This is a genomic window from Synechococcus sp. MW101C3, from assembly GCF_002252635.1.
GTDB lineage: Bacteria > Cyanobacteriota > Cyanobacteriia > PCC-6307 > Cyanobiaceae > MW101C3.
Window position 1 is genome coordinate 220797 of the sequence record NZ_NQKX01000002.1, and the last position, 55732, is coordinate 276528.

Consider the following 55732-nt stretch of genomic DNA (forward strand, 5'->3'; position numbering starts at 1 on the left):
GCTATGCTGATCCCACTAAGTCCGAGCAAAGGCTGGCTTCCTCTTCGTCTATCCCTTTGCAGCAGCAGCTACAATGTCAACAGCTTACCCCTGCACAATGACAGCCAAGCGAGACTGGCTATGCGAGATACAACTTCTTCAACAGCAGGTAAGTGCAACACTGCCGGAACTAAAAGGACCACCTCAACTATTTCTTCGTATTTTCGCTGACAACATTGATAACCCAGCTTACAGAGACCGCTTTCTATTGTTTCTCAAGCAACTAGCGCTCTGCAATTGGGCCACACGTTTTACGGCGGGAGAAATAGGTGAAGAGCCGACCAGATATGCCGGTGGAGCGGTTGTGGACTTTTCTAGCGATATCAACGCACCCTTGTTTTTTGAAAGTGTTGTTGAGCCTCGTCTTCGAAAGAACTTATCTGAACTCAAGTGGCTCATTGATCTGCCAAAGAGGTATCCGCATGTTAAGGAACATATTGCATTTGGGATTCTCTTTCGCTGTTATCTAGACTTGCTCCTCAGCCTTGAAGTAATGGCTGGCAAGTTGACATACCATAACTATGGCTCGCTGCCCAATTTCGAAGATCCAAAGTACTGGAAAGTGCAACAAGAGTCATTTCACGCAGTTGGCCTGCACCTTTGCGGAGCTGAAATGTTCTCGCACGCTTTCAAGGGCAACACCTTTGGTTTCTTCGATGAAATGATACGCCTAAAGCATAAGTCTAGGGGCTAGGCCTTCGGCTACTTGCTGGAAATGCCTAGTATGCTCTAGCAATGCTATGAATGTACCCGCTTCTCCTTTTCCAGTCGGGCATTAGGGCATTCAAGCTGTCTGCATAACATTCTTGTTCATTGCTAAGTAAGTTCTTGTCTTTAAGGATTTCGAACAGCCTCTGAGATGGGTGACACCAATCGACAACGTCATCTGCCCACGGCAGCAGAGCAGTCAATTCATTTCGCCATGTGCTACCTCCAACAAAGCCTGCATACAACAACCATCCATAACGTTCAGCCACGAGTGCCTCTGCGCCCCTCATCGGCAAATCGACTTCTTGAGATCTTGTGGATCTTAAAGGTATCCAGAACTTGTGCAACACCTTTAGGGCCATGTTGGCCTTGGCGATCAGTGGCACTAGAGTATTCTTGGCACCGAAGTCTTTACTAATATGATAATCTAGCTCATCGCATCGTTTTGCGACGTAACGAATTCTGGCTAGAATTTCGTCGTTTGGCACATCAGCAAGACTTTCAGTCCACATCCACAGGCTACCAAGTAGAACCCTGGTAGCACGATAATGGCCACACTCTTCACGCTCGGCACCTAAAAAGTTTCCAGTTTCCCTGAGCCTTGATATCCTCCTATGGTGATTGGCTTCTGTCCTGGTTAGTTCTGAGTGAGCCCGAAGGATAATGTCAAGCATTATAACTCAAAGGCTGATGTTTTTGAGTCGCTCCTCTAGTAGTGGGCTTCCCGCGATAGCCTCGCCAAAGCTTTCTAGTAAGCTAGGCGCTAGTCCAAGTTCTTGACTGGCCAAGGATTCACTGGCTTCGGAAAGTGCCTCATCCATCGCGTCCTCAAGAAGCAATTCAGTCAACGGATCAATGAAATCAAGTGGATTAATCACTTATGCTTGTTTAAACTTGCAATCGTGAAAATACACGACAAGGGTTCGCATGTCAAGCTAGTAAATAGAACTTCATGGCAAGGGCAGCTACTGAGTTCCAGGCCTCCCGCAGACCCACCAGGGTGTGGAGAGTGCCGGGCGGCATCAGCCACCCTGGGACTTACGGCGTGGTAGAGCCGCGGGGCGGTTAGCCTGCAGTGCAGATTCAATTCCCCGAGTCCGTAGAGATCGCTGCAGTGAGATCGACTCCTTATGCACGCGCACAGGAGTTGCTGCGTCAAGGACACACCTACCTCGACGCTGATGGGGATGGACAGTCTTGCGAATGACCCGCCTAAAGAGCGATACCTCCGGCAAGCCACTGGCTGCACTCGGGCCGGCTGGTTAAGTTCCTTTTAACCGACTTTGCTTGACCATGGCCCTTATCGGATCGGATCTGCTGGCCACCATCAAAGCGTTGCCTGAGGCCTCGAAGTCGGACCTGGTGCGAGCCGCCGGCTATGTGAGCACCAAGAAGGACGGTAGTGAAAGGCTGAACTTCACCGCTTTCTATGAGGCGCTGCTGGAGGCCAAAGGGGTCAGTCTCGGAGTCGGGATCGGCACCGGCAAAGGGAAGGCCGGCCGCACCTTGAGCTACGTGGCCACGGTGCAGGGCAACGGCAACCTGCTGGTGGGCAAGGCCTACACCAGCCTGCTTGACCTATAGCCGGGCGATGAATTCGAGATTAAGCTGGGTCGTAAGCAGATCCGCCTGGTACCCGTGGGTGGATCCGACGAGGAGGCCTGACGATCAGTCAGTTAGGTGGGCTGAACCTTTCTTGGTGCTGGCTGTCTGGTGAGAGGGGTGTCTTTGCTGACACCCCAAACAAGCGACGTGCCGGATCCATGACCGCAGGCTTAGCCCCTACGCTCCATGATCAGGAAGCCGTAGAGCTCTTGACGGGGTTCAGTATCGCCAGTGCTTGAGCCATCGATTCCACCGTGCGGGCCGTTGATTCGAGCGCAACGGCAGTGGAATCCACCGTCTCTTCGATCGAATCAAGCTTCTCTTCGAATTCAGCAGCGGTGGAGAAAGGCTCTCCACGCGTGACTTCTGCGGAGACACCGCTCAAGAGCCCATAGATGTCTTTGGACCACTCTTCGATTTCTTTGATTGTCTTTCCCTGCGCTCTGACCGCTGCAGCTAGCTCCGTGACCGAGGCAAATAGCTCTTCCATTGAATCAACCAAGACTTGAAGTAGTCTATCACGGCTATTGCAGTCCGATGCATTCAGGCCTGGCAATACTTGACCGGAGAGACGAAGTCAGGTTATCCATGAATTCATCTGCATACTGGCAATGCTTGCGTTGCGCATGACACCCCGGGCAAGGGTAATGGCGGCCAGGTATCTAGAGAATCCACTTGCTATTAATATCCGCAATCAGCCTGCGCGTGACATGGGCCGCTCGCCTTTGCTGGCCCCAGCGTGGCGAAGACTGATGCGGACTGGGGTTCAATAGATCGTCAGCTCAGCACGGGTGCTGCTGTACGAAGCAGGTCCAAGGCCTATCTGATTCATAACCCCCTTCCGCTGTGTGACCCTCCTACCTGGAACCGCTGACAAAACAAAGAACAGCGATAGGAATCAACACTCCGATTCTACTGTTGTTCACGAATAGCTCAAGGTGCTGTCTAGTCCCCTCGACCCGATTTCTGCTGAGAATGCAGATCCAACGCCTCAACGCTCCTTTGATCCCTTTGTTCAGATTACGGTGGATCAAGTCTCGCTCAGGATCCGTAGAAGCCGCGCCGGCTCCTGCAAGTATCTGCTCCACTTGGTCCTGCTCAAGCCTGAAGTCACAGAACGTCCTGTGGGTCATCAGGGCTGGATCCCCATGGGGCACCGCACCGTTGGAATCATTGCCCTGCGGCTCGACTACACCGGTGAGGGGATCCTCGGTCAGTCGATTAGCACGTACGGCCACAGGGAGTGGATCGCATTCTGCTCCCGTCTCGCTGTCTTCTCCAACGGTCTCGACCAGCTGGCTCTAAGCCCGGAGCTGAGGGGGCTGGCCGAATGGGACTCCGAACCCCAGGCCTACTTCTTTCGCAACATCTGGCTGAAGGGCCACTGGCAGTGGTTGCGGATCCAAGAGGAAAGCCCTGGCCTGACGACGCTCACGCTCAGCCTGGCGGAGATCGTCGCTGCAGCTGAGACCCAAGCCCTCGCAGCGGTACCGACGGCGCCGAGTGGGGGTTCAGCTGTCTCTGCAGCTCAGCAGCGTCGACCGGATTGAACGCCTGGCAGGTGCTGGGCCATCGGCCGATTCCCTTCGGGGTGGTGCTGCCGAGGACTTTGGGGGCGGCCTCCCTGTTATGAACTCCGTTGAGGCCTATGAGGAAGCGTGACAGCCCTTGCTACCACCGCATTTTGCGCTGTGACGGCCATGACGCTGTCTCCGCACCGACCCATGCGAACCCCTGGCGGATGGTCCGGATGACGCCTGCACCACCCACCTGGGCCTCCAGCCGGGTGATGTGTTCGCGATCAAACTCTGGCGCTAGCAGATCCGCCGGCTTCCAGCTGTTGGGGCTGCCGACGAGGAGCGAGGGTGTGGTTGTGTATGCCGGCTGGCCGTCGGTCAACGAAATCGCTCGCAGGACACCAGGAAGCCGCTGACGTGGTCGGGCCACTGGGCCAGCGCCAGCAGCTCTCGGGGCTGCCGGGCAAAGCCTTTCTGGGAGAGGGCCATGAGCTCGGCCAGGTTGTCGTGGGTGACCAAAGGTTTGCTCCTCATCGCGGTTTCGCAGGCGTCGACGAACTCCTGCCCCTGCTCCGCCAGGCACTGGGCGTAGGCCGCCTCGAAGCTCACTCCCTGCTCCTGCAGCCGCACGAAGGCATCCAGCTCAGAAGGTAGGTGGTCCAGCCAGAGGGGAAGGCTCCGCACTGGCCCGATGGTGACCTCGCCGGTCTCCGTGTGCATCAGCACCACGGTGGCCTCCAGGGTCCAGCTGGGTTGGGCCAGCAGCTGGTCGGCTGCATTCTCGAAGGCCCCGCGGTTGTCCTCAACCAGGGCCTGGTGGATGTCCCCGAGTTCGGACATGGCAAAGGGGGTGACACGACAAAGCCCGGTGACGAAGCGACCGGACTCGGAAGGAGTTTGATTGACCGGGCGGAGGTGCTGACGCTGGCACCTGGGGCCAGGTGACTAGGAGACTGCTGAAAACCCAGCCGGCTAAGAGAGGCTGGACCAACGGCACCGAGCAGATACGCGGCCAGCAGGACCGGACGGAGTGGCCCCTGTTCTCCTCCACCACCTTCAAGGAGCGGATTCCCAGGCCCATCTGCTGGAGCCCGTAAAGCGGCTGGTGGATCAACGGAACCCGGTCTCGCCTGCGGCGGTTTCCTCTTCTTCAGGCAAGCTGCGGGCGCCGATCCCGTCGTGGCCACGTTGATGTCTCAGCAGGCTGCGCGAGGGCAGCGCCAAGGTGCCGTTCTGGGCGAACCGATGCGCGTCCTGTGTGGATTACAGCAGCGATGCAGTGCCGAAGAACGGGTCCGGGTTCGAGAGGGCCACAAACAGGGACACATAGGTGGCCAGCAGCAGCCACAACACTCTGAGAGCAATGAAGCTGGTCGATAGCCGGTCAATCCTCCACGCGCACACCAGGCTGACCAGACCGGTCAGGAGTCCGGCGACGGTATCTGCGGCTCCAAGCACAGGGCTATGGAGCAGGAAGTAGACGGTGGTGAAGGCTGAAAACAGCACCCAGCCCACACCCTCCGACCACAGGAACACCGTCCGCTTAGTGGAGCGATCCGTCGCATTGGCGATACGTGACAAGGCCACCAGGGATGTCACATTGAGAACCAACCAGGCCGGGGCGAAGGCCCAGTCGGGAGGTGCCACAACCGGCTGTCGAAACGCGTTGTAAAACGCGAAGTCCCCTCCAAGGCCTGCGGGTAGAGCACTGGTTGCGTTTGCAACCGCAAGGATGGTGACTGCGTGCCACCACTTGAATCCACCGCGATCAGCCATTCTCCCCAGGGCGCAAGGCCTCTGAATTATCAGCGTGCATCTGCTCGCTACCTGCCAGTGTTAGATGCAGAGCACGCTCCTGTCGGCATGCTTGGTTCTGGGCCAAGGCGCTGGTGGACGTAGTCGGCAGTTGATTCTTGGCAACGAGTCCAGCAACTGCTCCAGGAAGACCACACGCACCTCGACCGTGATGGGGTTGGCGAGGCTTGCCAGACTCCGTTGATCGAGCCATCCGTGCGTACATGGGATGACCGCAATCTGATTGTCTGATAAGGTCCGGTTTACTGAGCTTCTTGTCAATGCCCCTTACCGGATCGGATTTGCTAGCCATCGTGAAAGCCCTGCCTGATGCTTCGAAGTCTGATCTGGTGCGAGCCGCTGGCTATGTCAGCACCAGAACGGATGGCAGCGAGCGGCTGAACTACACCGCCTTCTATGAGGCACTGCTGGAAGCGAAGGGCGTCAGCTTGGAAAGTGGGGGCGGGAAAAGCAAAGGGCCCGGTGGCCGCAGCTTGAGCTACGTGACCAAGGTGCAGTTCAATGGCAACCTGCTGGTGGGTAAGGCCTACACCGCCATACTTGATCTCAAGCCAGGCGACGAATTCGAGATCAAGCTGGGTCGTAAGCAGATCCGGCTGATTCCGATGGGCGGAGTGGAAGAGGAAGACTGACGCGCTTACCTGTCGAAACGCGAAAGAGATGATCGACAAGATGTTTCTTACGCCACTTCTTTGCTTTGTCGGCATGAGGTGTTCCTACTGGAAGAGCATTGGCCAATACGACACCAGGGACGATCTAAATGCTGAGGTTCGGGCTTTCCTCCGCTGCAATGGAGTGTTGAGGTTGCTCGGCCGCATCACCCGCCCCTGGAACCTTCGCCTTGCCGCACGTTGTATCTGATCCAGTCCGATGTTGGAACCAGCCTCCCGGGTGTTGGGTGGACCGGCGGTCGCTTTCCTACCCTGATGGAGCTTGAACGCCGTCTTGATGCGCACCCCTATTCCCTTCGCTCTCGCTCTGCTGCTGCTGGGGAGCGGGTGCAGCACCTCATCGGCCACCAAGCCGGCGACAAGCACGGCAGCACCCTCTCCGCCCCCGCTGAGCCAGGCCACCCCCCCTGCTGCTGGGGTCACCCTGTTCGAGAACGTGCGGGTGTTCGACGGCCAGGCGGCCCAGCTCTCACCGCCCAGCAACGTGCTGGTGGTGGGCCGGACGATCCAAAGCATCACCACCACCCCGATCACACCACATGCGGGGCAGCCGGTGACCCGGATCGAGGGAGCGGGTCGGGTGCTGATGCCAGGCCTGATCGACAACCACGTCCATGTGCTGATGAGCGCCAGCAGCCAGGCTGATCTGCTCGATCCCAAGGTGGAGCCGAAGCTGCTGCAGGAGCGGGCCACCGCCGAGGCGGGCCGGATGCTGATGCGGGGCTTCACCAGCGTGCGTGACCTGGGCGGCCCGATGCTGGTGGACAGGCCCGCCATCGACCGGGGCAGCCTGCCCGGTCCTCGCATCTATCCGAGCGGGGCGATGATCTCCCAGACCTCCGGGCACGGCGATTCACGGCTTCCGCATGAGCGTTCACGCCGGTTCTTCGGGGAGGTGTCGCGGGGCGAGAAGCTGGGGGCTAACTTCATCGCCGACGGCCGCGACGAGGTGCTCACCGCCACCCGCGAGGACCTGCGGGCCGGGGCCAGCCAGATCAAGGTGATGGCTGGTGGGGGAGCAGCCTCGGCCTATGACCCGCTCGATGTCACGCAGTACACCCTCGATGAGATGAAAGCCGCCGTGGAGGCGGCCTCCGACTGGGGCACCTACGTGACGGTGCATGCCTACACCCCGAAGGCGGTGCGGCGAGCTGTCGAGTCCGGGGTGAAGTGTGTCGAGCACGGCCAGCTGCTCGATCAGGCCACGATGCAGCTGCTGGCACAGAAGGGAGTCTGGCTGAGTCTGCAGGCCCTCGATGAGGCCCCCCCGACGGCGCCGGAGAACGTGCGGCAGAAGAAGCACACCGTGGTGTCGGGAACCGACAACGCCTTTCGCTGGGCGAAGCAGTACGGGGTCAAGCTCGCCTGGGGCACCGACTTTCTGTTCATGCCGGCCCAGAACGTGAAGCAGAACTCCGACATCCTCAAGCTGAAGCAGTGGATGACGCCGCCCGAGATCCTCAAGCTGGTGACCCACGACAACGCCAAGCTGCTGGCGCTCTCCGGCCCCCGCAATCCCTACCCCGGTGCTCTGGGGGTGGTGAAGAGCGGTGCACTGGCCGATCTGCTGCTGGTGGATGGCAATCCGCTGGAGAATCTCGATCTGATCGGCGATCCCCAGAAGCGCTTTCTGGTGATCATGAAAGACGGCCGGATCTACAAGAACAGCCTGGCCGCTGCCGCGGCGGGTTGATCGTGATCCCGCAGGAGTGGATCTGCGTTAGCAGCAGCGTGGTCTCCATCGACTCGCGGTAGTCCTCGACCAGGGCCTGGTGGATGCCTGTGAGGTCAGGCATGGGATGGTTGAACACAACAGAGCCCGGCGACGAGGCCACCGGGCTCTGAAGAAGTTTGGTTGATGGGGCGGAGTGGCTGACGCTGGCACATGGGCCAGGTTTCCAGTGGGACTTCCCGCTCGGTCCGCTGCCTCTGGGTAGGCGAACACTCCGTCGATCCGCAACAGCTGTATCACCGTCTGCACGGAATCGAGCCAGCCACATGCGGGCCTTGCAATCACTGACCCGTGCTCAATGGCCAGTTGAGGAAGGCTTCTGCCCTCGTCGAGAGGCTGCAGGATCAGGTGCTCCCGATCAACGGAAGTCCGGCACACATGGGGGTATGTAGGCATGGGTGGGGGCCTGGGGCTGTTGGGTCGCACAACAACCCTGTTGGCCAATACCCCGCTGCCAGCCAGAACAACCTGATCGAACGAAACCCATAGGCATCAGGTCGGTAGGGGCGGCACCGTGCTTTTGTTGCCGTTGCGAATGGCCTGATAGCCGGGCGAGAGGATTTCCACACCTGCGGCAGCGAACTGGTCCTGCAGTGCAGCCAGGAGGTCAGAGAGCGCCGCGCGGTAATCGGACACATTCTTCAAAAAGGCTGTGATCTCGTAGCTGATGTGGAAATCGTTCAGTGAGGTCTGCAGCACGAAGGGGTCTCGCTCGCCCGTGATCGTGGGAACACTGCGGGCAGCTGCGAGCATGAGTTCGTGCACCTGGCGCCAGGGCACGTCGTACCCGATCGTGATGGTGCTGGAGAGGGCTACCGGTTCGCGAATCTCCCTCCGGGCGAAGCTGTAGTTGGTCACCGAGGCGGAGATCACGGTGGCGTTGGGGATGCTGACGAGTTCATTGCGCGGAGTGCGCACGCGCGTCACCAGCAGGGCTCGCTCCTGCACCAGTCCCACCACGCCGTTGATTGTCACCCGATCCCCCTCTTTGAAGGCACGGGTGTAGATCAGCATCAGGCCGCTGATCACGTTGGTGGTCACCGAACTTGAACCCAGTGCGGCCAGTACCCCGAGGAAGATGCCTGCTCCCTGGAAAGCCTTGCTGTCGGAGCCAGGAATGTAGGGGAAGCTGATCGCCAGACCCGCGATCAGGATCAGCACAGAGGCGATCCGGGAAGTGGGCTCAGCCCACTCTGGGTAGAACCAGGCGAAGCGGATCCTGCCTCGGGCCAGGGCCACGAAGCACCTCCGACTGAACCGCATCACCAACCCCGTGATCACGAGGATCACCAGGATTGTGAACAGATTGGGGATGGCGTTCACCACGCTGGCGAACAGCCCGCCCACCATGCTGAGGATGTGGGATCTCAGACCTGCAGCGAGCATGGTGGTGGGTGGGAAGAAGCTCAGCAGCAGGGGGACCAGCAAGTAGCTGATCACCACCAACACACTCCAGTGGATGACATCCAGGGTGGTCTGCTGAATTCGGGTGATCTGGGCTGCGTTGAGCAGGGTGTTCCCTCCCAGCCGCACGCCGCTCAGCTGGTTGGGGTCACGCTCCTGGATGTACGCCAGCAGTTTCCGCTCAAGGTGTGTCTGTCCCCTCAGCCAGAGCACGTAGATGCCGAGCACCAGAAGGGCCTGGGCTGTGCCCCTAAGCCAGCTGGTGACGCTGTGTCTGTTGCGGTAGTCCACGACAGCACTGCGTAGCTTGTCGCGGTAGAGGTCGGCCAGCTGAGGGCGGGTCTTGCCGAAGCACGCGGCCATGCGGTCATCCACCGCCAAAAGGCTTTCCATCCCTGCCCCATGAGCGCTCTCCAGACCCACGAGCGAGTAGGGGGGATCCTCCACCACCACGAACTGCTGTGGCTGGATGGTCGAATCCTCCGCCACCAGGCGGAGCACGGAGCTGCTTTTTCGTGCCAGCACCCGCGCATCCTGGGATCTGATGGCCCGCCGCAACTCCAGCACCTTTCGCCCCTCGAGCGTTACCCAGCTGGGGTTGGTGGCGCAGCCCTCCGGGAGCTTGTCCTGGGCCGAAACGGCTGCGGCAGGAGCCGCCGCTGGGGATGGGGCGGCAAGGAGAAGACCCAACCCGCCCCATGCAATGAGCCCCATCAGCAGGCAGCCGATCAAGGCGAAACGTGCTGGCCAAGGAGCACGTCGCCGACTTCGGTTCGAGAGGAGAAGCCTTCTGCTGGTTGTGAAAGCAGGTTGGGTTGTCATGAAATGTTGGCAAACCGATGGGAAGGTTCGCTCTCGTACATCGAGGAACGGAGCGGTGATTCGGGATACGCATTCGCTCGCCCGACATGTCATGTAAGGACACGGCGGCCGCCCCCACCAGCAGCGAGCGATGCCTGCAAATCAATACCCCCTCCTTTAGTGGGGGTTCAAGTAAAGCAATCACTGACCTTGATTGCGTTCGGGAGAAGATCTTGAATCAGCGGATTGCGGGAGTAACCAATGCCATTGGGTGGCGGTGAAGCACGATCGAGCCTGCACAAGATCGGGGCTGCTGATGGCCACTCACCTCTGCTCCTGCAGCCGCACGAAGGGATCGAACGCAGGCTGGGCGGTATCCAGGTAGGACAAGAGCGCCCGCACCGGACCGATAATGATGCCTTGTCCTGGATATGGATCAACGCCACCGTGGCCTCCAGGGTCCAGCTGGGCTGGGCCAGGTGCTTGTCGGCTGCGATCTGCAAGGCCTATCGGTAGTCCTCGGCAAGGGCCTGGTGCCTGCGGGCAAGGTCCACACGATCTAGCCAAAGGAACCCATGAAGAAGCCCGGCGACGAGGGCACCGGGCTCTACAAGCAACTGGATTGCGGGGGCGGAGTGGCTGACGCTGGCACCTGGGGCCAGGGTTCCAGTGGGACTTCCCGTTGGGTCCGGGGCACCTGAGGCGAGGCCGTTAACGGTGCAGTGGACGGCGGGCGGAGCACACACACAGCGGTGTCACACGCCAGGGAAGCCAGAGATCCGATGAGAGTGTTGGAGCAGGGGCCGGATCGTCAGCGCGCTCCTGATGCCTGACCCGGGGGAGTGTCATCCATGGCTGGGCCTCCGAATCCGATGCGAGAACGATCGGACGGCCAGCGGGCAGGGGCAATAGGGGTTTATGCCTGAGGGGGCGGATGGAGTGGGAGATCTGCAGACTTCAGCCACCCCAGGGCGTTCACCAGCCTGGCCGCTTCCTGGAAGGAACTTGGTTGCGAGAATGTCCACGCGATGGGGTCGGTGTGGATGCCCTGCCAGGAGCATCCACAGCCGTAACCCAGCGCCTTCAGCGCGCCAGCAGCCCGATCGGTCCGAGCACCAGGAAGCCGCCGAACAGAGCCAGCACCAGGGCCAGCTTGGCGGTCCAGTGGGCCGGCAGGCGCCTGAGACCGTCAGCAAGGCGGAAGGGGGTGATCGCCGCGATCACGCTCGCTTCGATCTGGAAATCCACCACCGGCCGCGGCTGGACCTGGCGGGGACGCTCGCTGGCCTGAGGGAACCCTCAGGCCTTTTCGAGCCGGCGGATGATCATCGACATCAGCGCCAGCGAACCGACGAGAGCGACGAGCAGTGCGATGGTCATGACGAATGGGGTGCCGAAGGTGAGTGCAGGTTACGGAGCCGCTGGGGGTCAGCCCTGCTCAGACACCGGCGGGACCGGGGCGAGACAACGATCACGCAGCAGGCGGGCCACCGTGAGGTTGCTCACCGTCATGCTGCTGTCGCGCTCAAGCAGCCATTCGGCCATCTCCATGCGCAGGGCATAGGCCTCTTCGAAGAACTCCAGCCGCTCCAGATCGCGCAGACGACCTTCGATCCACTGGAGGGTTTCTCCAGGGAGCTGGCGCTGGGAACGACGTTGGCTCACGGGGAGTGCCGCCTAGTGAGGGAATCTTGATGGATGGCGAGGGAAACTGGGTATCGGATGGAACACATCTGCAGCACAGCTGCGCACAAATACCTTTGACGGAACACCTTCCCTTCCTCTGGCGCGGTCACAGGCTCAAGCTGCTGGGGGCGCGGGCGGTGTGGGATCCGACGCAACGTCTGCTGTTGGTGGCGGATCTGCACTTGGGCAAGGCCGAGTCGTTTCAGGCCCATGGCGTGCCGCTGCCCAGCGATGGCGATGCCTCCACCCTCAACGCCCTGATCGCGCTGGCGCACCGCTGGCAGCCGGCTGAGGTGGTGGTGCTGGGTGATCTGATCCACGGCCGGCTCGGCCTCACCGGCGAACTGCGTCAGAAGATCCAGGCCTTGCCGGAGCTGCTCGGTTGCCCGCTCACGCTGATCGCTGGCAACCACGAGCGGGGCAGCTGGCTGGAAGGGCTGGTGCAGCAGCCCAGCAGCCGTCGCGGCCCCCTCTGGCTGAGCCACGGACCGGAACCGCTGCCAGTGGGCGGGGGTGAACTGCTGCAGCTCTGCGGCCACCTGCATCCGGTGGCCACAGTCGGTGACCGCAGCGATCGGCTGCGCCTGCCCTGCTTCGTTCACGACGCGGAGGCTCAGCGCCTGGTGCTGCCCGCCTTCGGCAAGCTCACCGGCGGCCACCCCTGCGAAGACCACCATCAGCGCTGGCTGGTGGCCGACGGCGCGATCGTGGCCTGGCTCAGGCCGCTGCCGCCAGAGCGCGCACCACATCGCCGCGGGTGAGCACACCCACCAGCTTGTCGCCCTCAAGCACGAACAGCCGCTGGGTGCTGCGGTCCTGCAGCAGCCGGGCCGCGTCCGGCAAGGACAGATCGGCACTGCAGGTGTGGGGGTGCGCACCCATCAGTTCACCCACCGTGCTGCCCAGCACCTGGTGCACCTGCCGATCCCAGTCGAGCGGATTGCGCAGGTAGATCACCGCGTCCAGCAGCATCACGTAGGGGCCGGCGTCAAAGCCGCTCTCCTTCACCATCAGGTTCTGTTCGGTGAGCTCCCCCACCAGCGCTCCCGCCGCATCCAGCACCGGCAGTCCGCTGATGTGGTGGTCGCTCAGCAGTTGCACCGCCTGCTGCAGAGGGGTTTCGGGCGTCACGCTCAACACCGGGGTGGTCATGGCCGCCGCCACCCGCAGGGCCGGCTGGGAGTCGAGGGTCATCGGAGCGTTGCGATTGCAATGGTTCTAGGCCAGCGAGGGGTCGGGATCCGCGGCAGCAGACTGGCCCTTCCGGCCTGCCCAGCTTGACGCCGACACCCCAGCACCGCCCCACAGGCCGACCTGCCGCTTCTGCAGCCCGGCGCCTCGCCGATGGGCTCACGCTGGCGCGGGCCGTGGTCGGCTTGCCGCTGCTGCTGCTGCTGGCCGCCGATCAGCAGGGGGCGGCCTGGTTCCTGCTGCTGCTGGGCGGCTTCAGCGACTGGGCCGACGGCGTCCTAGCCCGCCGTGCCGGCGGCGGTTCCGCCTGGGGTGCTCGCCTCGATCCCCTCACCGACAAGATCCTGATCAGTGCACCGCTGCTGTGGCTGGGCGCCGCCGGACGGCTGCCGCTCTGGGCGGTGTGGCTGCTGCTGGCGCGCGAGCTGCTGATCTCCGGCTGGCGTGCCGGCCAGGGGGATGGCGGACCCGCCTCCCGCGCCGGCAAGGCCAAGACGGTGCTGCAGTTCAGCGCGCTGCTGCTGCTGCTCTGGCCCGAAAGCTGGGGGCTGGGCCTGGGCCAGGCCGGGTTTGTTGCCGGGCTGCGCAGCGCTGGTTGGTGGCTGTTCTGGCCCTCGCTGGCGCTGGCCCTGAGCTCGGCGCTGGGGTATCTCAGCCCAGCAGCGCCGCGTCGCCACTGAAATCAGGCCGGGCGGCGGGGCGCAGGGCGTAATCGTTGGAGTAGCTGTCCGCCAGGCCGGCATCGAGATCGAAGGCCGGCGTCCAGGCCAGCTCCCGCTCCAACCGGTGCACATCGGTGAGGAAATGGGCCAGGCGCAGGGGAAAGGCCTTGCGGGCCTTGGGGTCGAGGCCCGAGGGATCGAAACTGCGGATCGTCACCGCTGCCGGATCCTTGCCGCAGGCCCGTGCCGCCGCCGCCACCAGTCCGCGGAAGGTCACGCCCTTGCGGCCCGAGCAGTTGTAGATCCGGTTGGTGGCGGCCTCCACCTCCAGGCAGCGGGCCATGGCCGTGGCCAGGTCACTCACGTGGCCCAGCTGGGTGATGGTGTTGCCGTCGCCGGGCAGGGGCACCGGCTGGTCGTGCATGAGGCGGTCGAAGAACCAGCTCTCCACCGGGTTGTAGTTCCCGGGCCCGTAGATGTAGGTGGGCCGGAAGCTGGTGAAGGGGATGCGCTCGGCCCGCAGCCAGTCTTCGGTGTGGAGCTTGCCGGCATGGCGGCAGGCGGGGTCGGTGGGGGCGGTTTCATCCAGCGGCCACAGCTCACTGTCGGCATAGACGCCGGCCGAGCTCACGTATACGAAGCGATGGGCGGGGGGGCCGGTGCGCTCCACCACCGCCCGGCTGTCGTCGAGGTTGCGGCCGCTGCTGTCGATGATCACGTCGAAGGCACGGCCCCGCAGCGGTTCGAGCGCGGCGGCATCGCTGCGGTCGCCCACCAGATGCTCCACCCCGGCCGGCACCGGATTGCGGCCGCGGGTGAACAGGGTGAGCGCATGGCCATAGCCCTGCAGCTGGGCCACCAGGGGCTTACCGATGAAGCGGGTGCCACCCATCACCAGGATCTTCACGGAAGCAGCGGCAACGGCGCCGCCATTCAAGCGCTGAGCGGGGCGGGAGCCGCCACCGCATGCACCCCCAGTGGGCAGGTGCTGCCCCACCCCTGCCGGCGAGGATGGGCCACGACCACGGCTCACCCGCTCCGCCATGCAGATCATTCCCGCCATCGACCTGCTCGACGGCCACTGCGTGCGGCTGCACCAGGGTGATTACGACCAGGTCACCCGCTTCAACGACGATCCGGTGGCGCAGGCCCTCGACTGGCAGAGCCAGGGGGCCGAGCGGCTGCATCTGGTGGATCTCGATGGCGCCCGCAGCGGTGAACCGGTCAACGATGCGGTGGTGCGCGCGATCACGGCGGCGCTCCGTATTCCGGTGCAGCTTGGCGGCGGTGTACGCACGGCAGAGCGGGCAGAGGCGCTGCTTGCCGCCGGCCTTGAGCGGGTGATCCTCGGCACGGTGGCGATCGAACAGCCGGAGCTGGTGCAGGCGCTGGCGGCCCGCTTCCCCGGCCGGATCGTGGTGGGCATCGATGCCCGAGGCGGCAAGGTGGCCACCCGGGGCTGGCTGGAGGACAGCGCCGTGGAGGCCACGGCGCTCGCGGCCAGCTTCAAAGGCAGCGGTGTGGCGGCGATCGTGAGCACCGACATCGCCACCGATGGCACCCTGGCCGGCCCGAACCTGGAGGCGCTCCGCGCGATGGCCGCCGCCAGCCCGGTGCCGGTGATCGCCTCCGGCGGCGTGGGTTCCGTCACCGATCTGCTGGCCTTGCTGGCCCTGGAGCCGCTGGGCGTGGAGGCGGTGATCGTGGGCCGGGCGCTCTACGACGGAGCGATCGACTTTCGTGAAGCCCTGCAGGCCGTGGGACCGGAGCGGTTACAGGATCCGATTCCGCCGAGCGTCTGCTAGGGGCCGATCCCTTACCCCAGGGGCAAACCGATTAAGGTTGAGGTAAAGCATTCGTATCCACGTGTGAAGGCTGCGACTGCCCCACCGCTGACCAACGGGCAGAGCACAGGCCCCACCGCCCTCGCGGGGGTGATCGAGGTGTTCGGACGCTGCCGCGACCTGGGCATGCGCCTCAGCCGCCAACGCAAGCTTGTGCTGGAACTGCTCTGGCGAGAGCGGCGCCACCTGAGTGCCCGCGACATCTTCGAGCGCCTCAATCAGCAAGGCCGCCGCATCGGCCATACCTCCGTCTATCAGAACCTTGAAGCCCTGCAGAGCGCTGGAGTGATCGAGTGCCTCGACCGCGCCAATGGCCGCCTCTACGGCTACCGCAGCGACCCCCACAGCCATCTCACCTGCCTGGTGAGCGGTGAAATCCAGGACCTTGACGTGGTGCTCCCCGACGACCTGGTCCGCCGCATCGAAGAGCTCACTGGCTACACGATCGAGTCGTACACCCTGCAGCTGGCCGGCCGGCCCCGCCAGTGAGCGCGGTGGAGGGGCGCAGGGGAAAACAGTTGGCGAGAATCAGTGGCATCCAATGCTTTCAAGTGACGTGAAATCAATCCAAGTGACATCCAATGTCAGCTTGTGACATCACGAGAATGTTCCTCTTTGCTGCAACCTGCGGGGACGACATTAGCCAAAGGGGGCCAGAACAACGGAGACAGCTCGACGAATCTGAACGTGCATCCAGACGTTTCGACTCGACGCAGGTGGAATCCATAGCTGTGCGATTCTTCACCGCTGGTGGGAGCCTCTGGAACCATCGCTTTCTCGCCATCTCGTTTTGTCGCTCATGATGGAGAAGGCGTGTGGATCCTTCAGGGGAAATAGTTGCTCCTACGCGGAAGGTTGAATCGCGAGAGAGCGAATGCGTCAAACGACTTAAGCCAGGGCGGACACACTTCAGGACGAACCAACTCCAGAAACAACGGATTCCGCAGGCAAACAGAAACGCGAGATATTGGAGTCGCAGCTCACAGGATTCGTAAGCTGGCGGATCCGGATGTCATCCCCATCGAGGAAAGAGAAAAGACCCCTCAGGTTTCTCTGCGAGACACAACCCATCCTCCAGCTCTGCAACCAAATCCTGATTCAGGGCGCTGATGGTCTGGTAGATGAAGACATGAATTTCAGGCCAGCCGGCTGTCTTTGGATGGCGCGTGGATGGCGCGTTGGAAGGGGTGTTGGATGGCGCCGATCCAGCGGGACAGAACCGCTACGGATTGCGGCAAGACAATACCAATGGAGCGCATTCCTGACGGCATGCCTGAACTCCCAGCCCCCTGCCAGGACCCGTCGCCACCGTTGACCTGGGGATCAGGGAAAAAGCAAGACCTGCACAACGTGATCGGCACAGCCCCCAGCCCGCATCTGTTCACTTCACTGGCCTCCAATCAAGCTGGAGAATTCGCCGTCAAGTCGTTACCTTGGCTCCAATGAGCGCACGCCCCCAGTGACACCAGCCCCTGAGGACTCTCCAGCCAAGGCAACTAACCGTCCCAGGATCCTGCTGTTCGCCGACCCCTTGCTGCGCGATGGCCTCAGCCGCCTGCTGAGTGCCGCGCCTTGTGCCGCCGAGGTGTTCACCGATCCGGCCGCCTGCAGCCGTGCGCCCCAGCTGCTGATCTGGAGCGTGAGCGCGCCGGTGCAGCCCGCCAACATGCTGCGAGAGCTGCAGCGATTGGAGGAGCGCTGGCAGCCTGCCCCGCTGCTGTTGCTGCTGCCCGCGCAGCCGGGTTGCTCCAGCGATTGGTTGCTGCAACTGCCCGTGGCCGGCCTTCTGCAGGACCCCGATCCGGACACCTTGCTGGCGGCCGTGAGCACCCTGCTGGCCGGTGGGCGAGTGGTGGAGCTTCAGGGCGACGGGGCTCCTGCCCCAGAGGCCACGCCGCTGATGGGGCCGATCGGGCTGGGGCAATGGCTGCTGCAGAGCGGCCTGCAGCAGATCGATGCGGAGCTGCGCCTCTGCCGTCGCCTGCTCACCCCGCCGCCGGACGCCTTCCTGCTGCAGTTGATCCTGGAGGGCCGGTTGCGCGAGCTGGGCGCCGCCCGCTCCTTGCTGCTCTGGCTGTGGGGGCCGCTGGTGCTGGCCTGGGGCGATGCCCAGATCAGCGACGACGGTGGACTGCCCAGCCAGGCTGTCATTGGCGACCTGCCGCAACCTCCGGCCAGCGGCAGCACGGCGATCACCCTGCGGCAACGCACCGCCGAAGGGGTGTGGAGCGCCATCCGCCAGCGGCTCCAGGAGTCCAGCCTGTCGGGGCCGCTCGATCCGCATGCCGGCACCCTGTTCGCGCTGCAGGGGCTCAGCGTGGAGCGGCGCCGCGACCTGCTGCTCGCCCTGCTGGGCCAGCTCGATCAGCTGCTGCTGCGGCTACGGCAGGAACGGCCGGCCACCGACACGCTTGAGGCCCGCTGGCAGGCGCTGCAGCCGGAACTGCGCCGCCTTGCCCTGCGGCAGGTGGCCGGGGCCTACGTGCGGCTTCCTCTCGATGGTGTGCTGCTGCCGGTGGCCGACCACCTCAGCAGCACCACCGTGCTCACCAACGACGACCCGGAACTGCCCGCCTCCCTGCCGATGCTGAATGCGCTGATGGGGGGTCAACCGCTGCTGGTGGACGGCCGCCTGCTGTCTCCCGATGAACCCACTGCCCTGCTGCACCTGGAAGCCCTGGTGAGCAACTGGCTGATCCGCACCGCCGAGCTGATCAGCGCCGAGCTGCTGGCCTGCTGCGGCGACTGGCCGGAACTGAGGCGCTACCTGTTAGTCAATGAGCTGCTGGCCACCCGCAGCCTCGAACGTCTGCGCAACCAGCTCAATGCCCAGCAGCGCTGGAGCAGCTGGTTCGAGCGCCCGATCCAGCTCTATGAGAGCCGGAGGCTGCTGTATCGGTTGGAGGCGGGCAGGATCACGCCGTTGCTGCTCACCGAACCCCGCGACCGGGAGCTACGGCAGCTGGGCTGGCTGCAACAGACGGTCACGCTGGCTCTTGAAGCCCGCGATGCCCTGGCACCACAGCTGCAGGCCTTCCTGCGCCAGCTGGGCGATCTGCTGGTGGTGGTGCTCACCCAGGTGATCGGCCGGGCCATCGGCCTGATCGGCCGGGGCATCCTGCAGGGAATGGGCAAAGGCATCAACCGTCCCTGAGCAGTGGCTGGGCCCTGGTCTTTCGGCTGGGCGTCACAATGACCCCAACCCGCCTCCCGCTTCGGTTGCTGCGCTCTAACGCCTTTCCCTTCCTGATCCGCCGCAGCCTGGCGCTGCTGGTGGCGCTGTTCCTGCTGCTGGCTCCAAGACCGGCTCTGGCCTCGCTCACCACCAACAGCTACGACGGCAACATCTTTGCTCTCTACGCGGGCAATGGCTCGCTGGTGCCACCCCGCAGCACGCTGGCCCAGGCCCGCGCCGACCATCGGCCTGTCGTGCTGGTGTTTTATCTCGATGACAGCGCCGACAGCAAACAGTTCGCGCCGGTGCTCTCGGAGCTGCAGCGCCTGTGGGGCCGCACGGTGGAGCTGATCCCCCTCACCACCGATCCGCTGCAGGGCCTGGCCGATCAGGGTGCTGACGATCCGGTGCACTACTGGAACGGCACCATTCCCCAGGTGGTTGTCTTTGATGGCGATGGCAAGGTGCTGCTTGACGCCAACGGACAGGTGAACACCACCACGATCAGTGCCGTGCTCAGCAAGGCCACCGGTCTGGAACCTGCCGGCGGCGAGCGGGCCACCAGCACCCGCAGCTTCAACGAGCTCAACAGCGAAGTGGTGTCCGGCAGCTGATGGCCACCCGCACCGAAACCGACAGCCTGGGCCCGGTGGAGGTGCCGGCCCAGCACTACTGGGGCGCCCAGACCCAGCGCTCCCTGCATTTCTTCCCCTTCGGGGAGGCGATGCCGCTGCAGCTGGTGCACGCGTTCGGCCAGCTCAAAGCGGCCTGCGCCGAGGTGAACCGCGACATGGGCCGGCTGCCGGCCGAGCTCGCGGAGTTGATCGTGGCAGCGGCCGAAGAGGTGGCCTCAGGAGCGCTCGATCCGGAATTCCCGCTCAAGGTCTGGCAGACCGGCTCCGGCACCCAGACGAACATGAACGTCAATGAGGTGATCGCCAACCGGGCGATCGACGCTGCCGGTGGCACGCTCGGCAGCAAGCGGCCTGTCCATCCGAACGACCACGTCAATCTGAGCCAGTCGAGCAACGACACCTTTCCCGCCGCGATGCACATCGCCGTGGCGATCGAGCTCGAACGCACCCTGCTGCCGGCGGTGGAAGCCCTCGCCGCCACCCTGGCTGCCAAGGCCGAGGCTTACAGCAGCATCATCAAGATCGGCCGCACCCACCTCCAGGATGCGGTGCCGCTCAGCCTGGGTCAGGAATTCAGCGGCTACGTGGCCCAGCTGCAGCTGGCCGCCGCTGGCTTGCGTCTGCTGCTGCCCCAGGTGCTGCAACTGGCAATCGGCGGCACGGCGGTGGGCACCGGCCTCAATGCCCCCAGGGGCTACGGCGAGGCGGTGGCTGCACGGCTGGCGGAACGGATCGGCTTGCCCTTCACCAGCGCCGCCAACAAATTTCAGGCCCTGGCGGGCCATGAACCGCTGGCCGGTGCCCATGGCGCGCTCACGGTGCTGGCGGGCAGCCTGATGAAGATCGCCAACGACATCCGCTGGCTGGCCAGCGGTCCACGCTGCGGGCTGGGGGAACTGGTGCTGCCGGAGAACGAACCGGGTTCGAGCATCATGCCCGGCAAGGTGAATCCCACCCAGTGCGAGAGCCTCACGATGGTGGCCGTGCAGGTGATGGGCAACAACACGGCCGTGCAGATGGCCGCCAGCCAGGGCAACTTCGAGCTCAACGTGTTCAAGCCGTTGATTGCGCTCAACCTGCTCCAGAGCATCGAATTGCTGGCCGGCGGCTGCCACGCGTTCCGTGAACACTGCATCGAAGGGCTCGAACCCGACCGCGCCCGCATCGAAACCCTGCTGGATCAGAGCCTGATGCTGGTCACCGCGCTGGCTCCGGCGATCGGTTACGACGGTGCCTGCCGCATCGCCCGCCACGCTCATGTGCACCGGCTCAGCCTGCGCGAAGCGGCGCTGGTGCTTGGAGAGATCAGCCCGGAAGCCTTCGACCGCTGCATTGACCCCGCCCAGATGATCTGAGCGGCTCAGAGCAGATTCGCCGCCAGCTCCGCCAGAGCAGAGCGTTCTCCTTTCTGCAGGGTCACGTGGCCGGCCAGCTGCTGTCCCTTGAACTTCTCCACCAGCCAGGTGAGCCCGTTGCTGTCAGCATCCACGTAGGGATTATCGATCTGGTAGGGATCACCGGTGAACACGATCTTGGTGCCTTCGCCCACCCGGGTCACGATCGTTTTCACCTCATGGGGGGTGAGGTTCTGGGCTTCATCCACCACCATGAACTGGTTGGGAATCGAGCGGCCGCGGATGTAGCTGATCGCCTCCACTTCCAGCAGGCCCATGCTCTTGAGATCCAGCCAGTTGTTGCGCGGGCCCCGGGCGCCACGGGCCGGTGCCTGGCCGGGGTCGTCGCTGCCGAGCAGATAGTCGAGGTTGTCCACGATCGGTTGCATCCACGGGCCCATCTTTTCCTGCAGGTCTCCGGGCAGAAAGCCGATGTCCTTGCCGAGGGGGATCACGGGCCTGGTCACCAGCAGGCGCTGGTAGGTGTGGTCATCGGCCACCTGATGCAGACCGGCCGCCAGGGCCAGCAGGGTCTTGCCGGTGCCGGCCTTGCCCACCAGCGTCACCAGCTGGATCGAGGCATCGAGCAACAGATCGAGCGCGAAGGTCTGCTCCCGGTTGCGCGCCGACACCCGGCCCAGCTTGGCGCGGGACACCTTGGGCAGAGGCCGCAGCTGGGCGGCAGCGGAGCAGTAGCGCGCCAGCAGGGTGTGGCCGGGCTGGGCCGCATCCACCAGGGTCACGCCCTCGTTGGCCTGCAGCGGGGGAGCCTCGGGCGGCGGCGGAGGCAGTTCGGCAACGGCCAGGCTGCCCTCGCGCTGCAACTGCTCCATCTGGGCGGCATTCACCCACCACTCGGCGGTGCCGGGGTAGAGATCGGCGATCGCCACCTTGTCACTGGTGTAGTCCTGAGCGATCAGGCCCACCGCATCGGCCTTGATGCGCAGGTTGGTGTCCTTGGTCACCAGGATCACGGGCGGCTGGCTGCCCATCACGCCCTGCAGGCGCTGCTCCAGCGCCACCGCCAGGATGTTGTTGTCTCCGTTGCCCGATTTGAGTTCCGGCGGCAACTGGCTGAGTGTTTCGCTACGGCAGAACACCACCTTCAGCTGGCCGTGGGCGATCGGGTCGATCTCCACGCCCTCCGCCAGGTTGCCCTTTTCACGCAGCCCGTCGAGCAGGCGCGACACCTGACGGGCATTGCGGCCCTTCTCGCTGCTGTCGCGTTTGAAGCGATCGATCTCCTCGACCACCTCAATCGGAATCACGACGTTGTTGTCCTCGAAGCGCACCAGCGCCCGCGGGTCGTGCAGCAGAACGTTCGTATCGAGAACGAAGGTCTTCTTCATGGCGTGCCGGCGTGCTGCCGCCCAGAAAGCTAGGGCGGTGCTGAGGCCACCATCTACGCTCCCGCTGTTTCGCCGCCCGCAGCACTCCGTGGCCCCATTGCCCGCTCCTCTGTGCCTGGCCCTGATCGCCGCTCTTGGCTTCGGCGCCCTGCTGCTGTGGCTGGAGCTGCGCCACCGGCTGCGGCCCGCTTCACCGCTGCGGCTGGATTCCCATGACTGGACGGTGCAGGAGCACCCAGCCGCCACCACCGGAGCGGCCCCTGCGGCGGTCGCGGGGGCCATCACCGTGGAAGGCGTGCTGCGCCTCAGCAACCCCCATGCCCGCATGGAGGTGATGGTGCCGGAAGTGGAGCTGCGGCCCACCCTGCTGGGCAAGGGCGACCTGAGCGGGGTCACCGTCACGGCCCGCCTCACCGCGGCCCATCCCGATGAGGACACCCGTGCCGATGGCTACTGGGCGGCCTACATCGTCAAAGGGAACAAGCAGACGGAGGCCCGCGTCTCGCTCACGATCGCTGCGCCGGCCGGCCGCCCGTCTGATGGCGACGCCGGGCAGCAGCCGATCAATCCCCTTGCCCTGATCGACACCCTCTGGCTCGAGGTGTTGTGGGTCAACTACGGCCCCTTTGGACGGCTGCAACGCCGTGACGGTCTGCTGATACCCCTGCGCAAGCCCGAGCCCCTGCAACCCGCCACCGCCCGCTGGCGAGCAGGGGAAGCCTGTCAGGTGCTGCCGCTGCCCACCCATCTGCTCGGCGTGCTGGATGATCCCGCCGACGTTCTGCGCCGCTACGCCGCTGCCGTGCTGCAACCCGGCGACATCCTCACGATCGGCGAAACACCGCTGGCGGTGATGCAGGGCCGCTACCAGCACCCGGCCATGGTGGAGCCATCGGCCCTGGCCCGCCTGCTCTGCCGGGTGTTCCATCCCACCAGCAGCCTGGCCACCGCCTGCGGCCTGCAGACCCTGATCAACGACGTGGGCCCGGCGCGGGTGCTGTGCGCCTGGCTGGCGGGCACCCTGATGAAACTGGTGGGCAGCCGCGGCGGCTTCTACCGCCTGGCGGGAGAGCAGGCACGCCTGATCGATGACATCACCGGCACCACCCCCCCCTACGACCAGACGATCGTGTTGGGCCCGGCCCACCCCGAGCGCAGCTGCCGTGAACTGGCCAGGCAACTGGGCGTGCCGGTGGCGGTGGTGGATGTGAATGATCTGGGCCGGGTGAAGGTGCTGGCCGCCAGCGAGGGCTGCGATGAGGGCCTACTGCAGCGGGCATTGCGGCCCAATCCGGCCGGCAATGCCAACGAGCGCACGCCTCTGGTGGTGGTCCGCCCCGCCTGACCCTCACGCGCTGGCACCCCTCCGGCCAGCCGGTCCAGAACCGATACAGTCGGGTCACGACTGAAGTCACGTGCGGCACCCCATCCCCCTACGCCCCTCGGGAGGTGACCCGCTCGCCGCGCCGGGGGAGCTGCGGATCGAGCCGTTGCAGGGCTGGTCGTTGCCGCTGCTGAACGATGCCGCCTTCGCTGATCTGCAGCCGCTCTTGCAGCGCTCCCTTCTGCTGCGTCAGCCGGAGCGCCTGCTGAGTGCCCTGGTGCAGCGCCCGCCCCTGGTTCCTGAGGTTCTGGTGGCCTACGAGACAGCCGATTGCATGCTGGGGGTGAGCGTGGTGCGCCGCCTCAACCGGAGTGGCAGCTGCTGGGGTGTGGAGGCGTTGCGGGTGGCACGCACCGCCCTGCAGCGGCCAGGCAGCCTCAGCGGCCAGGAGATCCAGGCGGGCCTGCTGCGCGAGGCGCTGCACCGCTGCAGCGGTGCCGCCAGCTGGATCGCCCGCTGTGACAGCACCGACACCGACCGGCTGGCACTGCTGCGGGAGCAGGGCTTTCAGCCCCTGCGGCACGAGGTCTCCTGGCTGTGGAACGCCCCGGCAGAGCCGGGCCCGGCTCTGCCGCCCCCTGGCGACCTGCAACTGCGGCCCCTGAATCGGCGCACCGCCGGCCTGATGCTGCACCTGGAGCAGGCGGCCTGCCCGGCGCTGCTGCGTCAGCTGCTTGACCGCCGGGTGGAGGATCTGCTCGACCAGAGCAGCGGCCCCAGTGCGCTCTGGCTCGACCCCAGCCGCCAGCAGGCAGTGGCGGGCGTGCGCCGGCTGCATCACCAGGGCCATGGCCCGGTGGATGTGCAGCTCACGGTGCATCCCGGTTGGTCGCGGCTGCACGGCCCGGCGCTGGAGCACCTGCTGATCCAGGCGGTGGCCAGCGATCCGGTGGTGCGCCTCTGCAGTGATGCCGGCGATGCGGAGCGCTGCGCCTGGTTGCGCAGCATCGGCGCCAGCCTGGAAGGCGAGCGGCTGCTGATGGCGCGCAGCGTCTGGCGCCGCCACGAGCAGGCCAGCAGCCGCGCCGCCAACTGGCGCCTCGACACCGTGCTCGAGCCGTTCAAACCGCGCCGTCGCACGGTGCCCACCCCTGCAGGACCGTCGGCGCTCACGCCCGCCGCACGCCCAACGCGGGCACTGGTGAGTGCCTCCTCCAGTGCGCTGTCCAGCGTCCGGTGAGCGCCACCCCCGGCACGCGGCAACAACGCCAACCCCCACAGCCCCGCTCCGTGCTGGCGCTGGATGTGGGGCGGCGCCGCATCGGCCTGGCCGGTTGCGATCCGCTCGGGCTCACGGTCACCCCACTGCCGGCACTGGCGCGCGGGGCCTACGCCCACGACCTGGAAACCCTGCGCGCCCTCGGCGCCAGCCGGCGGGTGCAGGCGCTGGTGGTGGGGCTGCCGCTCGACAGCCACCAGCAGCCCACGCCCCAGGCGGCCCACTGCCGCCGCTACGGCGAACGGCTGGCCCGCCACCTGAGCCTGCCGCTGGCCTGGGTGGATGAGCACGCGAGCAGCTGGGAAGCGGGCGAGCGCCACCGCCTGCACGGTGACCGCAGCGGCGCCCTCGACAGTGCCGCAGCGGCACTGCTGCTGGAGCAATGGTTGCGGGAAGGTGACGAGCCGGTGACCTTGGCGACCCCCCTGCGGACAGCAGGCCGGCGCTGAGACATTCTGAGAGGGTCTGACTCCCCCTCCATGAGTGCCGAAGGCCCCTCGATCACAGGATCCGGTGACGTGCCCACGGTTCTCGTCCGTGACGACCACGACCGCCAGCTGCTCTGCTTCCTCGAACAACTGATCCCGCTTGATGGTCACGATTACGCCCTGCTCACGCCGGTCGATACCCCGGTGTGCCTGTTCCGCCTGCAGGGCGACGACGAACCGGAGCCGATCGAAACCCTCGATGCCACCGAACCGATCCTCTCGGTGGCCGATGTGGTGCTGCAGGAACACGACCTCACCCTGGTGCGTTCCGCCGTCACGCTCACGGTGAGCGGTGAGCTGGAGGAGCCCGATCCGGAGGATCTCGACGACGAGGACGGCGACGAAGACGACGACACCGACACCTACGAGCTGCTCGTCAGCTTCATGGTCGAAGACCAGGAGTACGGCCTGTACATTCCGCTCGACCCCTTCTTCGTGGTGGCCCGCATGCACAACGGCGAAGCAGTGCTGGTGGAAGGCGAGGAATTCGACCGCGTGCAGCCGCGAATCGAGGCTGAACTCGACGACAGGGAGAGCGCTGGGTGACCTCCCGCCACCTGCTGCAACCCGACTGGGAGCTGCAAACCAGCCTGGCCGGCCTGCCGCTGGAGCGGCTGATCGCCCAGAACATCAAGGCGCTGGTGCTGGATGTGGATCGCACCCTCATCCCGCGCCGGCAGTCGCAGCTGCCGCCTGCCGTGGAGCAGTGGCTGATTCAAGCCAAGCCGCACCTGCGCATTCATCTGTTCAGCAACAACCCGTCCCGGCGCCGCATCGGAGCGGTGGCGGATCAGCTTGACCTCCCCTACACCGTGTCAGCGGGCAAGCCGCGCCGCAGCACCCTGCGGCGGGTGCTGGCTGAGCTGAATCTGCCGGCGCGGCAGGTGGCCGTGGTGGGGGATCGCCTGTTCACCGATGTGCTGGTCGGCAACAGGCTCGGCCTGTTCACGGTGTTGGCCAAGCCGGTGGATGTGCACGGGCTGCCCTGCCGCGTCGACCATCTGCAACGGCTGGAGGTGCGGCTGGCGCGGCTGGCGGGAGCGGACCTGAAGGGATGACGCGACGTGTGATCAAGGTGGGCACCAGCCTGCTGCGGGGCTCGGCGGATCGCGACACCGCCTGTGTGATTGCCGATCTGGCGGCCAGCCTCAGCCAGCAACGTCGCCGGGGCGATCAGGTGACCCTGGTGACCAGCGGCGCCGTGGGCCTGGGCTGCCACGCCCTGCAGCTGGAAAAGCGCCCCACCGAAGTGGTGGCGCTGCAGGCGGCGGCGGCGGTGGGGCAGGGCCAGCTGATGGGGCTTTACGCCGAAGCCTTCGCCAGCCACGGCGTGCGTGTGGCGCAGGTGCTGCTCACCCGCGGCGACCTGGCCTCGCGCCGCCGCTACCAGAACGCCTGCCGCACCCTGGAACACCTGCTGGGTTGGGGCGTGATTCCGATCGTCAACGAAAACGACACCCTGGCCACCGACGAACTGCGCTTCGGCGACAACGACACCCTCTCGGCGCTGGTGGCGGTGGCGATCGGCGCCGAGGAACTGGTGCTGCTCACCGATGTCGACCGGCTCTATTCCGGTGATCCCCGCAGCGATGCCACAGTCGAGCCGATCGAGGAGGTGCGTGATCTCCAGGAGCTGGCCCGGCTCAGCAGCGTGGCCAGCGGGGGCGGGCGCTGGGGAACCGGCGGCATGACCACCAAGCTCACTGCCGCCCGCATCGCCACCTCCAGCGGGGTGCGCGTGCGGCTGGCGGACGGCCGCGACCCGCGCGTGCTGGAGGCCCTGGTGGCAGGCGAGAAAGTGGGAACGGTGTTTCAGCCCAGCTCCAGACCACTGGCCGACCGCAAGGGCTGGATGGCCCATGCCCTGCTGCCCAAAGGGGATCTGGTGATCGATGCAGGGGCGCAGAAGGCGCTGGTGGAGCGGGGCGCGTCCCTGCTGGCGGTGGGCATCCGCGCCGTGGAGGGCCGCTTCGGCCGCCAGGACGCGGTGCGGCTGGTGTCGTTGCAGGGAGAGGAGATCGGCCGGGGCCTCTGCGCCCTGAGCAGCGAGGAGGTGCGGCAGGTGCTGGGCCTCAGCAGCAGCGAGGTGCAGCGGGAGCTGCAGCAACCGGCAGGAGCGGCGGTGGTGCACCGCGACCATCTGGTGCTCACGGCCCTGGCAGCCGCCAGCGACTGACCGCAGGGCAGGCCTACGATCCGGCCTCAGTTCGCGGCTCCGGCAGCATGCGCTTCAGCACCCTGCTGCTCCAGCTCGCCCAGCGGGGCCTGCTCAACGACTCCGCACCGCGGCATCTGGCAGGCGACCCCGAACTGAGCGGGGCAGCCGCCGTGGATCAGGCCGCTGCCGGCCAGCTTTCCTTTCTCGAGCCCGGCCACCAGCTCAGTGCCGCCCTGGCCACGTGCCACGCCTCGGCGCTGCTGCTGCCGCTCGACCCGGAACTGCAGCAGTTGGCGCAGGAACGGGGCATGGCCTGGGTGGCCCTGAAGGATCCGCGGCTCGGGTTCGCTGAGGCCCTGGCGGCACTGCACCCGCCCCGGCACTGGCCCGCCGGCATTCACCCGTCGGCGGTGATCGATCCGAGCGCCAGTGTCGGCACCGGCGTGCACATCGCCGCCCATGTGGTGGTGGGGGCCGACTGCCTCGTGGGTGAGGGCTGCGTGCTCCATGCCGGCGTGGTGCTTTACCCCGATGTGCACCTGGCTGAGGGCTGTGAGCTGCATGCCAATGCGGTGCTCCATCCCGGCAGCCGTCTGGCGCGCGGCTGCGTGGTGCACTCCAACGCCGTGATCGGTTCGGAGGGGTTCGGCTTCGTGCCCACCGCCAATGGCTGGCGCAAGATGCCCCAGACCGGCCTGGTGGTGCTGGAGGAGCAGGTGGAGGTTGGCTGCGGCACCACGATCGATCGCCCATCGGTGGGGGAGACACGCATCGGCGCCGGCACCAAGATCGACAACCTCGTGCAGATCGGCCACGGCGTCGTCACCGGCCGGGGTTGTGCGCTGGCCGCCCAGGTGGGCATCGCCGGTGGCGCCCGTCTCGGCAACGGTGTGATCCTGGCGGGCCAGGTGGGTGTGGCCAACCGCACCACGATCGGGGATCGGGCGATCGCCTCGTCCAAGTCGGGCCTGCACGGCGACATCGCCGCCGGCGAGGTGGTGAGCGGCTATCCGGCGATCCCGAACCGCCTGTGGCTGCGCTGCTCGGCCGCCTTCAGCAAGTTGCCGGAGCTGGCCCGCAGCGTGCGCCAGCTCAAGGCCGCCGCCGGCGACCCCTGAGGACTGTGCGGGTGGGTCTGGGTCTATGGCTGTGCGTGTGGATCAGCGCCTGAGCCGGTAATCTCGCCAGTTGCCCCCGCCGCCTCGGCTGAACGCATGACCACGTACCGGATCACCCTCCTGCCCGGCGACGGCATCGGTCCGGAGATCACGGCGGTGGCCAGGCGGCTGCTGGAGGCAGTGAGCGCCAGCCACGGTTTTTCCCTCAGCTTCGACGAACAGCCGGTGGGAGGAGCGGCAATCGATGCCTGCGGCGTGCCGTTGCCGGAGCGCACACTCGAGGCCTGCCGCCAGAGCGATGCGGTGCTGCTGGCAGCGATCGGTGGTCCCCGCTACGACGGCCTGCCGCGCGAACAGCGCCCGGAAAGTGGCCTGCTGGCCCTCAGGGCCGGCCTCGGCCTGTTCGCCAACCTGCGCCCGGTGAAGATCATTCCGGCCCTGGCGGGCGCCAGCAGCCTCAAGCCTGAGGTGATCGAGGGCGTCGACCTGATGGTGGTGCGCGAGCTCACCGGCGGCGTCTACTTCGGCACCCCGAAAGGCCGGGTGGAGGCCGGTGGGCATGTGCGTGCCTTCAACACCATGGCCTACAGCGACTACGAAATCGATCGCATCGCCAAGGTGGCCTTCCAGCTGGCGACGGAACGTCGCGGACGGCTGTGTTCGGTCGACAAGGCCAACGTGCTCGATGTGAGCCAGCTCTGGCGCGACCGGGTCACGGCGATGGCCGCCGACTATCCGGCGGTGGAGCTCAGCCACCTCTACGTCGACAACGCCGCCATGCAGCTGGTGCGCTGGCCCAAGCAGTTCGATGTGCTGCTCACCAGCAACCTCTTCGGCGACATCCTCAGCGACGAAGCCGCCATGCTCACCGGCAGTATCGGCATGCTGCCGTCCGCCTCCCTGGGCAGCGACGGGCCGGGCCTGTTCGAGCCGGTGCACGGCTCAGCACCCGACATCGCCGGCCAGGATGTGGCCAATCCGATGGCGATGGTGCTCTCGGCCGCCATGCTGCTGCGGGTGGGTCTGCAGCGGCCCGAGGCCGCCGACGCCCTGGAGCGGGCCGTCGACCAGGTGCTGGCGGCGGGCTGCCGCACCGCCGACCTGATCGGGGAGGCCGGCCTGGCCGCTGGCTGCACGCGGCTGGGTTGCGCCGCGATCGGTGAGCGGCTGCTGGAAGCCCTCTGACCGGCGACCTGCCAAACTCACAGCCTCGTTTCTCCCCCGCTGCACCGATGTCCAAACGTCACCCGGTCGTGGCTGTCACCGGTTCCTCGGGCGCAGGCACCAGCACGGTCAAGCGCGCCTTTGAGCACATCTTCCAGCGGGAGGGCATCCAGCCAGTGGTGGTGGAGGGCGACAGCTTCCACCGCTTCGAGCGCGGCCCGATGAAGGAGGAGATGGCCAAGGCCCAGGCCAGCGGCCTCAACTTCTCCCACTTCGGTCCGGAAGCCAACCTCTTCGACCAACTCGAGGATCTCTTCCGCGCTTACGGCGAAACCGGCAGCGGCAAGAAGCGCTACTACCTGCACTCGGTTGAAGAGGCCGCCGAGCACAACGCCCGGCTCGGCACCCAGCTCGATCCCGGTCAGTTCACGCCCTGGGAAGAGATCCCCACCGGCACCGATCTGCTCTTCTACGAGGGCCTGCATGGCGGCGTTGAGGGAGACGGCTACGACGTCGCCTCCCTGGTCGACCTGCTGATCGGCGTGGTGCCGATCGCCAACCTGGAATGGATCCAGAAGATCAGCCGTGACAACGCCGAGCGGGGCTACTCCGCCGAAACGATCGTGGACACGATTCTGCGGCGCATGCCCGACTACATCAACCACATCTGCCCCCAGTTCAGCCGCACGGACATCAACTTCCAGCGGGTGCCCACGGTGGACACCTCCAACCCATTCATCTGCCGCAACATCCCCACCCCTGACGAGAGCTTTGTGATCATTCACTTCCGCAAAGGAGCGCGGGAGAAGTGGGGGATCGATTTCTCCTACCTGCTGCGCATGATCAACGGCTCCTTCATGTCGAGCCCCACGAGCATCGTGGTGAACGGCGGTAAGATGGGCTTCGCGATGGAGCTGATCCTCACCCCGATCATCCACCGGCTGATCGAGGATAAGAAGAGCCTCTTCTGACCGATTAAGCTGCGCCCAAAGGTCGCGCCGGGGGAGGACGATTTCCATCGCCACATCTCCTGATTCTTCATCCGGTTCCGTCCCCCCGTCGTTCGTGATTCGGGGGGCCGCCGGCGCGGCCAACCATTCCATGCGCTGGGATCGGATCAACAGCGGCGATGTGCTCAGGCGAGCCCGTCAGGTGTACTACCACTATTGCGAACATGTCCCCGGCGGTAGTGAACCGCTGGGGATCGTGCTGCAGGAAGCCACTGATCAGGGCCGGGTGGTGTTCGAAGCCCCGGTGCTGTTGCCGGAGGAGCGGTTCATTCCACTGGAGATGATTGGCGGGCGGGGCGCACGCTCCCGCAACAACCGACGTCCATGACCCCCATCAGCCTCGAACCGATCACCGTGCTGGCAGCCGTGCTTGGCGCCTGCGTCGGCAGTTTCCTGAACGTGGTGGCCTGGCGCCTGCCGCGCCGCGAATCGATCCTTTCGCCCCCCAGCCACTGCCCCCACTGCGGCACCACGCTGGCCTGGTATGAAAACCTGCCGGTGCTGGGCTGGCTGTGGCTGCGGGGCCGCTGCAACCACTGCCACGCACCGATCTCTCCCCGTTACCCGCTGGTGGAGCTGCTCACCGCCGGACTGTGGGTGGCCGTCGTGCTGGCCAGCCCTTCCGCCATGGGCGCGCCGCCGCTCTGGCTGCTGATGATTGCCGGCTGGGCGCTGATCAGCCTGCTCGTTCCGTTGGTGCTGATCGATGCCGATCAGCTGTGGCTGCCTGAACCGCTCTGCCGCTGGGGCCTGGTGGGGGGTCTGGTGGTCACCGCGCTGCTGGGGATCAGCCAGTCGGAGGCGATCGCCCGCCAGCTGCTGGTCAACCACCTGCTCGCCGCCGCCGTGGGGCTGCTGGTGTTTGAAGGGCTCAGCGCCCTGGGCGAGAAGCTGCTGGGCCGCCCCGCCCTCGGTCTGGGCGATGCCAAGCTCACGGCCCTGCTGGGCGCCTGGCTCGGGCTGCAGGGCATGGGCCTGGCGGTGGCCCTGGCCGTGCTGGGTGGCGCGGCACTGGGCTCGATCGGCCGCCTCACCGGCCGCCTGGGCCCGCATCAGCCCTTTCCATTCGGCCCCTTTCTGGCTTTCGGCGGCATCGCCGTGTGGCTGGCAGGCGAGGGCTGGTGGTTGCGCTGGTTCGGCGGCTGGCTGGGCTACCAGAGCCTCTGAGCGGCTTGCAGCGGCATGGCGCCGGCAGCGGCAGCTTTTAATGGTGATCCGTTCTTGCGCCTGTCGCCTCTCCCGTGTCGCTGTTCGACTGGTTCGCCGATCGCCGCAAGGCTGCACCGGTGGTGCGCGCCCCCCAAGAACTCGACGAGGGCGACGGGCTCTGGAGCAAGTGTCCGGAATGCGGCCTGGTGGTCTACCGGAAAGACCTGATCGCCAATGCCAGCGTCTGCAGCGGCTGCGGCCACCATCTGCGCATCGACAGTGAAGCCCGCCTGCGGTTGATCGCCGATGAGGGCACGTTCCAGCCGCTCGATACCGATCTTTCCCCCACCGATCCGCTCGCCTTTAAAGACCGGCGCAGCTATGCCGATCGCCTGCGCGACACCCAGAGCAGCACCGGTCTGCGCGATGCGGTGATCACCGGCCTATGCCGGATCGAGGGCATGCCCCTGGCGCTGGGCGTGATGGATTTCCGCTTCATGGGCGGCTCCATGGGTTCGGTGGTGGGCGAGAAGCTCACCCGCATGATCGAAACCGCCACCTTCCGCCGCTATCCGGTGTTGATCGTGTGCGCGTCTGGCGGGGCCCGCATGCAGGAAGGCATGCTGAGCCTGATGCAGATGGCCAAGATTTCCGGCGCCCTGCAGCGGCACCGCCAGGAGGAGCTGCTCTACATCCCCCTGCTCACGCACCCCACCACCGGTGGCGTCACCGCCAGCTTCGCGATGCTGGGCGACCTGATCCTGGCCGAACCGAAGGCCCTGATCGGCTTCGCCGGACGCCGGGTCATCGAGCAGACCCTGCGCGAGAAGCTGCCGGAAGGTTTCCAGACGGCCGAATATCTGCAGGATCACGGCTTCGTCGACCTGATCGTGCCCCGCACCCGCTTCCGCTCCACCTTCGCGAGCCTGCTGCGGTTGCATGGCGTCACCCCCGCCGTAGCCGCTTGATGGGCTGGCTCACCAAGCAGCTCTTGCTGCCGCTTTTGCAGCGCTGGTCGCCCCAGCTCGCCGCCCGCCGTTTCTGGTCGTTGGCCCGGGCGATGGTTTCCGGTTGCAGGCTCCAGGGCTTCATCGTGGCCGCCGCGCTGTTGCTCGCGCTGCTCCCGGCTCCTGGCTTGTCGGGCGGTGCGGCCCTGGCCGGCCCGGTCAGCTGGAAGGAGGTGCCTGCCACAGCGGAAGGGCGCCAGTGGTGGGATGAGGGCAGCTTGAGGCTGAGCCGTGAGGGCTGGCTCTCCGTGCTGAGCCGCTTTCAACCGGCGCCGCCCCCGGAAACAGACGACTCCGGTAACGCCACCAGGGTCAAGGCACGCCCCGGTCAGCTGTATGTGATGGTCCTGGACTGCGGCCAGCGGCTTTATCGCGACACCTCCGTCAATGGCTTGCCCCGCTTCGGCGCCGACTGGCAACCCACCGGCGGGGATGCCCTGATCAGCGCGGTGCTGGAAGAAGCCTGCGCCGCCGGCGCCCCCCTGCTGGCCCTCCAATGACACTGCTCGAAGCAGCGCCCCTACGGGTAGCGGTGGCTGGCCTGGGATTCGGAGAAAAGGTGCACCTGCCGGCCCTGCGCGCCAGTGGCAGCACCGAACCTGTGGCGCTCTGGCACCCTCGACACGAGCGGGTTCAGCAGGCCGCCAGCGCCGCCTCCCTGCCTGGCTTCACAAACTTCGAGGCCCTGCTGGCGGACCCCGGCATCGAGGCGTTGGTGATCGCCACGCCGCCCGCCCCACGCTTCGCCCTGGCGAAAGCCGCCCTCGACGCCGGCAAGCACCTGCTGCTCGAGAAACCCGTGGGCGTTTCGGCGGAGCAGGTGGAGGAATTGCAGCGGTTGGCAATCAGCCGGGGGCTGCAGGTGGCGGTCAACTTCGAATACCGGGCGGTGCCGGTGTTTCAGCAACTGGCGGCCCTGCTGGCGGCTGGGGTGATCGGCGATCCCTGGCTGGTGAAACTCGACTGGCTGATGAGCAGCCGCGCCGATGCTTCCCGACCATGGAACTGGTACGCCCAACGCAGCGAAGGTGGCGGTGTGCTGGGCGCCCTGGGCACCCACGCCTTCGACATGCTGCACTGGCTGATCGGCCCCGCCCGGGAGCTGCAGGGCACACTCTCCACCGCCATCGACGCCCGCCCGCTGCCCGATGGCAGCGGCCGCCTGGCTGCCGTGGATGCGGAGGACATCGCCCTGCTGCAGCTGGGACTCGATGCGGGCCTCGCTACAGGCTTCGGCACAGGAAGCGCTGCTGGCAGTGGCGCTGGCAGTGGTGCTGGAAGCCAGCGGCTGGTGCCGGCCCAGGTGAGCCTGGCGGCGGTGGCCCGCCAGGGGCGCGGCTGCTGGCTCGAGTTCTACGGCAGCGAAGGCACGTTGGTGCTGGGCAGCGACAACCAGAGCGACTATGTGCATGGCTTCCACCTCTGGCGGGCAGGGCGAGGCGAAGCGTTGCAACCCGTACCGGTGGACCCTGCTCTGGCCTTTGCCCGCACCTGGGCCGATGGGCGAATCGCCCCGGTGGCGCGCCTGCACCGCTGGTGGGCCGAAAGCGTGCGCACCGGTCAGCCGATGGTGCCGGGTCTCAGCGAGGGCTTCCGCAGTCAGCTCTGCTGCGATCTGGCCATCGCCGCCGCCGGCACCGGCCTGCGCCAGGACCTGCCGGTGGGTTGAGAGCGATCAGCATCGCCTAGAGTCGCGCGCATCCCGCGTCAGGGTTTCGAAGCCGGTGGCCTGGTCTCTTGGTCCGCCTCCCCTCGTTCACCGCGCTGGTGCCCCCGACGTGCCCACCCACACCCTCAGAGGTATTCCCCCATGGCCCTCGTTCCCCTTCGGCTGCTGCTCGACCATGCCGCTGAGAACGGCTATGGCATCCCTGCCTTCAACGTCAACAACCTTGAGCAGGTGCAGTCGATCATGGAGGCTGCCTATGAAACCGACAGCCCGGTGATCCTGCAGGCGTCCCGCGGCGCTCGCCAGTACGCCGGTGAGATTTTCCTGCGTCACCTGATCATCGCCGCCACCGAAACCTATCCCGACATCCCGGTGGTGATGCACCAGGACCACGGCAACAGCCCTGCCACCTGCTTCGGTGCCGCCGCCAACGGCTTCACCTCGGTGATGATGGATGGCTCCCTGGAAGCTGACGCCAAAACCCCCGCCAGCTACGAGTACAACGTGGCCGTCACCAAGGAAGTGGTGGATGTGGCCCATGCCATCGGTGTGAGTGTGGAAGGCGAACTGGGCTGCCTGGGTTCCCTGGAAACCGGCAAGGGTGAAGCCGAAGACGGCCACGGTTTCGAAGGTGCCCTCTCCCGCGAGCAGCTGCTCACCGATCCGGCCGAAGCCGCCGACTTCGTCGCCAAAACCAAGGTGGATGCGCTGGCGATCGCCATCGGCACCAGCCACGGCGCCTACAAGTTCACCCGCAAGCCCACCGGCGAAGTGCTGGCCATTTCCCGCATCGCCGAAATCCACAAGGCGATCCCCAACACCCACCTGGTGATGCACGGCTCCAGCTCCGTGCCCCAGGAATGGCTCGACATGATCAACAAGTACGGCGGTGCCATTCCCGAAACCTATGGCGTGCCGGTCGAAGAGATCCAGAACGGCATCAAGAATGGCGTTCGCAAGGTCAACATCGACACCGACAACCGTCTGGCCTTCACTGCCGCTGTGCGGGAAGCCGCCTTCAAGGATCCTGCCAACTTCGATCCCCGCCACTTCAACAAGCCTGCACGGGCCTACATGAAGCAGGTGTGTCTTGATCGCTACCAGCAGTTCTGGTGCGCCGGCCAGGCCAGCAAGATCAAGCAGCAGAACATCAACTACTACGCCGCCCTTTACGCCAAAGGCGTCCTGGACCCCAAAACTGCTGTGGCCGTCTGAACCGTCCACAATCAGCCTGTCGACGACCAACAGTGTCGGGCTCACGCAGTCCACGCTCGCGCGAATCACATCCACCCTGGGGCCTTCGGGCCCTTTTTTCATGGGGAGATTTCGGGCCCATGGCATCGGGCAGCCATGGGCCCTTTGGTCTCATGCCATCGAGAGCCATCCGGTCCCATTGGTCTGATGTGACATGGAACCACAGGCCCGTTTCGGTCTGTCCATCCCATGAACCATGCCGCTCAGAGCTTCCGGCCTTGCTGCCTGTGGGACGTTCGGGCCAGTCGTCGTGTAGCGGCTGCAAGCTGATTGATCGCGCGAAACCTTCCAATCGGCCTGCTGCCCCAGCCTGGGATCAAAGTGGTTCGAGGCCAGGGATTGGCAGGCGCGGAGGGAAGGCGGGAAGTGATTCTGTTGGGCCGGAACCTTTTGCGGTGCCTTGGGTGAGCTTCTCCAGGGCCAAGTCAAGATCCCGGTCCATCACAAAGCGGCGCCCGTCGGTGACCACCACCCGCACCAGCGTGGGCAGGGTTTTGTTGCCCGATTCGAGGTAGAACGGCTCCACATAGAGCAGACCATCACCCACCGGTAACACCAGCAGGTTGCCATGCACCAGCCGAGCTCCCGCTCGGTTCCAGAGGCCGAACTGGAAGCTGATCTGAGGATCCTGCTCGATCAGCGCGGTGACCTGCTCAGGGCCCAGCAACAGCCGCTGCTGGGGGAAGCGCACAAGGAACAATTCGCCGTAATGGGGCGGATCGTTGCGAGCAGCCAACCAGCCCACCAGGTTCGAGCGGCGCACCGGAGAAAAGGGCAGCAGCAGCACGAATTCCGGCTGCCGTTCTCCAGGCAGTTGGACAGTGGCGTGATACGGCTGCACGGCCACGGTCTCGGAACCGTAAATTTCGAGCGGTACCTCCCAGACATCATCACCGTTGTAGAACGTGCGCACATCGGTGACGTGATAACGAAGCAGGCGCTCCGACTGAATCTTGAACTGACTGTTGGGCACGCGGATGTGGGCCAACAGTGCTGACGGCATGTCCGTGAGTGGGTGAAACAGCTCAGGAAAGGCCCGCTGCCAGGTAAGCAGCACCGGATCACTCGGATCGCTCACGTAGAACCACAGCCTGCCGTCCTGGGCATCCACAACGGCTTTCACAGGATTGCGGAAATAACGGATGCCTTCCGCGTTGGCGTCGCTGTAGGGGTAGCTGCGGCTGGTGGTGTAACCATCAAGCATCCAGTATTGATGGTGCTTCTCGTCAAACTCTGAAGCGTTCTTCACGTTCACCGTCACCATGTACGGCTCACTTTCGAAGCGCAGGAAAGGGGCCAGAGCTTTGACACGTTCATTCACCTGGCGCCGCAACAGCAGCAGGGAGCGGGGCGTAAACGAACCAGCCAGCAGTACCCGAGGCTCATGCAGATACACAGCAGCTGTGAACCGCTGCCAGGCATTGGTGAGCGGAATGCCCCGTTCCCCGTCGTAGTGGCTATAGACGTTCAGCTCCCCGTCAGGGAAATCGAATTCCTGCACCTTGGTGGGAGCGATCGCGTAAGGCGCAGGAGCCGAAGCGAAGTAGAGACGTGGCCGGCCCACGGGAAAAGCGGCCTGCGCTTCGGCGTCCGTGATGCCCAGCTGGGAGATGCCCTGCACCCTGCCGCTGCGGCCGAGATCCTTCACGAAGAAGAGCGGCAATCCGTCGGGCCCAAACACATTCACCGGTGACACGGTGAAGCCGTAGCCGTGGGTGAAGACCAGATGCCGGTTCAGCCACGTGCGCGACCCTTCCGGAAGAGCGGTGCTGTCCAGCTCCCTGGCGGAGATCATCACCTGCTGGGAGCTCTGATCCTCTCCGGCGGCGGAGAGGTCGTAGCGGTCGACGGCGGCTGAGGGAAAGCTGTAGTAAAGGCGCAACTGCTGCAGCTGTCGGTTGGCCGCCAGCAAGGGCCCGCTGTCCCAGAGGCGGATGTTGGCCAGGGTGCCCGGCGCGGCGACAAGGTCGGAGGCGGTGATGCGTTGCAGAGGCTCCAGGATCGTGTTGCGCACCTCCTCAAGGCCGAAGGCGCGCCGGGTGGCACGGATGCTGCGCTCGATGTAGGGCGTCTCCACCGCCAGCTCGCGCGGTTGCACCCAGAAGCGCTGCGCCTGCGGCGCCACCGCGAACTCGGCCACCGGCAGCAGCAGAGCCGTGGCCAGTAACGGGATCACCACCACCCGGCGCAGCCAGGTGCGTCGAACCGGCAGCACCAGCCCCAGCGCCGCCAACATCAGCAGCAGGGCCAGCAGCAGCCGGATGGGCAGCCGCACATGCAGGTCGACGAAGCCAGCGCCCGCCGCCACACCGCTCCCCTGCACCATCAACGCAAACGGCGAAAGCGCATTGCCGAGCGAGGCCAGCGCCGCCAGCAGGGCGATCTGGGGCTTGAGCACGACCTGCTGGTCGCGGCTCAGACCCACGAAACGCAGGTCGCTGAGGCTGGACCCCTCGGTGAAGCTGACCCAGAGGCAGCCGGCAAGCCCCACCACCAACTGCGCGATCAGCACGCTGAGCAGCAGCTGCAGAGCCGGCAGCCGCAGCACCGAAAAGCTGAGATCGAAATGGGTGAGCGGATCGGCTTCACCGAACGGCACGGCCAGCAGTGCCGGCAGCCACAGGCTCCAGCCGCGCGCCAGGGCTGTGGCCGAACCCGCCAGCGCCGCCACCAGCACCAGCCTCAGCACCGGCAGCGGCCGCACCAGCAGCAACAGGCCGAGCAGGGCGGCCAGCAGCCCCACCCCTACGGGCGAGAGGCCGGCCAACGCAGACAGGCCGCTCACCACATCGCCATCGAAGGGATCGGTGATCAGGCCCCGGGCCTGCACGAACAGAAACATGAGCCCTGTGCTGAGCAGCAGCAGCAAGGCCAGCAACGTGCACACCAGCGCGAGGGGGCCCATCCGCAGCAGGGGCTGGCGCGGCAACGGCTTGGCTGTGGCCTCGCTGCGCAACCGCCAGCAGCGGTGGAGTTGCTGCAACTGCAGCGGGACCCCGACTCCCATCACCAGGAGGAACCCGAGCACCTGCAGCATCCAGCGGCGCAACAGCACCTGCTGAAAGTCGAACTGCGAGTACCACGCCCATTCGATGCTCAGCCGCGAGACCACGAGCACGCCGAAGGCGAGCAGGGGCACGAGCAGCAGGCCCGCCAGCAGCGGTGGCTTCAGGCGAGGGAAACGGTGGGGCACGGGCTGAGGCTAGACAGGCATCGGACGCTGACAAGCCTGCGGCCTGAATGGCATCCCGAAGGCAACTGAATACCCGACTTCAGAGATCGGATATTTCCGTGCCTTCTGCTCATCGCTGCTAGCTTTCGATTCAACGCTGCAGTGAGCCTGTGACGGCCACCCTCTCTCGTGCCACCTTCACGGGGCTGCGCTGCAAGGAATGCGGCCACCCCTACGACGCCGGAGCCCGCCACGTCTGCGAAGACGTCTGTTTCGGGCCTCTGGAAGTCGTCTACGACTACGACGCCATCCGCGCCCGGGTCACCCGGGCCACGATCGAAGCCGGCCCGGCCTCCATCTGGCGCTACCGCGAATTTCTGCCCGTGCAGGGCGATCCCATTGATGTGGGCACCGGGTTCACCCCCCTGGTGCGGGCCAACCGTCTGGCCCGGCGCCTCGGCCTCAAGAGCCTCTACATCAAGAACGACGGCGTCAACATGCCCACCCTGTCCTTCAAGGACCGGGTGGTGTCGGTGGCCCTCACCCGCGCCCGCGAGCTCGGCTTCACCACGGTGAGCTGCGCCAGCACCGGCAACCTGGCCAACTCCACCGCTGCCATCGCTGCCCATGCGGGCCTTGAGTGCTGCGTCTTCATCCCCGCTGATCTGGAGCTCGGCAAGGTGCTCGGCACCTTGATCTACAACCCCACCCTGATGGCGGTGAAGGGCAACTACGACCAGGTCAACAGGCTGTGTTCGGAAGTGGCCAACACCTACGGCTGGGGCTTCGTGAACATCAACCTGCGCCCCTACTACTCAGAAGGCTCCAAAACCCTCGGCTACGAGGTGATCGAGCAGCTGGGCTGGCAACTGCCCGACCACATCGTGGCGCCGCTGGCTTCCGGTTCCCTGTTCACCAAGATCCGCAAGGGCTTCGACGAATTCATCAAAGTCGGCCTTGTCGATGAAAAGCCGGTGCGTTTCAGCGGCGCCCAGGCCGAGGGCTGCTCACCAATCGCCCAGGCCTTCGATGCGGGCCGTGATTTCATCACCCCCGTCAAGCCCGACACCATCGCCAAATCGATCGCCATCGGCAACCCTGCCGACGGCCCCTACGCCCTCGACATCGCCCGCCGCACGGGCGGCACCATCGCCTCCGTCACCGACGAGGAGATCGTGGCCGGCATCCAGTTGCTGGCCGAAACCGAGGGCGTGTTCACCGAAACGGCCGGCGGTACCACCATCGCCGTGCTCAAGAAACTCGCCGAGCAGGGCAAGATCGATCCAGACGAAACCACCGTCGCCTACATCACCGGCAACGGCCTCAAAACCCTTGAGGCCGTCAGCGGGGTTGTCGGCGAGCCCCACACGATCGAACCTCAGCTCAGCAGCTTCAATGCCGCCTGGGAGCGGGCCCAATCCCTGCATCGCGCCACCTGGGAGCCGATGGGGGTCTGACCCCAGCCCACCGGGATTCCCGGCGATTTCATTCCTTCCTTCCCCCTTGCCCAAGTCCCATGGCGATTCAGGTCCTCATTCCCACTCCGCTGCAGAAGTACACCGCCGATCAGGCCAGCGTGGAACTGGAAGCCTCCAGCGTGGATGCCCTGCTGCAGGAGCTCGACAGCCAGTTCCCCGGCATCAAGGCACGTCTCACCGATGAGCAGGGCAAGCTGCGGCGCTTCCTGAACGTCTACGTGAACAGCGAAGACATCCGCTTCCTCGATAACCAGGCGACCCCCTTGAGCGATGGCGATGAAGTGAGCATCGTGCCGGCCGTGGCCGGTGGCTGAGGCCGGCAGCAGGCCAAAGGGTGTCATCGGCGGCCACCCCCCGGCTCAAGGCTTGCGTCAATAGGCTCACCGACATCACCAAGCGGCTGGATCCATGACCCAGACCAAGCCACCAACCGCCACTTCGCCGAGCAGCTCGAGCCGGCCTTCCGCAGCACCTGCAAGCAGCCCAAGCCCCACCGCCCAGCTGTTCGACTATCGCCAGGCAGCCAACCCTATCCGCCACGGGCTGACCGAACCGATCCCGGACCAGCGCTGGGGCCCTGAACTGCACGCCAGCGGTCCGACGGCCGTGCTGCCCCTTGATCTGAGCGCGGCTCTCGGCTGCAGCGGCCCGGCTACCAGTCCGGCCCTCTCCGCCAACTTCATTCGTCTGCTGGCCGGGGAGTCGATCGAGGCCAGCGCCAACGCCACCAGCCTCCTGTTTTACGTGCTCCACGGCGAAGGCCGCTGCCACCGGCAGGGCAACGGCATCGCCCCGGCCTTCCGCCAGAGCTGGAGTCAGGGCGATCTGTTCGTGCTGCCGGCCGGAGCCACGCCCCAGCTGGAGGCCACGGCCGAGAGCGTTCTCTACTGGGTGCACGACGCTCCTCTGCTCCGTCATCTGGGTGTGAGCCCCGATCAGGCGCGCTTTGAGGCCACGTACTACCCAGGCAGCTGGCTGCGCCAGGAGCTGGCTCTGCTGGCAGCCGACCCCAGCAGCGCCCGCAGCAACCGGCTGAGCCTGCTGCTGGCCAATACCGCCCTGCCTGCCAGCCGCACGGTCACCCATACCCTCTGGGCCATGTACGGCATGGTGCCGGCCGGAGCCGTCCAGCCACCGCACCGGCATCAATCGGTGGCGCTTGATCTGGTGATCGACTGCGATCCCGGTTGCGCCACCCTCTCGGGCAGCGAGCTCAATGCCGACGGCACCATCCGCAACCCCGTGCGCATGGAGTGGGAACCCGGTGCCGCCTTCGTGACCCCGCCAGGGCAGTGGCATTCCCACGTGAACGAAAGCGGCCGCACTGCCCTGTTGCTGCCCATTCAGGACGCCGGCCTGCACACCTACCTGCGCAGCCTCGACATCCGTTTCAGCTGAGCAGGTGGTTCCGGTTCATTCGATCGAACACACCAGTGCATGGAGCAGGCCAGTGATCGAAGAGCTCGTGGAGCTCGACCGTTCGCCTGTTCCTCAGGCCTCGACTCGTGATGAATCAACACTGCCAAGGCGCTCCCCACCTGCGCAGCACGCTCAGGCCGCGGGGGTGGGCGTAAGCGCCCTCTGGGTGGTGGCCATGAGGTTGGCTTCATAGCGGTCCACGATGGCCCGGAAGTCATCGCCGCTCAGGGTTTCCCGCTCGATCAGCAGCTCCACCAGATCATCAAGCAGGTCACGGCGCGGCTCCAGTTCGGCGACAGCCCGCTCGAGCGCCTCCTGGGAGAGCGCGCGCACCTGAGCATCAATGCGGCGGCCGGTGGTTTCGGCGTAGCTGGGCCGCGTGTGGATCAGATCGCGACCAAGAAACACTTCAGCGGCATCACCTTCAAGTGCGACCGGCCCCAGCGGTGAAAAGCCGTAGCGGGTGACCATCTCGCGGCAGATGCGGGTGGCCATCTGCAGGTCGCCGGAAGCGCCCTGGGTGATTTCGCTGGGGCCGAACACCACCAGCTCAGCGGCGCGACCGCCCATCACGACCACCAGCCGGGCCTGCAGATACGCGCGGCTGATCAACCCGGAATCAATGATGTCCTCATCTGGCATGGTGCGGGCAAAGCCGCCGACGCCGCCGGCCCGCGGCAGCAGGGTCACCTTGTCGAGGCGATCCGCGTGGGGAATGAGGGTGGTGAGCAGGGCGTGCCCCACTTCGTGGTACGCGATCAGGCGCTTCTTGGCGCTGTCGAGCAGGGGAGCCACGGCCAGGCCCATGGTGATGCGCTCCAGGGCATCGCTGAGCGCCTGGTCATCGATGCTGGCTTTCTGGCGGCGTGCGGTGAGGATGGCCGCCTCATTGAGCAGGTTGGCCAGATCCGCCCCGGAGAATCCAGGCGTGCGGGCGGCCCAGGTGGCCATTGACACCTCGTCCGAGAGGGGCCTGCTGCGGGCATGCACAGCCAGGATCGCTTCGCGGCCGCGCCGGTCGGGCAGATCCACGCTGATCTGGCGATCAAAGCGACCGGGCCGGGTGAGGGCCACATCCAGAACATCCGGCCGGTTGGTGGCCGCCAGCAGGATCACGCCGGAGTTTTCCTCGAAGCCATCCATTTCGGTGAGCAGCTGATTGAGGGTCTGCTCCCGTTCGTCATTGCCACCGCCGATGCCCGCTCCACGCTGGCGCCCCACGGCATCAACTTCATCAATGAAGATGATGCAGGGAGCCTTTTCCTTGGCGCGGCGGAACAGGTCGCGGACCCGGCTGGCGCCCACGCCCACGAACAACTCCACGAACTCAGAGGCCGCCATCGAGAAGAAGGGCACACCCGCCTCGCCGGCGATCGCCTTGGCAAGGAGGGTTTTGCCGGTGCCAGGCGGGCCCACCAGCAGAACACCGCGCGGAATCTTGGCGCCGATGGAGGTGAAGCGCTCGGGCTGGCGCAGGAAGCTCACCACCTCCTGCAGTTCTTCCTTGGCCTCGTTGATGCCCGCCACATCCTCGAAGCGCACCGACACCGTGCCTTCGGGCTGGAGGCGCGGCTGGCTGCGCCCGAAGCCGATCGCCTTGTTGGCCACCTGGGAGGAGCGGCGGATCAGCAGCGTGAGACCGCCCACCAGCATCACCACCAGCAGCACATTGACCACCAGGCCAGCGGTGGCATCTTCCTGGCGATCATCACGGACGCTGAGCGGCACCTTGGCCTGTTCGGCGGTGCTGAGCAGCAGGGTGTCGTTGGCGAACACCGGCACCCGCGCTTTGCTGCCATCGGCCATGGTGACCAGGGCTTCCCGCTGGCGCAGCGACAGCTCCACCTCCTTCACCTGGCCGGCCCGCATCAGGGCCAGCAGCTCGCTGTAGGTAGGGGCCGGAGCCTGCTGCACGCCAAAATTGCCGAAGAGTCCAGGCCGAGACTCGGCAGCAGCCGGAGGCAGGGCTGCGGGCGTCGCTTGACCGGGAGCCTGTTCTTGAGCTGCTTTCTCCGTAGGGGTCGGCTCTGCGGTGGAACGTTCTGGAGGGGTCTGGTTGCCGGGAGTAGGACTGGTGCTGGTGGCGGCTGGCCTCGATTCAACGGCAGGAGCCGCTGTGGGATCTGGGGCAACCGACAGGGCAGCGGTGGACCCGCTGGACCAGAGCGGATGCACAGGAGGCGCGCTGCTCACGGGGATTTGCTTCTCCATGGAGCTTAGCGATTTGACGAAAGGCAGGCCGGCAACGGAAAGTAGTTGTTTGGCAGTAGGTAGGGAATGGCTGTTCCCAAGAAGAAAACGTCCAAAGGCAAGCGCAATCAGCGCCACGCGCACTGGAAAGCCAAAGCTGGCGTTGCCGCCAGCAAGGCCCTCTCCCTCGGCAAAGCCGTGCTCAGCGGCCGGGCTCAGGGCTTCGTCTATCCGATCGACGACAGCGCCGAAACCGAAGAGAGCTGAGGACCTGCCAGGCGGGCCTGCTCACCGGTGCCCATCCAACGGAAGCGGCGCCGGCTGTCCAGTAGCCCCACCGCTTCCACAACCTGCTCCTGGCCTGGGTCGGTGCACCAGACCAAGGGATCCTGGTAAAGGGCTGGTGGGAGAGAACACAGACTGGCCCGCACAATCCTTTCCAGGTCGGCCCCACGCAACGCTATGGCTGCCGGGAGTGGATCTTCTGTGGAGCTTCGGAAAGCGGAAGCGCTGATCCAGGCGTCCCCACCCATTGAGCCGCCCAGGCGGCGCTGGCGGGCTTCAGCCTGAAAGCGCCAGCGGCGTGGCCAGCTCCAGTCGAGCGGTCGCAGCACCCACAGCCCATCCAGCTGCGCCCACACCGGCGCGTAGGGCAACAGCGCAGCGTCCCACTGCGGCAGCCAGGCCTGTTCCTCGGGCGTCAACCCCAGTGCCGCCCCACCCCCCAGCCGCTCCAGCCGCCCCGCCAGTGCTGCCTGGCCAATCGCACGGCAACCGATCATCCAGCCCTCCAGCAGCACCACATCGGCCTGCTGGGCGCTCCAACCGCTGCGATCACCACGCCCTTGCCGCAGGCGTTTATCGAAGCGGGGCCAGCGCAGGATCCCTTCCTGGCGCCAGCGTGTGAGCTGGTGGGCGAGCAGGTCCGCGTCATGGCTGCCAGGAGGAACCCGGTCGACACCGAAGGGATTGCCCGCCATGCGGCTGATGCGCTCCTGCCAGGGCCAGTAGAAGTCGTCGATCGAGAGGCTGCTCATGCTGAGGCCCAGCGCCGGTGCCAAGGCGCTCAGCCAGGCACCGAGGCTGGATTTGCCGGCCCCCACCGGGGCGTTGAGGCCGATCAGCAGGCGCTTGCCCTTGGCCACCTCGCGCTGGCAGCGGGTCAGCAGCGGTAACACCAGCGCCCAGCGCGGATCAGGCGGAATGGACAGGGCGTCGGGATGCTGCCGCCAGCGCTCCTGCCAGGCCACAGCATCCGCCACACCGCAGGCCTGCAGCAGGCGGCCGTAGGGAGCCTCAGGCCAGAGCGGGGTGTGCGAGGGCTCTGGAGTGTGCGTCACGAGCCCAGCTTGAACGCCTCTGCCACCACGGCGTAGACGAACCCGAGGCGCAGGTGGTCGCAGATCACCCAGGCCAGGGTGGGTTCGCCGCGCACCTGGTGGCTGCGCACGCGTACCAGCACTTCGAGCAGCACCACCAGCAGAAGCACCACCACCGGCCGCTGCCCGATGGTGACGAGGAAATAGGAGGTGAGGTTGTTACCGCCGAAATACCCGGCCAGCAGGGCGATCAACGACAGGCTGCGGCGTCGCCAGGTGCCACGCACCCCCTGCAGCAGGGCAGCGGCGCTGCGATCGAGCAGGTGCTGAAAGCGGGTGGCCTGAACCGGCGGGGTGCTCATGACGGAACAGCCAGCTGCTCCAGGTAGGAGAGCGTGATCAGGCCGTCAGGGCAAGGTGGGCCTTGCAGCACCGAGGCGTGAGCGCCGCCCTCACCCAGCTGGCTCACAATGGCGGCCGCCCCCTCGAACACAGCGAGCGGTTCCTGGCGTGTGGCTTCGCTGAGGGTCACCAGGGTGCGCAGGCCAGCGGCCGTGGCGGCCCGAGTGCCGTTGCTGGAATCCTCAATTGCCACCACCGCTGCCGCCGGCATCGCCAACTGGCTGAGGGCAAGGGTGTAAGCGTCGGGCGAAGGCTTGAGGGCAGCCACGTCGTCGCCGCACACAAGAAAGGCGAAGGTGGCAGCAGCCCCAGGCAACAGGCGCTCGATCAGTGCCTGCGCGGAAACGCGCCCGCTGGTGGTGACCACCGCCTGGCGAAGGCCGGCGCTGGCGGCGGCCGTGATCAGCCGCTCGACGCCCGGGCGCAGCCGGATCGCCCCGGATGCCATCAGGGCTGTGTAGTGCTGTTGCTTGCGGCGCACCAGGGCATCCAGCAAGGCGGGATCGGGGGGCTCAGGCCCCTGGTCGCTGAGATAGACGCGCAACCGCTCCCGGCCGCCACTGATCGCCAGCAACTGGATGTAGGTGGCCGGATCCCAGTGCCAGGGGAGGCCTTCCTCGGCAAACGCCAGGTTGAAGGCCGGGCGATGACCGTCCAGCTCCGTTTCCGCCAGCGTGCCGTCCACGTCCCAAAGCAGGGCGCCAAGGGAAGGCTTCAGAGGAGCGTCATCCATGGAGGGAGGGTAGGCAAAGGCGCATGAACAGCCAGCACACAGAATGCGAAAGCCGCCTCGACGATGGCCTGTTGTCCCGCCTGCCCGAGCAACGCTGGCAGCTGCCGGCGCCCCTGCCGGCCCCGGAGGCCAGTGACCCGGCAGCCAGGGATACCGCTGCGGCGCTGGCCGCCCTGGGCCTGCCGCCCGAACTGCTGGCCGTGCTGCGCCGGCGGGGCTTTGACAGTGCGGCGGCGATCACCGCCTTGCTGGACCCCCCCGCCGCCCCCGATCCTCAGCAGCATTTCCAGGACCTGGGCGTGGCGGTGGAGCGCCTGGCGCTGGCCTGTGGGCGAAGCGAAGCCGTGGCGATCTGCGGCGACTACGACGCTGACGGCATGACCAGCACGGCCCTGCTTGTGGGCGTGCTGGAGCGGCTGGGCGCCCGGCCGGTGGCGGCGATTCCCAGCCGTCAGGACGATGGCTATGGCCTCAACACGGCGATGGTGGAGCGCCTGGCCGGCGACGGCATCCGCCTGCTGGTGACGGTGGACAACGGCATCGCCGCCGCGGACGCCCTGAACCGGGCTCTGCAGCTGAAGGTGGACGTGATCCTCACCGATCACCACACCATTCCGCCGGAGCCACCGCCTTACCTGGCGCTGCTGCATCCCGCCCGCACCCCCGAAGCCTCGCCCTACCGAGGCCTGGCCGGAGTGGGGCTTGCCTACGTGCTGGCGGTGGCGCTGGCGGAGCGGTTGAAGCGCGCGGATGCCACCGGCATGGCGCTCGACCTGTTCTGCATCGGCACCATCGCGGACATGGCGCCCTTGCACGGGGTGAACCGCCGCTGGCTTCAGGACGGCCTGTGCCGCTTGCAGGGCTCCGCGCTGCCGGGACTGCAGGCCCTGCAGCGGCTGGCTGGACTCGGGGAGCGACCGCTGGATGCCATGGCGGTCGCCTTTCAGATCGCGCCGCGGATCAATGCCGTCGGCCGGCTCGGGGATCCCCAGCTGGTGGTCGACCTGCTGACCACCGCAGATCTGGAGTGCGCCATGGAACTGGCGCAGCAGTGCGAGGCGCTCAACCGGCAGCGCCGCGATCTCTGCGATGCCATCGAAGCGGAGGCGGTGGCACTGGTGGAAGCCGACGGTCCCGAGCGCAGCCCTTTTCTGCTGCTGGCCCAGAGCCATTGGCACCACGGCGTGATTGGCGTGGTGGCGGCCCGGCTGGTGGAACGTTTTGGTGCACCGGTGGCCCTGCTGGCCGGCGAGGGCAACGGGCTGCTGCGGGCTTCGGTACGGGCGCCCAAGGGATTTGCGGTGGATGCGGCGCTGCATGCCTGCCACGACCTGCTTGAACGTCACGGCGGCCACCCCGCCGCCGGTGGTTTCACAGTGCGGGCCGAAAACGTCGCGGCTCTCCACGACGCACTCAGCGCCATCGCCAGCGCCACTGCCAGCCCCCTGGGCAGCGGACTGCTGGTGGAGCCCGAAGCACGGCTGGCGCTCGATCGCATCGATAGACCGTTCTGGCTCTGCCTGCAACGGCTGGAGCCGTTCGGTGCCGGCCACGAAACACCCGTGTTCTGGAGCCAGCAGTGCCGCGTGGTGGAGCAGCGCAGCCTGCGGGGCGGCCATCTGCAGCTGCTGCTGGAGCAGAACGGCATCCGGCAGCGGGCGATCGCCTGGCGCTGGCAAGGAGAAGGAGCGGTGCCGGCCGTGGTGGACGTGGCCTTTCGCCTGCGGCTCAACCACTGGCAGGGCGAGGAGCGCCTGCAGCTTGAAGTGGTGGGCCTGCGCGAGAGCGGTGGGGGCGAGGTGCTGCTGCAGCGCCGCCAGCGCGCCTACTGGTGCCGGGTGGAAGCGGAGGAGTTGCGCATCCGCAATGCCTCAGGCGAAGAAATGGGCGTCCCCCTGCACGAAACGAACGTGCAGGGGGAGAGGCACCCCTACGTCCAGGGGCTGATTGATGAAGCGACCCTGGCCTTGGGCCTGGTGGCCTGAGGGGTGTGTTGGCGCAGGGCGTGGGCCTGCGCCGGACGCGGGGCCAGTGCCAGGGGCAGCAGGCTCAGAGCGCGCCGCGCCGATAGAAAAGGATGAAGATCACGGCCGGGCCGGCCAGGGTGATCAGAGCCAGGGCGAGGAAGTTGGCGATCAGATGGAAATCAATACCCATGGTCCGAAAGCTCGCAAGGAAAGCGCTCTGCGTGGCAGCCTAAGGGTCGTGGTGACGGGCATCCCGGTGGCGACCATGCCACTGTGACGGCTTGTCACAGCAACGCGGGGTGACCTGATGGTCTGCGGAACCCACTGGAGCTGCATCTCTGGGTGTGGAGCCTGCTGTCGCCTCGATCCCGAGGAGCGGAGCGAGGCCCTTGAAGCGCTCAATCCCCGGCAACGGGAGACCTATCTCTCGATGGTGGGCGCTGACGGCTGGTGCCGCCATTTCGACACCGGCTCCCGCCGCTGCAGGATCTACGCCGAGCGGCCCGATTTCTGCCAGGTGAGCCAGCTGGCCAGCCTGTTCGGAGTTCCCGCAGCAGAAAGCGAGGCCTTCGCGATCCGTTGCTGCCAGCAGCAGATCCGCAGCGAATTCGGCGGGCGCAGCAGGGAGTTGCGCCGCTTTGAACGGACCACCCGCCGGGCGCCGGCACCGCTGAACGATCAACCTGGTTCCGTTGCCTCCTGCCCTTCATGAGCGCCACCAACGACCCCGGCACCGGGCCAGCCGCAGATCCTGCGCCCCTGCCGGCCGACGCCCCGGACACAGGCGGAGCCGTCCTGCCGGCCTCGTTTGTGAGCATCCTGTTCACCACCTTCACCACGGTGTTTCTGGCGGAACTGGGCGACAAGACCCAACTGGCCGCCCTCTTGTTATCCGCTCAGTCCGGACGCCCCGGGGTGGTGTTCCTGGGGGCGGCGCTGGCGCTGATCTGCTCCAGCCTGGTGGGGGTGCTGCTCGGCCGCTGGCTGGCCACGGTGCTCCCGCCGCAACGCCTCGAACTGATCGCCGGGGTGCTGATGGTGGCGCTCGGCCTCTGGCTGGGCATCCAGGCAGCTGTGCAACTGCTGCAGGTCCCCGCGGCCGCCGTGCTGCTTCCTTGATCCAGCCGGCTTGGGTTGAACCTTCACCCGGCCTCATCGTCTCGTGACGTTGATCTCCCCTTGGATGAATCGACTGCTTGGTTGATCAATCCCGGCCGATCCACTCCTTGGTGATCCGCTCTCGGTTGATCCACTGCTTGAGTGATCGTCTCCTTGGTTGTTCTTCGCACAGATTCAGTTGGCACGGGTGGAGCGCCCTCCGTTTGAGCGAACACCCCCCCCTGACCAAGCCGCTGTAATCCCGGTCCTCCCGTCCACCCCCTCAATCCGATGCAACTTCCGCTGCTGGCCTCCACCTTTCTCACGGTGTTCGTGGCCGAACTCGGTGACAAAACCCAGCTCACGATCGTGACGATCAGCGGCACCTCCAGCAACACCCTGGCGGTGTTTCTCGGCAGCGCCGGTGCGCTGGTGCTGGCCAGCCTGCTGGGAGCCCTGGCCGGGGGGTCTCTCTCCTCGCTGATCCCGCCGGCCGCCCTGCAGCTGGCCGCCTCGCTCGGGTTTCTGATCATCGGCAGCCGCCTGCTGATCCGGGTGCGGCAGGAGGCTTCGTAAAGTCTTTGCTAAGACGCCAGTTCCCGGGGGCTCCGCTGCACGCCCCGGGAACCGCCATCCCTTTCCCCGTTCCTGGCTCCAACCCTGTCTCTCCCCGCTGCTCCGATGAAGTTTTCGGTCGCTGACCTGCTCGACCACCTGCCCGAATCCGATGTTCTGCCGGTCGAGCAGCTCGAGAAGGCGCTCGGTCTGAGCCTCACGCCCGACAAGCAACACCTCCGCATCGCCCTGGCAGGCCTTGAAAAAGTGGGGCTGCTGGAGGCGAACGAGGCCGGCATCTCACGACGCGCCGACGACAGCCTGATCGAGGCCCGGCTGCGCTGTTCCAGCAAGGGGTTCTGCTTCGCCCTGCGCGAAGACGGAGGCGATGACATCTACATCCGCGACCACCAGCTCAATCACGCCTGGAACGGCGACCGCGTGCTGGTGCGGATCACGCGGGAGGGCGGGCGCCGTCGCTCCCCGGAGGGCGGGGTGCAATGCATCCTCGAGCGGGCCACTGCCAGCCTGCTGGCTCAGGTGGAGCAACAGGACGACCGGCTGGTGGCCGTGCCCCTCGACGACCGGCTGCTGACCACCGTGGCCCTGCCAGCAGACGATGCCGTCTACCTCGACCCCGCGGCCGAATCGGTGGTGGAGATTCGGCTCGATCGCTACCCGGTGGCCCAGTTCCCTCCCCAGGGCCATGTGGCCCGGCGTCTGCCGATCAAAGGGGGCGAGGAGGCAGACCTGGATCTGCTGCTCACCAAACATGGCCTGCGCGAACGGGCCAGCGCCCCCCGCGCCAACCTGCGCAGCCCCAACGACAAGGGCCGCACCGACCTCACCGGCCTGCCCACCCTGCTGCTGCGGCCCTGGCAGGGAGCGGAGGCGCCGGAACTGCCGGCCCTCTCCCTGGAGGAAAGCGACGAAGGCCTGCGGGTGTGGATCCACAGCCCCGCCGTGGCCGAGCGGATCACGCCCGGCAGCGCCACCGACCAGTGGCTGCGCCAGCAGAGTTCGGCCTACTGCCTCGGCAAGCGCTGGTTGCCGCTGCTGAGCCCGGCGCTCGCCAAGGCCACTGCCTTCCGGACCGGCGAATCCGCCGCCGCCGTTTCGGTGGCCCTGACGATCACGCCGGAAGGGCAGCTGAGCCACTACCGCTTCGCCCTCACCACCATCCGCCCCGATGCCGAAGTGGATGCCGCTGCCCTGGAGGCCTTGGCGGACCGCAAGCCGAAGGCCCGCACGGTGCCCGCCTCGCTCAAGGCGCTCAAAACCGTTCTGCCCGACCTGGAACGCCTGATGGCGGTGGGTCGTGGGCTGCAGGAGCAGCGGCTGGCGGCCGGCTCTGTCGATCTCGATCTGCCCTTCCCCCCGCTGGAGGTGCTCGGTGATCTGCGCACACCCGAACCCGATGAGTGCCACCGCGGCTGGATGATCGCCCTTCCCGCCACCCAGCCTCTGGCCCTGCTGCGGGAAGTGGTGCTGCTGGCGGGCCGCGCCCTGGGTCATCACCTGCAGGCACTGCAGCTGCCGGCTCTGTTCGCGGTGCAGGCGGCGCCCGATCCGGCGGAAATCAACGAAGTGGCCAAGGCCGCCCTGGCCCTCGATGTCCCCCTTGACCTGGACGACGAGGGCAATGCCCCCGCTCCCGGCGTGCTGGCCACGATCTTCGCCGCCAGCGAACGCCGCCGCGGCTTGCAGCACCAGCTCAGCGAGGTACTCAGGCCCGTGCAGATCAGCCTGGAGCCGGGGCCCAACCTGCTCGCCGGCGAAACGCAGGCCTACGCCCCCTGGTGCCTGGCCACCTCCTCCTACGCCGATCTGTGGAACCAGCAGGTGCTGGTGCTGCTGCTCACCGAGGGCAAGGATCGCCCCAGCGTGCGCCATAAAACCCGGGTCGACCTGGCCTCCGATGCCTGCCACGGCCAGATCGACTGGCCGCTGCTGCCACCGAGCCAGATGGCCGAGCTGCAGCAATCCCGCAGCGTGTCCCTGCTGCAGCGCCTCAATGGCCGGGCTCGCTTCGTCGCCGACCTCCAGGGCGACCTGCTGGCGATGGCCCAGGCCCGCGCTGCCGAACCCCTGGTGGGCGAGACACTCACCGGTGTGATCAGCGGCGTGCAGAGCTACGGCTTCTTCGTGGAAATCCCTCCGTCCCTGGTGGAAGGGCTGGTGCACGTGAGCTCGCTCAAGGACGACTGGTACGAATACCGCTCCCGCCAGAACCGGCTGGTGGGGCGCAAGAACCGCCGCACCTACATGCTGGGGGACGCCGTTGAGGTGACCATCCTCAAGGTGGACGCCCTGCGCCATCAGATCGATCTGGCGGCGATCCTGCCCGACGACGACGGCAGCGGCAGTGAGCTGGGCGGTGCAGGCCACTTCAGCGGTGATACCGGCGCTGAAGATGGCGCGGGCCCCGACGGTCAGGACGGCATCGACGCCGAGACCGACACGGAGGCCTGAGCGATGGACCCGGTGGTTCTGGCGGTCTCCGGCGCGTCCGCCATGCCGCTGGCGGAGCGGGCCCTGCAGCTGCTGCTGCAGGCGGGCCAGCCCGTGGAGCTGATCGTCAGCCGCGGCGCCATCACCGTCTGGCTGGCGGAGCAGGGCCTGCGAATTCCCGTCGAGCCTGAGGCCCAGACGGCGTTCTGGCTGCAGCGCACGGGCTGTGCCGATGGGCCGCTGCGCTGCCACCGCTGGAACGATCAGACGGCGGCGATCGCCAGCGGCAGCTTCCGCACCCGCGGCATGGTGATCCTGCCGGCCAGCATGGGCACGGTCGGACGGATCAGCAGCGGTGTCGCGCTGGACCTGGTGGAGCGGGTCGCCGATGTACACCTCAAGGAGGGCCGGCCACTCGTGATCGCACCGCGGGAGATGCCATGGAACCTGGTGCACCTGCGCAACCTCACCCAGCTGGCGGAGGCCGGTGCCCGCATCGCTCCGCCGATTCCCGCCTGGTACCAGCAGCCCCGCTCCCTGGAGGACATGGTGGATTTCCTGGTGATCCGGGTGTTCGATTCGCTGGGGTTCGAGCTCGGTGAGCTGCGCCGGTGGCAGGGTCCGGTCGAGCTGGCGCTCCCCACCTGAGACCCTCCGTGCTGCAACGCCTGCTGCTGCTGCCACTGCTCGCCCCGTTGCTGGCAGTGCTGCTGGTGGGTGCCTTAAACCCGCGGCCAGCCACCAGCCTGCGGCTGCTGATCTGGACCTCACCGGCGCTGCCGATCGGTCTGTGGATCGCCGCAGCGGCCGGTGGTGGCGCCGCCCTGAGTGCGGGTGCCACGGCGCTGGCGCTCAAGGGTCAGTCCCGGGTCGTCGTTCAGCGGCAACGCAGGGGTCTGGAGCCGCCAGCCCAGCAGGAACCATGGGACCTGCCCCGCAGCGAGCCGTCGCGGCGCCGCGACGCACCCGTTGAGGGGTCCGGGCGCGGGCGCCCGTTCGACGCAGCAGCGGCCGGCCCTGTTCGCGCCGCTGGAGACCCTGCCCCCACCGTGGCCGTCCCGTTTCGGGTGATCCGCCGCGCTGATCCAGGAATGGGCGCTGCCGGAGCTTCTGCTGCAGCCACCGCAGGAGATGCCGGTGCGGATGGCTGGGAGGCGCCACCAAGCGACGACTGGTGAACCAGCCGGACGGCACCGCCCCTAAAGTTCCCAGACCTGAACTCCAGATCCCCGTGCCGGTGAGCGAACCCAACGGAGCCGCCCCCACGCCATCTGCCGTGGGAGCCGCGGATAAGCCGGCCGCCAAAGCCAAGCCCCCGGCAGTGGAGGACAAGCCGTTTGCCGAGTTCGTGCCGGAGATCTTCCTGCCGGCACTGGCCAAGGAAATGCAGGCCTACGGCGGGCCCTCGCCGGAGCTGAGCTTTGAGCAGGCGCCGATGCCCGTTGTGGGTAGCGACTGCTGGGTGGTGAAAGGGTGCATGCCCCGGGGCCGGCGGTTCTGGCTGTGTTTCACCACCACCGACATCCACGGCCCCAAAACCTTCAGCCTGGCCGAATCCGGTAGCGAACCCACCTTGCTGGAGTCGTTCCTGATCGATGAGCGCAAAGCCACCCTGCCCCTGCTGGTGTCCAGGGTTGTGTCACGGCTCAACGGGCAGAAGTGGCTCGGGCCCAACTGAGGCCAGCGCACCGGGCCCGGCCGGTACCTCAAGCACGCCGCCCCATCGGAGACACAGCGTTGAGCCTCTATCCCGGCTCGATCTGTTGGAGCGTCACAACTGGGCCCCTTCGGCTCGGATGGCCCTTACGATGCCTGCATCGCCTGCCTCGACGCCAGAATGGTGCCTCCCACCGCCGCACCCAGCGCTCCCGTCGCCGCTTCGAACGACCACGCACCGGCCTTCAAGGATCCGGTCAAGGACACGATCCTCACCCCGCGGTTCTACACCACAGATTTCGACGCCATGGCGGCGATGGATCTGCGGCCCAACGAAGTGGAGCTGGAGGCGATCTGCGAAGAGTTCCGCAAGGACTACAACCGCCACCACTTCGTTCGTAACGGCGAATTCGACGGCGCCGCTGACAAGCTCGATCCCGACACCCGCCGTGTGTTCGTCGAGTTTCTCGAGCAGAGCTGCACGTCGGAGTTTTCCGGCTTCCTGCTCTACAAGGAGCTGAGCCGCCGCATCAAAGCCAAGAACCCGCTTCTGGCCGAATGCTTCGCCCACATGGCCAGGGATGAGGCCCGCCATGCCGGCTTCCTCAACAAGGCCATGGGCGACTTCGGGCTCCAGCTCGATCTGGGCTTTCTCACAGCCAGTAAGTCATACACCTTCTTCAAGCCCAAGTTCATCTTCTACGCCACCTACCTCTCGGAGAAGATCGGCTACTGGCGCTACATCGCCATCTACCGCCACCTCGAGAAGAACCCTGACAGCAAGATCTTCCCGATCTTCAACTTCTTCGAAAACTGGTGCCAGGACGAAAATCGCCATGGCGACTTCTTCGACGCTCTGATGAAGGCCCAGCCGGACACCGTGCGTGGCCTGCAGGCGCGACTCTGGTGCCGTTTCTTCCTGCTGGCGGTTTTCGCCACCATGTACGTCCGTGACGTGGCCCGCAAGGAGTTCTACGAAGCCCTTGGCCTTGATGCCCGCGCCTACGACAAGTACGTGATCGCCAAGACCAACGAAACCTCCGCCCGAGTGTTCCCCGTGGTGCTCAACGTGGAGCACCCACGTTTCTATGAGCGGCTGGAGCGGATCGTGGGCAACAACCAGGCCCTCAGCGCCGCCGATGCCTCCGCCGCCATCGCTCCGCTCAAGGTGCTGCGCAAGCTGCCCTTCTGGGCCGCCAACGGCCTCGAAATGGCGAAGCTGTTCTTCATGGCTCCGATTCGCAGCGAGGCCTTCCAGCCGGCTGTGCGCTGATCCTCAGCCGTTTGAAGTGCCTGGCCAGGGGCCTACCCAACCCAGCAAATCTCTGGGGGGGTTCCCTGGCAGCGAAGCTCCTGAGGCATCCCGTGCCTGCTGCCTCGCCGTTAGCCTGAGCCACCAAGATCAGGCCGACTTCCTTGGTTGCTTCCACTGCTCGCCCCTTGC

The 55732-nt window shown here is 66.1% G+C and carries 58 protein-coding genes and 1 pseudogene (1 of these 59 running past the window's edge); 42 read left to right on the forward strand and 17 right to left on the reverse strand.

Translation table 11 applies throughout. The features are described 5' to 3' along the window. The first annotated feature begins 97 nt into the window (after positions 1–97). Positions 98–733 (forward strand): hypothetical protein, encoded by a 636-nt coding sequence (locus CJZ80_RS14870; protein ID WP_144036894.1) that lies wholly within the window; start codon positions 98–100, stop codon positions 731–733. Positions 734–758: 25 nt separating this feature from the next. On the opposite strand, the gene CJZ80_RS14875 is transcribed toward CJZ80_RS14870, so the two are convergent. Both CJZ80_RS14875 and CJZ80_RS14880 read right to left on the reverse strand, forming a co-directional pair. Next, positions 759–1421, reverse strand: coding sequence for a hypothetical protein (locus CJZ80_RS14875; protein ID WP_144036895.1), 663 nt, complete (start codon positions 1419–1421; stop codon positions 759–761). Positions 1422–1427: 6 nt separating this feature from the next. Beyond that, on the reverse strand, positions 1428–1625 hold the full coding sequence (locus CJZ80_RS14880; protein ID WP_144036896.1) for a hypothetical protein: 198 nt from the start codon (positions 1623–1625) through the stop codon (positions 1428–1430). A gap of 415 nt (positions 1626–2040) precedes the next feature. On the opposite strand from CJZ80_RS14880, the pseudogene CJZ80_RS03360 reads away from it, so the two are divergent. Next, positions 2041–2412: pseudogene (locus tag CJZ80_RS03360) on the forward strand (AbrB family transcriptional regulator). 130 nt (positions 2413–2542) lie between these two features. Here the strand turns inward: CJZ80_RS03360 and CJZ80_RS03365 are convergent. After that, positions 2543–2842, reverse strand: coding sequence for a hypothetical protein (locus CJZ80_RS03365; protein ID WP_094510656.1), 300 nt, complete (start codon positions 2840–2842; stop codon positions 2543–2545). A 658-nt stretch (positions 2843–3500) separates the two neighbouring features. Here CJZ80_RS03365 and CJZ80_RS03370 point away from each other — a divergent pair. Then, positions 3501–3902, forward strand: a complete 402-nt coding sequence (locus CJZ80_RS03370) for a hypothetical protein (RefSeq protein WP_144036897.1) — start codon at positions 3501–3503, stop codon at positions 3900–3902. Between the two features lie 345 nt (positions 3903–4247). On the opposite strand, the gene CJZ80_RS03375 is transcribed toward CJZ80_RS03370, so the two are convergent. Further along, positions 4248–4709 carry a hypothetical protein gene (locus tag CJZ80_RS03375; protein ID WP_094510658.1) on the reverse strand — a complete coding sequence of 154 codons (462 nt, stop codon included), beginning with the start codon at positions 4707–4709 and terminating at the stop codon, positions 4248–4250. Positions 4710–5132: 423 nt separating this feature from the next. After that, entirely contained in the window at positions 5133–5645 is a 513-nt protein-coding gene (locus tag CJZ80_RS03380) for a TspO/MBR family protein (RefSeq protein ID WP_094510659.1), read from the reverse strand. A gap of 299 nt (positions 5646–5944) precedes the next feature. On the opposite strand from CJZ80_RS03380, the gene CJZ80_RS03385 reads away from it, so the two are divergent. Together CJZ80_RS03385 and CJZ80_RS03390 are read left to right on the forward strand one after the other, a co-directional pair. Beyond that, on the forward strand, positions 5945–6316 hold the full coding sequence (locus CJZ80_RS03385) for an AbrB family transcriptional regulator (RefSeq protein WP_094510660.1): 372 nt from the start codon (positions 5945–5947) through the stop codon (positions 6314–6316). A 316-nt stretch (positions 6317–6632) separates the two neighbouring features. After that, positions 6633–8048 (forward strand): amidohydrolase family protein, encoded by a 1416-nt coding sequence (locus tag CJZ80_RS03390; protein WP_094510661.1) that lies wholly within the window; start codon positions 6633–6635, stop codon positions 8046–8048. A gap of 531 nt (positions 8049–8579) precedes the next feature. Here CJZ80_RS03390 and CJZ80_RS03395 read toward each other — a convergent pair. Beyond that, positions 8580–10181 (reverse strand): mechanosensitive ion channel family protein, encoded by a 1602-nt coding sequence (locus tag CJZ80_RS03395; protein WP_233132766.1) that lies wholly within the window; start codon positions 10179–10181, stop codon positions 8580–8582. Positions 10182–11275: 1094 nt separating this feature from the next. On the opposite strand from CJZ80_RS03395, the gene CJZ80_RS15775 reads away from it, so the two are divergent. Continuing rightward, a complete protein-coding gene (locus CJZ80_RS15775) occupies positions 11276–11365 on the forward strand; it encodes a hypothetical protein (RefSeq protein WP_094510780.1) in 90 nt (29 codons plus the stop codon). A 10-nt stretch (positions 11366–11375) separates the two neighbouring features. Here CJZ80_RS15775 and CJZ80_RS15275 read toward each other — a convergent pair whose 3' ends face one another. Then, positions 11376–11540 carry a hypothetical protein gene (locus tag CJZ80_RS15275; RefSeq protein ID WP_158217414.1) on the reverse strand — a complete coding sequence of 55 codons (165 nt, stop codon included), beginning with the start codon at positions 11538–11540 and terminating at the stop codon, positions 11376–11378. A 180-nt stretch (positions 11541–11720) separates the two neighbouring features. Then, positions 11721–11957 (reverse strand): hypothetical protein, encoded by a 237-nt coding sequence (locus CJZ80_RS03405; RefSeq protein WP_094510663.1) that lies wholly within the window; start codon positions 11955–11957, stop codon positions 11721–11723. A 95-nt stretch (positions 11958–12052) separates the two neighbouring features. On the opposite strand from CJZ80_RS03405, the gene pdeM reads away from it, so the two are divergent. Further along, on the forward strand, positions 12053–12739 hold the full coding sequence (pdeM, locus tag CJZ80_RS03410) for a ligase-associated DNA damage response endonuclease PdeM (protein ID WP_233132767.1): 687 nt from the start codon (positions 12053–12055) through the stop codon (positions 12737–12739). On the opposite strand, the gene CJZ80_RS03415 is transcribed toward pdeM, so the two are convergent. Continuing rightward, positions 12696–13130 (reverse strand): CBS domain-containing protein, encoded by a 435-nt coding sequence (locus CJZ80_RS03415; protein ID WP_094510782.1) that lies wholly within the window; start codon positions 13128–13130, stop codon positions 12696–12698. The genes pdeM and CJZ80_RS03415 overlap by 44 nt on opposite strands. Positions 13131–13255: 125 nt before the next feature. On the opposite strand from CJZ80_RS03415, the gene CJZ80_RS03420 reads away from it, so the two are divergent. After that, positions 13256–13849 carry a CDP-alcohol phosphatidyltransferase family protein gene (locus CJZ80_RS03420; RefSeq protein ID WP_094510664.1) on the forward strand — a complete coding sequence of 198 codons (594 nt, stop codon included), beginning with the start codon at positions 13256–13258 and terminating at the stop codon, positions 13847–13849. On the opposite strand, the gene CJZ80_RS03425 is transcribed toward CJZ80_RS03420, so the two are convergent. Then, positions 13821–14738 (reverse strand): NAD-dependent epimerase/dehydratase family protein, encoded by a 918-nt coding sequence (locus tag CJZ80_RS03425; protein ID WP_094510783.1) that lies wholly within the window; start codon positions 14736–14738, stop codon positions 13821–13823. The two genes, CJZ80_RS03420 and CJZ80_RS03425, sit on opposite strands and share 29 nt — an antisense overlap. A 136-nt stretch (positions 14739–14874) precedes the next feature. Between CJZ80_RS03425 and hisA the strand changes: the two genes are divergently transcribed. From hisA to fumC, 5 genes are all read left to right on the forward strand, one after another. Continuing rightward, the gene (hisA, locus tag CJZ80_RS03430; protein WP_094510665.1) at positions 14875–15636 is read left to right on the forward strand and encodes a 1-(5-phosphoribosyl)-5-[(5-phosphoribosylamino)methylideneamino]imidazole-4-carboxamide isomerase; all 762 of its coding nucleotides are present in this window, start codon (positions 14875–14877) and stop codon (positions 15634–15636) included. A 165-nt stretch (positions 15637–15801) separates the two neighbouring features. Next, positions 15802–16164, forward strand: a complete 363-nt coding sequence (locus CJZ80_RS03435; RefSeq protein WP_094510784.1) for a Fur family transcriptional regulator — start codon at positions 15802–15804, stop codon at positions 16162–16164. 970 nt (positions 16165–17134) lie between these two features. Continuing rightward, entirely contained in the window at positions 17135–18829 is a 1695-nt protein-coding gene (locus CJZ80_RS03440) for a DUF3685 domain-containing protein (protein WP_094510666.1), read from the forward strand. A gap of 38 nt (positions 18830–18867) precedes the next feature. Beyond that, positions 18868–19464 (forward strand): thylakoid membrane photosystem I accumulation factor, encoded by a 597-nt coding sequence (locus tag CJZ80_RS03445; RefSeq protein ID WP_094510667.1) that lies wholly within the window; start codon positions 18868–18870, stop codon positions 19462–19464. Next, positions 19464–20840, forward strand: coding sequence for a class II fumarate hydratase (gene fumC, locus CJZ80_RS03450; protein ID WP_094510668.1), 1377 nt, complete (start codon positions 19464–19466; stop codon positions 20838–20840). Before CJZ80_RS03445 ends, fumC begins: the two co-directional genes overlap by 1 nt. Positions 20841–20845: 5 nt before the next feature. Here the strand turns inward: fumC and CJZ80_RS03455 are convergent, their stop codons facing one another. Further along, positions 20846–22228 (reverse strand): PhoH family protein, encoded by a 1383-nt coding sequence (locus CJZ80_RS03455; RefSeq protein WP_094510669.1) that lies wholly within the window; start codon positions 22226–22228, stop codon positions 20846–20848. An 88-nt stretch (positions 22229–22316) separates the two neighbouring features. Between CJZ80_RS03455 and CJZ80_RS03460 the strand changes: the two genes are divergently transcribed. The 15 genes from CJZ80_RS03460 (at position 22317) to fba (ending at position 35809) form a co-directional block, all read left to right on the forward strand. Beyond that, entirely contained in the window at positions 22317–23573 is a 1257-nt protein-coding gene (locus tag CJZ80_RS03460) for a F420-0:Gamma-glutamyl ligase (protein WP_233132769.1), read from the forward strand. A gap of 70 nt (positions 23574–23643) precedes the next feature. Then, positions 23644–24792 (forward strand): hypothetical protein, encoded by a 1149-nt coding sequence (locus CJZ80_RS03465; protein ID WP_198948221.1) that lies wholly within the window; start codon positions 23644–23646, stop codon positions 24790–24792. After that, entirely contained in the window at positions 24789–25280 is a 492-nt protein-coding gene (gene ruvX / locus CJZ80_RS03470) for a Holliday junction resolvase RuvX (protein WP_233132770.1), read from the forward strand. The genes CJZ80_RS03465 and ruvX overlap by 4 nt, the downstream gene beginning before the upstream one ends. Before the next feature lie 30 nt (positions 25281–25310). Next, positions 25311–25865, forward strand: coding sequence for a DUF3727 domain-containing protein (locus CJZ80_RS03475; RefSeq protein ID WP_094510671.1), 555 nt, complete (start codon positions 25311–25313; stop codon positions 25863–25865). Beyond that, positions 25862–26377, forward strand: a complete 516-nt coding sequence (locus CJZ80_RS03480; protein WP_094510672.1) for a YqeG family HAD IIIA-type phosphatase — start codon at positions 25862–25864, stop codon at positions 26375–26377. The genes CJZ80_RS03475 and CJZ80_RS03480 overlap by 4 nt, the downstream gene beginning before the upstream one ends. Beyond that, positions 26374–27495: a glutamate 5-kinase gene (proB, locus tag CJZ80_RS03485; RefSeq protein WP_094510673.1), complete on the forward strand. Its 1122-nt coding sequence runs from the start codon at positions 26374–26376 to the stop codon at positions 27493–27495. The genes CJZ80_RS03480 and proB overlap by 4 nt, the downstream gene beginning before the upstream one ends. Positions 27496–27542: 47 nt before the next feature. Continuing rightward, positions 27543–28595 carry a UDP-3-O-(3-hydroxymyristoyl)glucosamine N-acyltransferase gene (lpxD, locus tag CJZ80_RS03490; protein ID WP_094510674.1) on the forward strand — a complete coding sequence of 351 codons (1053 nt, stop codon included), beginning with the start codon at positions 27543–27545 and terminating at the stop codon, positions 28593–28595. 96 nt (positions 28596–28691) lie between these two features. Further along, positions 28692–29780 carry a 3-isopropylmalate dehydrogenase gene (leuB, locus tag CJZ80_RS03495; protein WP_094510675.1) on the forward strand — a complete coding sequence of 363 codons (1089 nt, stop codon included), beginning with the start codon at positions 28692–28694 and terminating at the stop codon, positions 29778–29780. A 47-nt stretch (positions 29781–29827) separates the two neighbouring features. Continuing rightward, complete coding sequence (locus tag CJZ80_RS03500) at positions 29828–30730, forward strand: phosphoribulokinase (protein ID WP_094510676.1); 903 nt, start codon at positions 29828–29830, stop codon at positions 30728–30730. Positions 30731–30860: 130 nt separating this feature from the next. After that, a complete protein-coding gene (locus CJZ80_RS03505; protein ID WP_094510786.1) occupies positions 30861–31097 on the forward strand; it encodes a hypothetical protein in 237 nt (78 codons plus the stop codon). Next, positions 31094–31936, forward strand: coding sequence for an A24 family peptidase (locus tag CJZ80_RS03510; protein ID WP_094510677.1), 843 nt, complete (start codon positions 31094–31096; stop codon positions 31934–31936). The genes CJZ80_RS03505 and CJZ80_RS03510 overlap by 4 nt, the downstream gene beginning before the upstream one ends. A 74-nt stretch (positions 31937–32010) precedes the next feature. Next, positions 32011–32886: an acetyl-CoA carboxylase, carboxyltransferase subunit beta gene (accD, locus tag CJZ80_RS03515; protein ID WP_094510678.1), complete on the forward strand. Its 876-nt coding sequence runs from the start codon at positions 32011–32013 to the stop codon at positions 32884–32886. Then, positions 32886–33425, forward strand: coding sequence for a hypothetical protein (locus CJZ80_RS03520; protein ID WP_369802984.1), 540 nt, complete (start codon positions 32886–32888; stop codon positions 33423–33425). The genes accD and CJZ80_RS03520 overlap by 1 nt, the downstream gene beginning before the upstream one ends. Then, positions 33422–34594 carry a Gfo/Idh/MocA family protein gene (locus CJZ80_RS03525; protein WP_094510679.1) on the forward strand — a complete coding sequence of 391 codons (1173 nt, stop codon included), beginning with the start codon at positions 33422–33424 and terminating at the stop codon, positions 34592–34594. Before CJZ80_RS03520 ends, CJZ80_RS03525 begins: the two co-directional genes overlap by 4 nt. Before the next feature lie 141 nt (positions 34595–34735). Next, positions 34736–35809, forward strand: a complete 1074-nt coding sequence (gene fba / locus CJZ80_RS03530; RefSeq protein ID WP_094510680.1) for a class II fructose-bisphosphate aldolase — start codon at positions 34736–34738, stop codon at positions 35807–35809. 355 nt (positions 35810–36164) lie between these two features. Here fba and CJZ80_RS03535 read toward each other — a convergent pair whose 3' ends face one another. Continuing rightward, on the reverse strand, positions 36165–39041 hold the full coding sequence (locus CJZ80_RS03535; RefSeq protein ID WP_094510681.1) for a UPF0182 family protein: 2877 nt from the start codon (positions 39039–39041) through the stop codon (positions 36165–36167). A gap of 149 nt (positions 39042–39190) precedes the next feature. On the opposite strand from CJZ80_RS03535, the gene thrC reads away from it, so the two are divergent. The 3 genes from thrC (at position 39191) to CJZ80_RS03550 (ending at position 41896) form a co-directional block, all read left to right on the forward strand. Beyond that, positions 39191–40477: a threonine synthase gene (gene thrC / locus CJZ80_RS03540; protein ID WP_094510682.1), complete on the forward strand. Its 1287-nt coding sequence runs from the start codon at positions 39191–39193 to the stop codon at positions 40475–40477. A gap of 59 nt (positions 40478–40536) precedes the next feature. After that, positions 40537–40812 carry a MoaD/ThiS family protein gene (locus tag CJZ80_RS03545; RefSeq protein WP_094510683.1) on the forward strand — a complete coding sequence of 92 codons (276 nt, stop codon included), beginning with the start codon at positions 40537–40539 and terminating at the stop codon, positions 40810–40812. A 94-nt stretch (positions 40813–40906) separates the two neighbouring features. Further along, positions 40907–41896 carry a cupin gene (locus tag CJZ80_RS03550; RefSeq protein ID WP_233132771.1) on the forward strand — a complete coding sequence of 330 codons (990 nt, stop codon included), beginning with the start codon at positions 40907–40909 and terminating at the stop codon, positions 41894–41896. Between the two features lie 153 nt (positions 41897–42049). Here CJZ80_RS03550 and ftsH read toward each other — a convergent pair whose 3' ends face one another. Next, entirely contained in the window at positions 42050–43831 is a 1782-nt protein-coding gene (ftsH, locus tag CJZ80_RS03555) for an ATP-dependent zinc metalloprotease FtsH (protein WP_255374102.1), read from the reverse strand. Between the two features lie 363 nt (positions 43832–44194). On the opposite strand from ftsH, the gene rpmF reads away from it, so the two are divergent. Further along, complete coding sequence (gene rpmF, locus CJZ80_RS03560) at positions 44195–44374, forward strand: 50S ribosomal protein L32 (RefSeq protein WP_094510684.1); 180 nt, start codon at positions 44195–44197, stop codon at positions 44372–44374. On the opposite strand, the gene CJZ80_RS03565 is transcribed toward rpmF, so the two are convergent. Genes CJZ80_RS03565 through CJZ80_RS03575 form a run of 3 tightly spaced genes read right to left on the reverse strand, consistent with a single transcriptional unit; the run spans position 44335 to position 46561 of the window. Next, positions 44335–45447 carry a hypothetical protein gene (locus tag CJZ80_RS03565; protein WP_094510685.1) on the reverse strand — a complete coding sequence of 371 codons (1113 nt, stop codon included), beginning with the start codon at positions 45445–45447 and terminating at the stop codon, positions 44335–44337. The genes rpmF and CJZ80_RS03565 overlap by 40 nt on opposite strands. Beyond that, positions 45444–45788 carry a DUF565 domain-containing protein gene (locus tag CJZ80_RS03570; RefSeq protein WP_094510686.1) on the reverse strand — a complete coding sequence of 115 codons (345 nt, stop codon included), beginning with the start codon at positions 45786–45788 and terminating at the stop codon, positions 45444–45446. Before CJZ80_RS03570 ends, CJZ80_RS03565 begins: the two co-directional genes overlap by 4 nt. Then, entirely contained in the window at positions 45785–46561 is a 777-nt protein-coding gene (locus CJZ80_RS03575; RefSeq protein WP_094510687.1) for an HAD-IA family hydrolase, read from the reverse strand. The genes CJZ80_RS03570 and CJZ80_RS03575 overlap by 4 nt, the downstream gene beginning before the upstream one ends. 23 nt (positions 46562–46584) lie before the next feature. On the opposite strand from CJZ80_RS03575, the gene recJ reads away from it, so the two are divergent. Further along, positions 46585–48546, forward strand: coding sequence for a single-stranded-DNA-specific exonuclease RecJ (recJ, locus tag CJZ80_RS03580; RefSeq protein ID WP_094510688.1), 1962 nt, complete (start codon positions 46585–46587; stop codon positions 48544–48546). Between the two features lie 64 nt (positions 48547–48610). On the opposite strand, the gene psb30 is transcribed toward recJ, so the two are convergent. Further along, positions 48611–48718 carry a photosystem II reaction center protein Ycf12/Psb30 gene (gene psb30, locus CJZ80_RS03585; protein WP_094510689.1) on the reverse strand — a complete coding sequence of 36 codons (108 nt, stop codon included), beginning with the start codon at positions 48716–48718 and terminating at the stop codon, positions 48611–48613. 117 nt (positions 48719–48835) lie between these two features. Here psb30 and CJZ80_RS03590 point away from each other — a divergent pair, with 117 nt between their 5' ends. From CJZ80_RS03590 to CJZ80_RS03630, 9 genes are all read left to right on the forward strand, one after another. Next, positions 48836–49240, forward strand: a complete 405-nt coding sequence (locus tag CJZ80_RS03590) for a YkgJ family cysteine cluster protein (RefSeq protein ID WP_094510690.1) — start codon at positions 48836–48838, stop codon at positions 49238–49240. Next, positions 49237–49647 carry a TMEM165/GDT1 family protein gene (locus CJZ80_RS03595; protein ID WP_094510691.1) on the forward strand — a complete coding sequence of 137 codons (411 nt, stop codon included), beginning with the start codon at positions 49237–49239 and terminating at the stop codon, positions 49645–49647. The genes CJZ80_RS03590 and CJZ80_RS03595 overlap by 4 nt, the downstream gene beginning before the upstream one ends. Before the next feature lie 270 nt (positions 49648–49917). Next, the gene (locus CJZ80_RS03600) at positions 49918–50202 is read left to right on the forward strand and encodes a TMEM165/GDT1 family protein (protein WP_094510692.1); all 285 of its coding nucleotides are present in this window, start codon (positions 49918–49920) and stop codon (positions 50200–50202) included. A 105-nt stretch (positions 50203–50307) separates the two neighbouring features. Next, positions 50308–52653, forward strand: coding sequence for an RNB domain-containing ribonuclease (locus CJZ80_RS03605; RefSeq protein WP_094510693.1), 2346 nt, complete (start codon positions 50308–50310; stop codon positions 52651–52653). A 3-nt stretch (positions 52654–52656) separates the two neighbouring features. Next, the gene (locus CJZ80_RS03610; protein WP_094510694.1) at positions 52657–53280 is read left to right on the forward strand and encodes a flavin prenyltransferase UbiX; all 624 of its coding nucleotides are present in this window, start codon (positions 52657–52659) and stop codon (positions 53278–53280) included. A gap of 8 nt (positions 53281–53288) precedes the next feature. Continuing rightward, entirely contained in the window at positions 53289–53810 is a 522-nt protein-coding gene (locus CJZ80_RS03615) for a hypothetical protein (protein ID WP_233132772.1), read from the forward strand. 59 nt (positions 53811–53869) lie between these two features. Then, positions 53870–54310 carry a DUF2996 domain-containing protein gene (locus tag CJZ80_RS03620; protein WP_198948222.1) on the forward strand — a complete coding sequence of 147 codons (441 nt, stop codon included), beginning with the start codon at positions 53870–53872 and terminating at the stop codon, positions 54308–54310. Between the two features lie 159 nt (positions 54311–54469). After that, positions 54470–55561: a magnesium-protoporphyrin IX monomethyl ester (oxidative) cyclase gene (gene acsF, locus CJZ80_RS03625; RefSeq protein WP_094510695.1), complete on the forward strand. Its 1092-nt coding sequence runs from the start codon at positions 54470–54472 to the stop codon at positions 55559–55561. 143 nt (positions 55562–55704) lie between these two features. Continuing rightward, positions 55705–55732: the beginning of a TldD/PmbA family protein gene (locus CJZ80_RS03630; RefSeq protein ID WP_369802985.1), read on the forward strand. Its footprint extends 1409 nt past the window's final position; the window shows 28 of its 1437 coding nt (coding positions 1–28); the start codon lies at positions 55705–55707; its stop codon lies off the right edge, out of view.

Coding starts and splice junctions, on each gene's coding strand:
- CJZ80_RS03520 (WP_369802984.1), top strand. CDS start 32,886: ATGGGCTGGCTCACCAAGCAGCTCTTGCTGCCGCTTTTGCAGCGCTGG.
- CJZ80_RS03435 (WP_094510784.1), top strand. CDS start 15,802: ATGCGCCTCAGCCGCCAACGCAAGCTTGTGCTGGAACTGCTCTGGCGA.
- CJZ80_RS03380 (WP_094510659.1), bottom strand. CDS start 5,645: ATGGCTGATCGCGGTGGATTCAAGTGGTGGCACGCAGTCACCATCCTT.
- CJZ80_RS03445 (WP_094510667.1), top strand. CDS start 18,868: ATGACCCCAACCCGCCTCCCGCTTCGGTTGCTGCGCTCTAACGCCTTT.
- CJZ80_RS03545 (WP_094510683.1), top strand. CDS start 40,537: ATGGCGATTCAGGTCCTCATTCCCACTCCGCTGCAGAAGTACACCGCC.
- CJZ80_RS03595 (WP_094510691.1), top strand. CDS start 49,237: ATGAGCGCCACCAACGACCCCGGCACCGGGCCAGCCGCAGATCCTGCG.
- CJZ80_RS03500 (WP_094510676.1), top strand. CDS start 29,828: ATGTCCAAACGTCACCCGGTCGTGGCTGTCACCGGTTCCTCGGGCGCA.
- CJZ80_RS03365 (WP_094510656.1), bottom strand. CDS start 2,842: ATGGAAGAGCTATTTGCCTCGGTCACGGAGCTAGCTGCAGCGGTCAGA.
- CJZ80_RS03525 (WP_094510679.1), top strand. CDS start 33,422: ATGACACTGCTCGAAGCAGCGCCCCTACGGGTAGCGGTGGCTGGCCTG.
- CJZ80_RS03415 (WP_094510782.1), bottom strand. CDS start 13,130: ATGACCACCCCGGTGTTGAGCGTGACGCCCGAAACCCCTCTGCAGCAG.
- recJ (WP_094510688.1), top strand. CDS start 46,585: ATGAACAGCCAGCACACAGAATGCGAAAGCCGCCTCGACGATGGCCTG.
- CJZ80_RS03590 (WP_094510690.1), top strand. CDS start 48,836: ATGGTCTGCGGAACCCACTGGAGCTGCATCTCTGGGTGTGGAGCCTGC.
- psb30 (WP_094510689.1), bottom strand. CDS start 48,718: ATGGGTATTGATTTCCATCTGATCGCCAACTTCCTCGCCCTGGCTCTG.
- CJZ80_RS03390 (WP_094510661.1), top strand. CDS start 6,633: ATGCGCACCCCTATTCCCTTCGCTCTCGCTCTGCTGCTGCTGGGGAGC.
- CJZ80_RS03370 (WP_144036897.1), top strand. CDS start 3,501: ATGGGGCACCGCACCGTTGGAATCATTGCCCTGCGGCTCGACTACACC.
- CJZ80_RS03605 (WP_094510693.1), top strand. CDS start 50,308: ATGAAGTTTTCGGTCGCTGACCTGCTCGACCACCTGCCCGAATCCGAT.
- fba (WP_094510680.1), top strand. CDS start 34,736: ATGGCCCTCGTTCCCCTTCGGCTGCTGCTCGACCATGCCGCTGAGAAC.
- CJZ80_RS03505 (WP_094510786.1), top strand. CDS start 30,861: ATGCGCTGGGATCGGATCAACAGCGGCGATGTGCTCAGGCGAGCCCGT.
- CJZ80_RS03385 (WP_094510660.1), top strand. CDS start 5,945: ATGCCCCTTACCGGATCGGATTTGCTAGCCATCGTGAAAGCCCTGCCT.
- CJZ80_RS03475 (WP_094510671.1), top strand. CDS start 25,311: ATGAGTGCCGAAGGCCCCTCGATCACAGGATCCGGTGACGTGCCCACG.
- CJZ80_RS03455 (WP_094510669.1), bottom strand. CDS start 22,228: ATGAAGAAGACCTTCGTTCTCGATACGAACGTTCTGCTGCACGACCCG.
- leuB (WP_094510675.1), top strand. CDS start 28,692: ATGACCACGTACCGGATCACCCTCCTGCCCGGCGACGGCATCGGTCCG.
- hisA (WP_094510665.1), top strand. CDS start 14,875: ATGCAGATCATTCCCGCCATCGACCTGCTCGACGGCCACTGCGTGCGG.
- CJZ80_RS03550 (WP_233132771.1), top strand. CDS start 40,907: ATGACCCAGACCAAGCCACCAACCGCCACTTCGCCGAGCAGCTCGAGC.
- fumC (WP_094510668.1), top strand. CDS start 19,464: ATGGCCACCCGCACCGAAACCGACAGCCTGGGCCCGGTGGAGGTGCCG.
- proB (WP_094510673.1), top strand. CDS start 26,374: ATGACGCGACGTGTGATCAAGGTGGGCACCAGCCTGCTGCGGGGCTCG.
- rpmF (WP_094510684.1), top strand. CDS start 44,195: ATGGCTGTTCCCAAGAAGAAAACGTCCAAAGGCAAGCGCAATCAGCGC.
- acsF (WP_094510695.1), top strand. CDS start 54,470: ATGGTGCCTCCCACCGCCGCACCCAGCGCTCCCGTCGCCGCTTCGAAC.
- CJZ80_RS14875 (WP_144036895.1), bottom strand. CDS start 1,421: ATGCTTGACATTATCCTTCGGGCTCACTCAGAACTAACCAGGACAGAA.
- lpxD (WP_094510674.1), top strand. CDS start 27,543: ATGCGCTTCAGCACCCTGCTGCTCCAGCTCGCCCAGCGGGGCCTGCTC.
- CJZ80_RS03375 (WP_094510658.1), bottom strand. CDS start 4,709: ATGTCCGAACTCGGGGACATCCACCAGGCCCTGGTTGAGGACAACCGC.
- CJZ80_RS03570 (WP_094510686.1), bottom strand. CDS start 45,788: ATGAGCACCCCGCCGGTTCAGGCCACCCGCTTTCAGCACCTGCTCGAT.
- CJZ80_RS03600 (WP_094510692.1), top strand. CDS start 49,918: ATGCAACTTCCGCTGCTGGCCTCCACCTTTCTCACGGTGTTCGTGGCC.
- CJZ80_RS03510 (WP_094510677.1), top strand. CDS start 31,094: ATGACCCCCATCAGCCTCGAACCGATCACCGTGCTGGCAGCCGTGCTT.
- CJZ80_RS14870 (WP_144036894.1), top strand. CDS start 98: ATGACAGCCAAGCGAGACTGGCTATGCGAGATACAACTTCTTCAACAG.
- CJZ80_RS03610 (WP_094510694.1), top strand. CDS start 52,657: ATGGACCCGGTGGTTCTGGCGGTCTCCGGCGCGTCCGCCATGCCGCTG.
- CJZ80_RS03575 (WP_094510687.1), bottom strand. CDS start 46,561: ATGGATGACGCTCCTCTGAAGCCTTCCCTTGGCGCCCTGCTTTGGGAC.